This is a genomic window from Acidovorax sp. ACV02, assembly GCF_014851475.1.
Lineage (GTDB): Bacteria > Pseudomonadota > Gammaproteobacteria > Burkholderiales > Burkholderiaceae_C > Acidovorax > Acidovorax delafieldii.
This window is the reverse complement of the sequence record NZ_JACUZU010000014.1, coordinates 1-57,671: the sequence shown is the minus strand read 5'-3', so window position 1 is coordinate 57,671 and position 57,671 is coordinate 1. Positions and strand designations below refer to the sequence as shown.

The 57,671-nt window shown below is 60.5% G+C and carries 49 protein-coding genes (1 of these 49 running past the window's edge); 18 read left to right on the top strand and 31 right to left on the bottom strand.

The annotated features are described in order from the left end of the window. Positions 1-672, bottom strand: the 5' portion of a protein-coding gene (locus IB236_RS23530) for a LysR family transcriptional regulator (RefSeq protein ID WP_192422416.1). 216 nt of this gene lie to the left of the window's left edge; 672 of the gene's 888 nt are visible here — the first part of the coding sequence; the start codon lies at positions 670-672; its stop codon lies off the left edge, out of view. A gap of 110 nt (positions 673-782) precedes the next feature. Between IB236_RS23530 and argC the strand changes: the two genes are divergently transcribed. From argC to IB236_RS23505, 5 genes are all read left to right on the top strand, one after another. Next, positions 783-1,718 (top strand): N-acetyl-gamma-glutamyl-phosphate reductase, encoded by a 936-nt coding sequence (argC, locus tag IB236_RS23525; RefSeq protein ID WP_146869910.1) that lies wholly within the window; start codon positions 783-785, stop codon positions 1,716-1,718. 198 nt (positions 1,719-1,916) lie between these two features. Further along, positions 1,917-3,914, top strand: coding sequence for a tetratricopeptide repeat protein (locus IB236_RS23520; RefSeq protein WP_192422415.1), 1,998 nt, complete (start codon positions 1,917-1,919; stop codon positions 3,912-3,914). 81 nt (positions 3,915-3,995) lie between these two features. Further along, entirely contained in the window at positions 3,996-5,792 is a 1,797-nt protein-coding gene (locus IB236_RS23515) for a glycosyltransferase (protein ID WP_192422414.1), read from the top strand. 174 nt (positions 5,793-5,966) lie between these two features. Continuing rightward, positions 5,967-8,309, top strand: a complete 2,343-nt coding sequence (locus tag IB236_RS23510; protein WP_192422413.1) for a pre-peptidase C-terminal domain-containing protein — start codon at positions 5,967-5,969, stop codon at positions 8,307-8,309. Positions 8,310-8,331: 22 nt separating this feature from the next. Continuing rightward, on the top strand, positions 8,332-8,676 hold the full coding sequence (locus tag IB236_RS23505; protein WP_192422412.1) for a hypothetical protein: 345 nt from the start codon (positions 8,332-8,334) through the stop codon (positions 8,674-8,676). Between the two features lie 144 nt (positions 8,677-8,820). Here the strand turns inward: IB236_RS23505 and IB236_RS23500 are convergent, their stop codons facing one another. The 10 genes from IB236_RS23500 to IB236_RS23455 form a co-directional block, all read right to left on the bottom strand. Next, complete coding sequence (locus IB236_RS23500; RefSeq protein ID WP_370539945.1) at positions 8,821-9,714, bottom strand: GDP-mannose 4,6-dehydratase; 894 nt, start codon at positions 9,712-9,714, stop codon at positions 8,821-8,823. A gap of 18 nt (positions 9,715-9,732) precedes the next feature. After that, complete coding sequence (gene gmd / locus IB236_RS23495; protein WP_192422410.1) at positions 9,733-10,767, bottom strand: GDP-mannose 4,6-dehydratase; 1,035 nt, start codon at positions 10,765-10,767, stop codon at positions 9,733-9,735. Positions 10,768-10,783: 16 nt separating this feature from the next. Continuing rightward, positions 10,784-11,701 carry an FkbM family methyltransferase gene (locus IB236_RS23490; protein ID WP_192422409.1) on the bottom strand — a complete coding sequence of 306 codons (918 nt, stop codon included), beginning with the start codon at positions 11,699-11,701 and terminating at the stop codon, positions 10,784-10,786. Positions 11,702-11,724: 23 nt separating this feature from the next. Then, complete coding sequence (locus IB236_RS23485) at positions 11,725-14,232, bottom strand: glycosyltransferase (protein WP_192422408.1); 2,508 nt, start codon at positions 14,230-14,232, stop codon at positions 11,725-11,727. A gap of 87 nt (positions 14,233-14,319) precedes the next feature. Beyond that, positions 14,320-15,531: an FkbM family methyltransferase gene (locus IB236_RS23480; RefSeq protein ID WP_192422407.1), complete on the bottom strand. Its 1,212-nt coding sequence runs from the start codon at positions 15,529-15,531 to the stop codon at positions 14,320-14,322. 49 nt (positions 15,532-15,580) lie between these two features. Continuing rightward, positions 15,581-16,264 carry a hypothetical protein gene (locus IB236_RS23475; RefSeq protein WP_192422406.1) on the bottom strand — a complete coding sequence of 228 codons (684 nt, stop codon included), beginning with the start codon at positions 16,262-16,264 and terminating at the stop codon, positions 15,581-15,583. Next, positions 16,261-17,508: an ABC transporter ATP-binding protein gene (locus tag IB236_RS24530; protein ID WP_192422405.1), complete on the bottom strand. Its 1,248-nt coding sequence runs from the start codon at positions 17,506-17,508 to the stop codon at positions 16,261-16,263. The genes IB236_RS23475 and IB236_RS24530 overlap by 4 nt, the downstream gene beginning before the upstream one ends. Further along, on the bottom strand, positions 17,508-18,296 hold the full coding sequence (locus tag IB236_RS23465) for an ABC transporter permease (protein WP_192422404.1): 789 nt from the start codon (positions 18,294-18,296) through the stop codon (positions 17,508-17,510). Before IB236_RS23465 ends, IB236_RS24530 begins: the two co-directional genes overlap by 1 nt. Positions 18,297-18,315: 19 nt before the next feature. Further along, positions 18,316-19,797 (bottom strand): mannose-1-phosphate guanylyltransferase/mannose-6-phosphate isomerase, encoded by a 1,482-nt coding sequence (locus IB236_RS23460; RefSeq protein WP_192422403.1) that lies wholly within the window; start codon positions 19,795-19,797, stop codon positions 18,316-18,318. Between the two features lie 9 nt (positions 19,798-19,806). Beyond that, positions 19,807-20,178, bottom strand: coding sequence for a DUF2304 domain-containing protein (locus IB236_RS23455; protein ID WP_192422402.1), 372 nt, complete (start codon positions 20,176-20,178; stop codon positions 19,807-19,809). 380 nt (positions 20,179-20,558) lie between these two features. On the opposite strand from IB236_RS23455, the gene IB236_RS23450 reads away from it, so the two are divergent. Beyond that, positions 20,559-20,849, top strand: coding sequence for a co-chaperone GroES (locus IB236_RS23450; RefSeq protein ID WP_056058492.1), 291 nt, complete (start codon positions 20,559-20,561; stop codon positions 20,847-20,849). A gap of 98 nt (positions 20,850-20,947) precedes the next feature. Next, on the top strand, positions 20,948-22,600 hold the full coding sequence (groL, locus tag IB236_RS23445) for a chaperonin GroEL (RefSeq protein ID WP_108498884.1): 1,653 nt from the start codon (positions 20,948-20,950) through the stop codon (positions 22,598-22,600). Between the two features lie 129 nt (positions 22,601-22,729). Here groL and IB236_RS23440 read toward each other — a convergent pair whose 3' ends face one another. The 3 genes from IB236_RS23440 to edd form a co-directional block, all read right to left on the bottom strand. Further along, positions 22,730-23,029 (bottom strand): DUF805 domain-containing protein, encoded by a 300-nt coding sequence (locus tag IB236_RS23440; protein WP_015012623.1) that lies wholly within the window; start codon positions 23,027-23,029, stop codon positions 22,730-22,732. Positions 23,030-23,258: 229 nt separating this feature from the next. Next, positions 23,259-23,915: a bifunctional 4-hydroxy-2-oxoglutarate aldolase/2-dehydro-3-deoxy-phosphogluconate aldolase gene (gene eda, locus IB236_RS23435; protein ID WP_056058486.1), complete on the bottom strand. Its 657-nt coding sequence runs from the start codon at positions 23,913-23,915 to the stop codon at positions 23,259-23,261. Then, on the bottom strand, positions 23,906-25,675 hold the full coding sequence (gene edd / locus IB236_RS23430) for a phosphogluconate dehydratase (protein ID WP_192422401.1): 1,770 nt from the start codon (positions 25,673-25,675) through the stop codon (positions 23,906-23,908). Before edd ends, eda begins: the two co-directional genes overlap by 10 nt. Positions 25,676-25,773: 98 nt before the next feature. Here edd and IB236_RS23425 point away from each other — a divergent pair, with 98 nt between their 5' ends. After that, positions 25,774-26,703: an SMP-30/gluconolactonase/LRE family protein gene (locus IB236_RS23425; protein ID WP_056744073.1), complete on the top strand. Its 930-nt coding sequence runs from the start codon at positions 25,774-25,776 to the stop codon at positions 26,701-26,703. 48 nt (positions 26,704-26,751) lie between these two features. Here IB236_RS23425 and IB236_RS23420 read toward each other — a convergent pair whose 3' ends face one another. The 3 genes from IB236_RS23420 to pgi form a co-directional block, all read right to left on the bottom strand. Further along, entirely contained in the window at positions 26,752-27,243 is a 492-nt protein-coding gene (locus IB236_RS23420; RefSeq protein WP_056744071.1) for a GNAT family N-acetyltransferase, read from the bottom strand. Positions 27,244-27,313: 70 nt separating this feature from the next. Beyond that, positions 27,314-28,555 carry an AGE family epimerase/isomerase gene (locus IB236_RS23415; RefSeq protein WP_192422400.1) on the bottom strand — a complete coding sequence of 414 codons (1,242 nt, stop codon included), beginning with the start codon at positions 28,553-28,555 and terminating at the stop codon, positions 27,314-27,316. Positions 28,556-28,668: 113 nt separating this feature from the next. Next, positions 28,669-30,237: a glucose-6-phosphate isomerase gene (gene pgi / locus IB236_RS23410; RefSeq protein WP_192422399.1), complete on the bottom strand. Its 1,569-nt coding sequence runs from the start codon at positions 30,235-30,237 to the stop codon at positions 28,669-28,671. Between the two features lie 176 nt (positions 30,238-30,413). Between pgi and zwf the strand changes: the two genes are divergently transcribed. Further along, on the top strand, positions 30,414-31,868 hold the full coding sequence (zwf, locus tag IB236_RS23405; RefSeq protein ID WP_192422398.1) for a glucose-6-phosphate dehydrogenase: 1,455 nt from the start codon (positions 30,414-30,416) through the stop codon (positions 31,866-31,868). A 58-nt stretch (positions 31,869-31,926) separates the two neighbouring features. On the opposite strand, the gene IB236_RS23400 is transcribed toward zwf, so the two are convergent. Beyond that, entirely contained in the window at positions 31,927-32,811 is an 885-nt protein-coding gene (locus IB236_RS23400; RefSeq protein ID WP_192422397.1) for a LysR substrate-binding domain-containing protein, read from the bottom strand. Between the two features lie 177 nt (positions 32,812-32,988). Here IB236_RS23400 and IB236_RS23395 point away from each other — a divergent pair, with 177 nt between their 5' ends. From IB236_RS23395 to IB236_RS23370, 6 genes are all read left to right on the top strand, one after another. Then, positions 32,989-33,738: an SDR family NAD(P)-dependent oxidoreductase gene (locus tag IB236_RS23395; RefSeq protein ID WP_192422396.1), complete on the top strand. Its 750-nt coding sequence runs from the start codon at positions 32,989-32,991 to the stop codon at positions 33,736-33,738. 44 nt (positions 33,739-33,782) lie between these two features. Beyond that, positions 33,783-34,769 carry a TRAP transporter substrate-binding protein gene (locus IB236_RS23390; RefSeq protein WP_192422395.1) on the top strand — a complete coding sequence of 329 codons (987 nt, stop codon included), beginning with the start codon at positions 33,783-33,785 and terminating at the stop codon, positions 34,767-34,769. An 83-nt stretch (positions 34,770-34,852) separates the two neighbouring features. After that, positions 34,853-35,368, top strand: coding sequence for a TRAP transporter small permease (locus IB236_RS23385; RefSeq protein WP_192422394.1), 516 nt, complete (start codon positions 34,853-34,855; stop codon positions 35,366-35,368). 29 nt (positions 35,369-35,397) lie between these two features. Then, positions 35,398-36,657: a TRAP transporter large permease gene (locus IB236_RS23380; RefSeq protein ID WP_192422393.1), complete on the top strand. Its 1,260-nt coding sequence runs from the start codon at positions 35,398-35,400 to the stop codon at positions 36,655-36,657. A gap of 36 nt (positions 36,658-36,693) precedes the next feature. After that, positions 36,694-37,548, top strand: coding sequence for a transketolase (locus IB236_RS23375; RefSeq protein WP_192422392.1), 855 nt, complete (start codon positions 36,694-36,696; stop codon positions 37,546-37,548). Continuing rightward, complete coding sequence (locus IB236_RS23370; RefSeq protein WP_192422391.1) at positions 37,545-38,549, top strand: transketolase family protein; 1,005 nt, start codon at positions 37,545-37,547, stop codon at positions 38,547-38,549. Before IB236_RS23375 ends, IB236_RS23370 begins: the two co-directional genes overlap by 4 nt. 76 nt (positions 38,550-38,625) lie before the next feature. On the opposite strand, the gene IB236_RS23365 is transcribed toward IB236_RS23370, so the two are convergent. From IB236_RS23365 to IB236_RS23335, 7 genes are all read right to left on the bottom strand, one after another. Beyond that, entirely contained in the window at positions 38,626-39,054 is a 429-nt protein-coding gene (locus IB236_RS23365) for a VOC family protein (protein ID WP_192422390.1), read from the bottom strand. Continuing rightward, a complete protein-coding gene (gene glk, locus IB236_RS23360; RefSeq protein ID WP_192422389.1) occupies positions 39,051-40,028 on the bottom strand; it encodes a glucokinase in 978 nt (325 codons plus the stop codon). Before glk ends, IB236_RS23365 begins: the two co-directional genes overlap by 4 nt. 273 nt (positions 40,029-40,301) lie before the next feature. Next, on the bottom strand, positions 40,302-41,363 hold the full coding sequence (locus tag IB236_RS23355) for an ABC transporter ATP-binding protein (protein ID WP_192422388.1): 1,062 nt from the start codon (positions 41,361-41,363) through the stop codon (positions 40,302-40,304). Positions 41,364-41,642: 279 nt separating this feature from the next. Next, the gene (locus IB236_RS23350; protein ID WP_056744049.1) at positions 41,643-42,512 is read right to left on the bottom strand and encodes a carbohydrate ABC transporter permease; all 870 of its coding nucleotides are present in this window, start codon (positions 42,510-42,512) and stop codon (positions 41,643-41,645) included. After that, positions 42,502-43,380, bottom strand: a complete 879-nt coding sequence (locus IB236_RS23345) for a carbohydrate ABC transporter permease (RefSeq protein WP_015012611.1) — start codon at positions 43,378-43,380, stop codon at positions 42,502-42,504. The genes IB236_RS23350 and IB236_RS23345 overlap by 11 nt, the downstream gene beginning before the upstream one ends. 470 nt (positions 43,381-43,850) lie before the next feature. Next, entirely contained in the window at positions 43,851-44,969 is a 1,119-nt protein-coding gene (locus IB236_RS23340; protein WP_121943767.1) for a carbohydrate porin, read from the bottom strand. 123 nt (positions 44,970-45,092) lie between these two features. Next, a complete protein-coding gene (locus IB236_RS23335; protein WP_056058428.1) occupies positions 45,093-46,343 on the bottom strand; it encodes an ABC transporter substrate-binding protein in 1,251 nt (416 codons plus the stop codon). A gap of 174 nt (positions 46,344-46,517) precedes the next feature. On the opposite strand from IB236_RS23335, the gene IB236_RS23330 reads away from it, so the two are divergent. Together IB236_RS23330 and IB236_RS23325 are read left to right on the top strand one after the other, a co-directional pair. Then, positions 46,518-47,234, top strand: a complete 717-nt coding sequence (locus tag IB236_RS23330; protein WP_056058426.1) for a response regulator transcription factor — start codon at positions 46,518-46,520, stop codon at positions 47,232-47,234. 161 nt (positions 47,235-47,395) lie between these two features. Beyond that, positions 47,396-48,793 carry a sensor histidine kinase gene (locus IB236_RS23325; protein ID WP_056744047.1) on the top strand — a complete coding sequence of 466 codons (1,398 nt, stop codon included), beginning with the start codon at positions 47,396-47,398 and terminating at the stop codon, positions 48,791-48,793. A gap of 928 nt (positions 48,794-49,721) precedes the next feature. Here IB236_RS23325 and tal read toward each other — a convergent pair. From tal to IB236_RS23305, 4 genes are all read right to left on the bottom strand, one after another. Further along, positions 49,722-50,672, bottom strand: coding sequence for a transaldolase (gene tal / locus IB236_RS23320; RefSeq protein ID WP_116748975.1), 951 nt, complete (start codon positions 50,670-50,672; stop codon positions 49,722-49,724). Between the two features lie 7 nt (positions 50,673-50,679). Continuing rightward, positions 50,680-51,762 carry an ABC transporter ATP-binding protein gene (locus tag IB236_RS23315; protein WP_192422387.1) on the bottom strand — a complete coding sequence of 361 codons (1,083 nt, stop codon included), beginning with the start codon at positions 51,760-51,762 and terminating at the stop codon, positions 50,680-50,682. A 27-nt stretch (positions 51,763-51,789) separates the two neighbouring features. Continuing rightward, positions 51,790-53,940, bottom strand: coding sequence for an iron ABC transporter permease (locus IB236_RS23310; protein WP_225581340.1), 2,151 nt, complete (start codon positions 53,938-53,940; stop codon positions 51,790-51,792). A gap of 96 nt (positions 53,941-54,036) precedes the next feature. Continuing rightward, complete coding sequence (locus tag IB236_RS23305; protein WP_116748974.1) at positions 54,037-55,065, bottom strand: ABC transporter substrate-binding protein; 1,029 nt, start codon at positions 55,063-55,065, stop codon at positions 54,037-54,039. A gap of 255 nt (positions 55,066-55,320) precedes the next feature. On the opposite strand from IB236_RS23305, the gene IB236_RS23300 reads away from it, so the two are divergent. Further along, positions 55,321-56,166, top strand: a complete 846-nt coding sequence (locus IB236_RS23300; protein WP_056058413.1) for a MurR/RpiR family transcriptional regulator — start codon at positions 55,321-55,323, stop codon at positions 56,164-56,166. Positions 56,167-56,201: 35 nt separating this feature from the next. Here IB236_RS23300 and IB236_RS23295 read toward each other — a convergent pair whose 3' ends face one another. Together IB236_RS23295 and IB236_RS23290 are read right to left on the bottom strand one after the other, a co-directional pair. After that, positions 56,202-57,185 carry a tripartite tricarboxylate transporter substrate binding protein gene (locus IB236_RS23295; RefSeq protein WP_192422385.1) on the bottom strand — a complete coding sequence of 328 codons (984 nt, stop codon included), beginning with the start codon at positions 57,183-57,185 and terminating at the stop codon, positions 56,202-56,204. A gap of 127 nt (positions 57,186-57,312) precedes the next feature. After that, on the bottom strand, positions 57,313-57,671 hold a 359-nt coding region (locus IB236_RS23290), incomplete at its 5' end, for an electron transfer flavoprotein subunit alpha/FixB family protein (protein ID WP_225581339.1).

Genomic DNA, 57,671 nt, shown 5'->3' with positions numbered 1-57,671 from the left:
GTTGAGCTGGATGCGCGCCTTGGGCGGCTCGCCCGCCAGAGCCAGCCAATCGCTCGTCAGGCGTGACAGGCTGGTGCCGTCATCGTTCAGGATCAACGGCTGCCCCGCCAGCCACTGGGGGGTGACCCTGCGGGGTGCCTCCCAGAACGAGGGGACGAACGCCATCACGGGGTCGCGCCGCCACGGCATCACCGTCACCCCGCGCACCGAGGCCATGGGCAAGGCCACCAGGCCCACATCCAATGCCCCCAGCGCCAGCCGCGACACAGTCTCCTGCGACGTGAGCACCAGCACCTGCACATCGATGCCGGGGTGGTACTGGCCCAGCACTTCCAGCGCCTGGGGCAGCAGGTGCGCGATGGCGCCGGTGGACGCGCCCAGCCGCACCCGCCCCTCCAGCCCCTGCACCTGGCGCCGCACCAGGTCCATGGCCTCGTCGGCATCGGCCAGCAAACGCCGCGCCCGCTCCACCAGAACCTCCCCCGCGCCGGACGGCCGCACCTCGCCCCGCTTGCGCACCAGCAACGGCGCACCGATCAAGGCCTCCAGGTCGGCAATGTGCAGGCTGACCGTGGGCGGCGCCAGGTGCAGCGTGCGGGCAGCTTCAGCGAAAGACCCGAGGTCAGCGATGGTGACCAGGGTACGCAGCCGATCGAGATTGAGTTCGCGCATGACATTCAGTAGAACTGATCTTGATGTTTGTGAAATTCAACTTTTCAAATTTTAGACCGGCGCTGAAGATTCCCACATCCCATCTCCCACCCCTGCCAGGAATCCGCACCATGACCACCCAGCCCCTTGTTTTTATTGACGGCGACCAAGGCACCACCGGCCTGCAAATCCACCAGCGCCTGCACGGCCGCACAGATCTGCAGCTGCTGACACTGCCCGAAGCCGACCGCAAGAACCGCACCCGCCGCGCCGAAGCCATCAACAGCTGCGACATCGCCATCCTGTGCCTGCCCGACGCCGCCGCCCGCGAAGCCGTGGCCGCCATCCACAACCCCTCGGTGCGGGTGATCGACGCCAGCTCGGCCCACCGCACGGACGCGCAATGGGTTTATGGGTTCCCTGAGATGGATGCGGCGCAGGCCGCGCGCATCGCCAACGCGCAACGCGTCAGCAACCCCGGCTGCTACCCCACAGGCGCCATCGCCCTGCTGCGGCCCCTGGTGCAGGCCGGCTTGTTGCCTGCCGACCATGCGCTCACCATCCATGCGGTGTCGGGGTATTCCGGCGGTGGGCGTGCCCGGGTGCAAGCACACGAAGGCCCCGAAGCAGCCAGTGCGCCCGCCTTCCAGGTCTATGGGCTGCAGCTGGAGCACAAACACACGCCCGAGATCGCGCAGCACGCCGGGCTGTCGCAGCGCCCGTTTTTTCTGCCCTCGTACGGCGCCTTCCGCCAGGGCATCGTGCTGACCATCGGGCTGCATCTGCGGCAGCTCGCGCCCGGAGCGCGAGGCGAACACCTGCACGCCTGCCTGCAGCAGCACTATGCCGGCGCCACCTTTGTCGAGGTGATGCCCCCCGCCACCACCGAAGCGGCCGAGCATCTGGACCCGCAAGCCCTGAACGGCACCAACCGGCTGCAGCTGGGGGTGTTCAGCAATGCCCGCCACGGTCAGGTGTTGCTGACCGCCGTGTTTGACAACCTGGGCAAGGGTGCCTCGGGGGCGGCGGTGCAGAACCTGGATCTGATGCTGACAAGTGGAGGTTAAGCCGACCGAGCGTGGCGCGAATGCTGGACATCACCGGTGCGGTGCAGCAATGGCGTCCGTCAATACGCGAACGCGCGCAAGCCCGATGTTTTTAAACACTTTTTCACAGTTCGTCGTACCTTTTGCTCTGCTACACTGACCCGGCACTTTGCCTCCCGCTCGGGTTGGCGCCTCCCACCTTCTCCCTGAAGCCCTTTCATGGCTGAATCCGGCAAAGCACCCTATTTTTTCGCATTGATCGTGTTGTTGGCCGTGTTGGGCGTATACCTGCCAACATTGAGCAACGAGCTGCTGTTTGACGACCTGCGGCTGACCGAAGGCTCCATCTTTGGCGTGTACGGGAGCTTGCTGGATGTCAAGCAACGCATGATTTCGTATGGCAGCTTCGTATGGATAGAGCAGATCTTTGGCGCTGGCTGGTGGAAGCAGCGTATTGTCAACATCGTGCTGCATCTCGGCGTAGTAGCGGCCATGTATGGCTTCTTCAAAGCGCTCCTGAGCCAGACTCGCTTTCCTCAGGACATTGAAGAGCAAACACACTTTGCATCCTCTCAGCGCGCCGCCTTGCGGGTGGGAGTAGCACTGTTTGCCCTGCATCCCATGGCAGCCTATGCGGTGGGCTATCTGATACAGCGGTCTATCCTCATGGCTACGTTGTTCGCGGTGCTCGCTTGCTGGGCATTCGTACGCGGACTGCAAACGCAGCGTGTTGCGTGGTACGGGGGTGCACTGCTGAGCTACCTGCTCGCCGTGTTATCCAAGGAACACGCGGTCATGACTATTGCTCTTGCAGTGCCTCTCTACATTCATATCAAGCGGCCGGGCTGGAAAGAGATCGCGGCTTTGATGGGCGGCACGCTGTTGCTTCTGGCTGTGGTCACAGGAGTTCTCCTGCACTTTTACGGCAACGTTGTCGGCCGACTCTTTGACGAGCAGTCTCTGGCTTTTGCCCAGCAGCTGGAGGCACTGCAACCGGGGGTCACGCAGCGGATGTTTCCGCTGAGCATCCTCAACCAGGCGGCACTCTTCTTTGCTTACGGACTGCTGTGGGTCGTGCCTTATGTGGGATGGATGTCAATTGACCTGCGGCCGGCCTTCCCGCTGGGGTTTGCATCGTCATGGCACATAGTGGGTGGGTTGGGGTACGCAACCCTGCTTGTGGGTACCACGTGGCTGCTGTTGCGACGCACCGGAGCGCTGAGCCTCGTAGCGCTGCTCCTGCTTCTTCCCTTAGTATGGTTTGCCACGGAGTTTTCGACCATTTGGGTGCAGGATCCGTTCGTGCTATACCGCAGCTATCTCTGGGGTGTGGCCCTGCCTGGATTGCTGGCCATAGCGCTCACAGGCTTCAAACCACGCACGATCTACACACTGGGTATCGTGCTTGGATTGGTGTTTGGCGCCCTTGCCCTTGAACGCAACCTCTCGCTGGCTGACGAAGTAACCGCCTGGACTGACGCGGCCGAAAAGACCAACCTCAAGGCCCCCGCCAACGCCGTAGGGCGTAGCCGCCCATTCTTGAATCTGGGCGCCTTTTACATACGCAAAGGCATGCTTGAGCAAGCGGAGCGGAATATTGCCACGGCATCTGCACTGCGCGACCGAGGAGAACTGGGCAGCGGTGCGGTCTTCAATTCGGGCGTCATTCTTCAACTCAAAAAGAAACATGCCGAAGCCCTTCAGGCGTTTTCAACAGCCGAGGAACAAGGCTATTCCGAGCCTGGTTTGTATTTTCACAAAGCCGAATCTCAGGCCGCCTTGGGGCAATTTGTACCCGCACTAGAAAACTTTCGCATTGCACTAGCCAAGGTAGAGAAAGACCCGCAGCAACAGAGCGTAGTACCAACCATTCGTATCCGACTGGTCGAAACAGCTATGGCCGCTCAACGGTACGACGAAGCCATCGGCGGATTCAAAGTGTTGCTTCAAGCCAATCCCAACGACCCCAGGCTACGGCTAGGCCTGGGCATGGCGTTAGTGGGCAAGGGGGAAGCGCAAGTCGCCATTGGAATCTTTGACCAACTCATCGCATCCCATCCGGGAGCCCCCGTCTATTACGGCCGGGCATTGGCGCGCCATCAAGCGGGTCAAGGTGCCGACAGCCTGAAAGATCTTGATGAAGCGATCAGACTGGATCCGCGGAACGCTCAGTACGGCCAAATGCGGGCAATCATTGCGGCCGCCAAAAGACGATAGTCACTCATAAATCAGGCTGGCATTCTTGTGGCGTTGCGCGTATTGCACATTGGTAAGTTCTATCCTCCGCACCGGGGTGGCATGGAGGTATTCCTTGCCGACCTCGTCAATGAACAACGAGCCTCTGGAATCGAGGCAGTAGCGATTGTGCACGGCTCGCCCGAGCCAGATGATCCGCCGTGGATCAAACGTGTCCCCGTGCAACTCCAGTTTGTCTACGCTCCGCTGGCGATGGGTTTTCGCGCCGCATTGGCCCAGGCTATCAAACAGCACAAGCCTGATGTGCTTCATCTGCACATGCCCAACAACTCGGCGCTATGGGTTTTGACACTGCGCGAGGCACGCTCGATCCCATGGGTGGTGCATTGGCAGTCTGACGTAGTGGTGTCACGCATTCGTGTCGCCATTGCACTGGCTTATAGGCTATACCGCCCTTTTGAACAGGCTGTATTGGGACGTGCAGCGCGCATTATCGCGACTTCGCCGCCTTACCTCGAAGCGAGCGAGCCGCTGCAGGCTTGGCGCGCCAAATGCGCTGTCATCCCATTGGGACTTGAGGCACCGAATGGGCCAATTACAGACGCATCCTTGGTTGCACGCTCCAGTCACTGGGTGGCAGGCAAACTTCGCCTGCTCTCCATCGGGAGGCTAACCTATTACAAAGGCTTCGAAACTCTGATCGCAGCAGCGGTTGGCGTGGCAGATGTGGAGCTACTGATCGTGGGCGACGGCGAGCTCCGTGGTGAGCTGCAAGCTCAAATCGACAAGCTAACTCCTCAGGGCCAAACACCCAACGTACGGCTGCTTGGCAATGTAGACGATGCTGAAAAAATCGTCTTGCTCCAAAGCTGTGACGTGTTCTGCCTCGCGTCTCGCGAACGGACTGAAGCTTTTGGCATGGTCCTGCTGGAAGCCATGCAACACGCCAAGCCGTGCATTGTTTCATCTCTTGCCGGTTCTGGAATGCCCTGGGTTCTACAAACCGCAAATGCAGGGATTCAAGCGCCCCAGGAAGATGTAACGGCATGGGCCACGGCGATCCAACAGATGCAAGCCAATCCTCACCTGCGCCAACAATGGGGGGAGTCAGGGCGACGAGCGTTGCAGAAGCACTTCTCCATAGGAGGCTGCGCGCAGGCCATCTACAACCAATACAGAGTGGCCGCTCCCGAAGCCGTCCTCGACACACCTTCCGGCAAGGACTTGCTCATCGTCATACCGGCTCGCAACGAAGCCGCGACCATTGGCGACCTGCTTCACCGATTGGACGCAGAGGGATGGCGTGATGTTTTGGTGATCAACGATCAAAGCACCGACGATACCCAGGCCATCGCGAGCGCGGCAGGCGCTCAGGTGCTCAGCCCCACCTTGCCCGTGGGTGCTTGGGGAGGAATGCAATTAGGCATCCGATACGCGCTTCGACACGGATATCAGGCCGTAATCACCATGGACGCAGATGGGCAGCATGAGGTCGACGAAATACCCACATTGCTCCAAGCGCGGCAGCAGGCTGACCTCGTTGTAGGAGCCTTCCCCGAAAGAGCCAGCCCATTACGCCAATTGGCCTGGAACTGGTTCAGACATCTCGCTGGCTTCGATCTCCGTGACTTGACATCTGGCTTCCGCCTATACAACCGCCAGGTTCTGGAGGTTCTAGCCTCGCGCGAGGCTACGCTGCTTGACTATCAGGATCTCGGTGCGCTGCTACTTGTGCGCCGCGCTGGCCTCCAGATCACCGAAATCCCTGTCAACATGAACATGCGCACCATAGGGAAATCGCGTATTTTCAATTCATGGCTCAACGTGGCGAAATACATGCTCGCCACTAGCCTGCTCTGCTTGGCGCGCTGGGATCTTCGTTCGCGCAGCACCCCGTAGGACAAGGTCAGGCATAAAAGCTCGCGGGATGGACTGTTGCGCTCCAGCCGCTTTGCACATATTTGTTAACAATACAAAGATTAACCACCATAATCTTTGAAACAGTCTGCTTCTTTGACTCAGGAGTTGGGTTGCACCCACGATCTGCGCGTCTCGCGTTGACTTCATGGCTGTGTGCCGGGAAAAGACAACCAACATGAGAATGAAAAAATAATGCGTCTATCTATCTCAGCATGGCGCTCTTCGATAGCCGTTTTGTCTGTCACCGCGCTGGCAATGTTTTGCGGGCAAGCGTATGCACAGCAAGTGATGCAACTTGTCCCCGGGCAGGCGCCGTCCGATAGAACCGCCCTGGCGGCATTGAGTGTCAAGCCCGGGGAATCACTGCGGATCGAAAACCTCCGCGTCAACGACGCTAGCCCCACCGTAGTGAACTTGGAGTTGCGCCGCTCAGAGGTGGTAAGCGCAGGGACCCAATACACCGTGGTTGATGAGAAGGGTCGTCGCGCCTACCCACTGGCCGTCAACGCCCACTTTGTGGGGGTTGTGCAAGGCAAGCCAGACAGCTATGCCTTTGCGACAGTGTCCCCCGATGGTGAAATCCGCACCATCATTCATCAGGACAAAGATACGCTGTTGAACGAGTTGGTGCCGGCACGCAGTAGCGGAGACGGCAAAGCGGTTTCGCGGGCGGTGGACCATCAAAGGGATTTCGTCAACAGAGAGTTTTCTTGCGGCGTGACACCAGCCTTCCTGCAAAGCGACCCGACCCAGCGCAAACTTCTTTTCCAACAAGTTTCGAACACTGGTGAATCAGGCTCTTCGCAAGCCATCAGTGAAAAGGCCGGTACCCAACGCAGGGCAGACATCATTATTGATAGCGACTATGAGTTTTACCAGCTCAAAGGGACTGAAGCCGCTGCATTCAATTATGCGGTAGACCTGTTCACTTACGTTGGCACCCGGTACCAATCGGAAGTCTCTACCCGATTCAATTTGAAGCAGATCATTATTCGGACGAGCACAGTTGGCCCATGGACTGCGACAGATACGAGTTCCATGTTGACACAGCTTCGCGATTACGGAAACGGCGGCGCCTATTCCCCGCAAACATGGCACCATGTTCACCTGCTGAGCGGTAAGCCGGCTGGTGGTGGTATTGCATATGTCAACACGCTAGGGGTCCCCACCTACGCATACGGGGTTAGCGCGTCACTTGCAGGCAATTTCACACCATCAAATCCTCAAGTGATTTGGGACTCTGTGGTCGTAGCCCATGAAATCGGCCATGCATTCGGAAGCTCTCACACCCACGATTACGACAACCCCGCCGTAGTGCCGTCTCCTAATACGGGCGGTGCTATTGATTGCTGCTACTCAGGTAACGCGACCGGCCAATGCGGTGTTGCCTTGGGTGGAGCTGGCCGTTATGGTTATTTGCCAGGTCTAAGTTCGACCACCGGAGGTGGTGCTGGTCAAAGCAACGGCACCATCATGAGCTACTGTCATCTGCTATCAGGCGGAATGAGCAACATTGCGTGGTCATTTGGTACAGGGCATCCGTATGGGGTCAACGCTGGGCGAGTGCCCATAGTCATGACTGGACAAGCACAGACCTACCTACCTCTAGACGCTTCCAGCACGTACGATGTATACGTCACAAAAGCAGGTGCTGGTGCAAGTACAGGCACGGTTACCAGCGCACCCGCAGGTATTAACTGCGGCACTGACTGCACCGAGGCATTTGCAGTTGGCACTTCTGTGACCCTATCGGCCACTGCAGGGGCGGGCTATGTTTTTGCAGGTTGGTCTGGAGCAGGATGTTCCGGTACAGGCACTTGCACTGTCACGGTGGACTCGTACAAAAGCATCACGGCCACCTTCAACACGCCGCCTGTAGGTGTACTTTCCATCGCAAAAATTGGCACCGGAGCAGGAACGGTAACGCGATCGGGTGGTGCCCTTAACTGCGGGTCAACCTGCACAGAATCTTTTACCCCTGGCGCTACTGTCACGCTTACAGCAACGCCAGCGGCCGGTAGCACTTTTGCAGGCTGGAGTGGCGGAACCTGCACGGGCACGGGATCTTGCTCATTCACGATCAACGCCAACACCACTGTCAACGCCCAGTTCAACCTCAGTTCGGGCGGCACCACGTCCACCCCCCTGCTCCAAAGCAATTTGTCGGGCAGCGCGGGTTCGAACCAGTATTTTTCCGTAGTCGTACCCACCGGTGCTACGAATCTTGTTATTCAAATGAATGGCGGATCTGGGGATGTTGACCTGTATGTCAAGTTCAATCAAGTTCCAACGCTGAGTTCGTACGACTGCCGGCCGTATCTAGACGGCAACTCCGAGATCTGTACTTTTGCCACCCCTAGCGCAGGTACTTACCACATTATGCTCAGTGGCTATCAGCAGTTTAGCGGGGTGACACTTGCAGCCAGTTATCAAACGAATAACCCTACCAATCCAAGCGACATCAGCACAATTATTAATCTCTTACTTCTAGATTGAAAACATACCCAAAGAGGAAATGATGAACTCCAAGAAATTAATCTCTGTTTTCGCTGTAGCTATCAGTGCACTGTGGGGAAACACTGTACAAGCTCAAACATTTTATATTGAGGAGGATCCGATCTATCTCCGCTTTGAACAGTACACTGGTTCTGCAGGTATACTTTCGTTCTGGCGCTTGCCAACTCCCGGGGTTTCAACGTTTCCAGGTGGAAGTTGCACCAACCTAAAAATCCCTGCCGATCGCCCGGAGCAATCTTCGAGATTTATGGCACTTTATCTGTTCTCAAAGACCAACAATAAAAAGATTTTCTATTTGTACAATACAACATCTTGCGTCATGGTCAGCTTTGGGACCAACGGCTGATGGCAAATAAAATTAGAAACCACAGAAAATAGAAAAATTCAACAGTTTAAATAATTTAAAGCGAGTGTCTGTCGCGTACATCTCGCTCAAAATTCGCAACGAATTCTCTTCAGTCAAATTATTTAAACTTGAGTTCCATGCAGATTATCTTGCGCCGAGCATCCAGCGCAAGGTTTCCTCCAGCGGTGGAACATCCCAGTCGCCGATCAAATCGCGCAATCTGGCCGAACTACCGCTTAGTGAAAGAACCTCGTTGGCGCGCACGAAGGCGGGATTGATCTGCACCTGCAAGCAATGGCTTGAAATGTGTTCCGCCATATGCAGAACTTCTCTCAGCGAGTGTGTGCGTCCAGAACATACGTTGACTGTCGCACCAGCTGGACGTACTTCCAGTAGCCTGCGATAGGCGCGGACAACAGCGCGCACATCCGAAAAGTCGCGCCAAACATTAAGATTCCCCAACTGGATGGACTCCGCTCGCTTGCGGAAATGGGCGACAATTTTAGGCAATAGAAAGTTTTCAGACTGCCCCACACCGGTGTAGTTGAATGGCCTGACGATAACGATTGGAAGTTGCTCCATCCACAGTCGCGCCATAAACTCCATGCCGACTTTACTCACAGCGTAGTCGTTCGCCGGATTTAGGGGGAAATCCTCGGTCAAGACCCCCTCTGTTGTATTGCCATAGACATTGGCACTACTGGCAAGTAACACACACTGGAGCTTGTGCCGAACGCCAGCAAGCGCGGCCAACAAATTCCGCGTGCCAAGCAGATTAGTACGGTAAAACGCATCTGCATCACTGTGCCCCACGAAGGCGATGGCCGCCAAATGCACTACTGCATCAGGCTGCACCTCCTCCACAACAGCCCGAAGGTCAGATGCATGGAGTAGATCTACGCAGCGATAGCGAAGATCAGCCTCATCGGGTTGACTCCCTACACCCCAGACATCCCATCCATTCGCCTCCAACTCCGCAGCAAGGTACGTCCCAGTAAACCCTTTTATTCCAGTTATCAGCACTTTCGGCTGGGCCATGTAGCTCATCTCCAATCGTCAGAAAGAGAATCCAGTCTGGTTGCGCCTCATATCTGCTTCCACCATCATCTGACACAATTTTTCGAGTGTTACCGTCGGCTCCCACCCTAGCTTGGCTCTGGCCTTTGCAGGATCCCCAATGAGTAACTCGACTTCTGCTGGGCGATAGAACCTCGGATTTACGCGCATGACCGTCTTACCCGTAGCAGTATCTACAGCCAATTCATTCTCGGCGGTTCCCACGAAATCCACATCAATACCTGCTCCTTTGAATGCCATGCGGACAAAATCGCGAACGGTTTCGGTACGGTTAGTAGCTAATACGAACGTATCTGGCTCATCAACTTGCAGCATACGCCACATACCCTCGACATACTCTTTGGCAAAACCCCAGTCCCGCTTAGCATCAAGGTTTCCCAGCTCGAGCACATCGATCTTTCCAAGCTTGATTTTGGCAACCCCGTCGGTGATCTTACGAGTTACAAACTCTCGACCGCGCAAAGGACTTTCGTGATTAAATAAGATCCCACTGCTCCCGAATATTCCATAACTTTCTCGGTAATTGATCGTCATCCAATGCGCGTAAAGTTTGGCGACCCCGTATGGACTGCGAGGATAGAAAGGCGTACTTTCCACCTGAGGGACCGCCTGAACTTTGCCAAACATCTCTGAAGTACTGGCCTGGTAAAACCGAATACCTGGGTCGACAAGGCGAATGGCCTCCAATAGATTCAGCGCCCCGATGCCTGTAATTTGAGCTGTTGCGCTCGGCTGCTCGAATGAAACCCCAACAAAACTCTGTGCGGCCAAATTATAAATTTCGCTAGGCTGAACCTTTTGCAGCAATGCAATACTTGCGCCAAGATCGGTAAGATCGTGCTCAACCAGATGAAGATTCGAGTGAGTTTCGACCCCTAGTTCTTCCAATCGCCAAAAATTGACCGAACTAGTACGCCGATAAGCGCCATAGACAGCATAGCCCTTCGACAACAGAAGCTCAGCCAGATAAGCACCGTCTTGCCCAGTAATTCCGGTAACAATTGCCTTCTTCATGATTTAATTTTATTAGTCATTTTAGAATAAATGAGTAGAACCCCTTCGGGCTAGCCTCTGCCAAAAACTCAAACATATCGCAACCGGAGTAAAGCTCTTCCCCATTCAATTCGGCAAATCTAAGTCGATCCATCCACATATCCACATCAATACCGCGACTACAAAGATGCCCAAGATGGAGCTCAAGGTGTGAATACTGAGCGCGCTTCAAAATTTCAATATAACACGGACACCTCAGCAGATCGAATTCATATCCTTCGATATCGGTCTTAACGAAGTCAAAATTCAAATCGTGCATTCGATCAATACGAAAACCACGGAGCGGCATAGTCATAAAGTCGACCAGCATCTTGGAATTCTCATCACCTACGGACGCGTTAGATGCGAGCACCGCAAATGGAACAACATTAACAATTTTTATTACACCATTAAGGAAGCAGTTAAATATCCCAATAGCAACATTTAGTATGGATGGCTCATAAGAAACAACTTCCTCTGCGCCGCGCTGCAAGGCATAGTAGCATGCCCATACCATCTGATGCCCACCAAGATCCAAATAGCGATTAGATTTTCGAAAAAGCCCGCGCTTCGATTCCAAGAGAAAATCAAAAGCGTGCTCAGCGCCGTCGCGCCCATACCACTCTAATGATTGCTCATTAACTATAGCGACCGACAGTGCTTCATCGCTATCAAACTGAAATTTTCGAATATATGGTTTTTTCAAAAAGTGATGCCCAGAACTTAACTTTCCGGCAAGTAATTGCTCAAGGCCATCCTTAAATTCAATCACAGCTTGTGACCAATCTCCACCTTGAGCCTCAAGCAATGCAATTTCAGAAAACCCCAGTTCGCCACCCGATATGTCAATATTATGAGCCCGGAACGCCGCGCCCATTTTTTCAACATATATTTTGTAATCATCTGCTAAAGACATTTGAGCTCCTCCAAGCCAATCATTTATCGCATCGCTTTTTCGATAGCACCAACTAAAATATCGGAAAAATATGCACCCATCTGCTCAAAACTATTAAACATTCGCCATTGGATAGATTTTTCTATGATCTTTGATATCTGATCCATGTCATCTCCGGAAGCCTTAATAATTTGGTCTATTCCCAGAGCCAAGTCTTCCGGGCTTGATCCAGGAAGTTCATATACCAAATCGCGAACATCCTCAAAAATATTCAAAGGAGTTACGGCAACCAAGGCCCCGGACGCCAACCCCATCCTAACGGCAGCACTGGACGACTCAGAGGTCTCTTGATAGGGAAAAATTACCAGATCTGCAGAGGATAAAATATGCAAGGAATCTTCGTCCTCCAAATAATCCGTAACCATTCGAACTTTTGATGACAATCCCCGATCAATTATCATTCTCTGGCAGTTATTGACCAACGATTCCGAAACAGCATCTGGATATTTAGCATTCACCATATCCAACTCTAGATCCACCCCCCGGCCAGATAGAATGTCAATCGCCATAATAATTTGCTCCATGCCCTTATGCGGAAGAGCAAAGCCATATGAAGCGATTTTGAATCTTCCACTTCTGGTTCTCTTTTTGGCGATGGGTGCTTGGACTACACCTTGAGGGAAAAATACCAAATTGTCGCGGACACCTAATCGATCAAGATTTCCAACATCATTCAGAGAATGAATCAGCACCGCATCACAAACACTAAGCGCCGGAGCAAGATCAGAAAGTTTACGATTGATGATGTGTGGCGGGGGGTCTACCGTCGCGTGAAGGGTAATAGTCACCACTCGGCCGGCTTTTTTCTGACGAAAAATGAACTCTGACAGCGCGAAGAAATCATGAAAACCGAAATTCAATTGTATGGATATAGCATCAATGGAAGCTTCATCCACGGCCGTATTGAGTGAAGAAAGGCTTCCACCGCCAGCTCTCCAACAGCGAATAACATTCGGCCCATCTAAATCAATTAATTCCTGTCCAAGCGGAGCAAAGATGACTGACGACTGATCGACAGCAGATATCAAATTTTTAGCATAAGATGCTATCCCGCATTTCGTATTCCAGGTCGTAATCCAACCAATTCTAACTTTTCTTCGAAGCTTACCCAAAGCAAGTTGCGCTGAAATCTCGTTGTTTGCAATGGCCCTCGATGATTTGAGCAGAAAATCTCCAGGAAAGTTTTTAATTTCAGAATCCGCACTTATTCGGCGCAAAAAATCTTCATAAATGGAAAATGGATCCAAAACACTTTCTGCATCACTTATCGCATCGCTAGCGCTCTCCATGGACTGAATGGCTCTTTTTGCTGAGATTTCCCAGGAGAAATTTTTTGAGTATTTATGAGTGTGATTTTTCAGAGATTCATAGAACAAGCGATCTCCTAACGCCTGCTCTAATTTAGCTGCGATGGAGTTTATATCCTGAGGGTCGAACGTTGCATCAGATCGCCCCAAAACTTCAGGGACACTCGTAGTGTTAGAGCCAATAGCTGGTACGCCACAAGACATTGCTTCGAGAACCGGCAAGCCAAAACCTTCCCGGAAAGACGGAAACACAAACAAGGTAGACAGGTTATATAAATCAATCAAATCATCATCCGCGACATGTCCTAAAAATAGAACCGCATCATGACTTAAGCCGACATCTCTTCCAACTTCTCTGAGTCGATTATAAATCCCATCCCACCCCTTCCCAACAATCACGACTTGATACTGCCTCCTTATATCCGGCGGAATAAGTGCAAAGGCTCGAATCAGTCCTTCCTGATTTTTCCTGGAATCAAAGCTTGCGACATAAATTATAAACCGCTCACGAATATTGAATCGGTTTTTTATCAAGTGCGCCTGAATTTCAGATATTTCACGGGGTTTGAATTTCGCATCCACCGCAGAAGAAATATTTATAATTTTTCGCGAATCAAACCCACCAACATCCGACCCCTCCATTTTTGAATAATTGGAAATGGCAAACAAAACCCCCGCATCGCGCATATAGTCAATTTTTCTAAAAAAATGATTTTTAAGCACGTGATTGGTAAGGTATTTCCCACTCTCAACCAAAGGTATTAGATCGTATAATGTTACTGCTGTACGGGATGCAGGAAAAAGCAGTCCCACTGACGTAACCACATCATCACCAAGACCTTCTATCAAGCTAGTGACATGCAGGAAATCAGGACAAAAATCAGCGATAAATTTTTCCCGAATTAATTCCGCCATTCTCGTTAACCCAACCTGATCGACCAAGGCTGTCTTATTTTCTGCGATGCCGGAAGGAAGATCAATCGCGACTATTTTCCGCTGTGAGATTAAATCAACAAGCTCGGCTCTCACTTCATTCTCAAAGGGCAACGCCTTATTCAGTAGCACGTAAAAATCATGCGACGGTCCGTTTCGCATCATTGCTTTCGCCAGAGCTAAAGAGTAGCGGCCAATTCCGCCGAATCGACTACCAGACTGGCAGCTTTGAAGATCAATCAGGATTTTCATTAATCAGTATGAGTGCTATGCAGCAACCGAAGCGCCACGCAGATCCCCAAGAGGGTAATATTTTTGCACGATCTTGAGAGCATCAATTCAATGAGTTCCATCAAATATATTTTTAAGATCCACATATATCTCCCGACCTCTGGGAGTGAGGCTTTCATAGGTCAATTCTTTTGCCCGATCAAAGCCAATATCTAAAGAGCTTCGATTTCTGTTTGATTTTGTATGAACTTCCAGCAATTGCGCGTGTAGTGCTGGATACTTACGTAAAAGCCATCCATTAATTTTTTCGCTGAATTCTGGCGTCTCCAGCACAAGCGAAATTAAACGGCTCAACGGCCGTTGACTGACTTTAATTGTGCCGTGTATCACCTTATTGATACCCCGGCGAGTTGCCGGAAAAAATAGTATCGCCAGATCCGCAGCAAAGCGCATAGGCAGTGTGATACGCCACGACACGCTTTTCCGCAATCTCTGTGCCTCCCTCTCTGACTCGAATGCCTTGCGTTCCATACGCGTTAGCTTTGCTTGCAGATCACTAATTTGGTTCTCAAGCAAACGATCCGCATCATTAAGTCTATGTTCGAGTGCTGCCGTCTTCTCCCTCAGTGCTTCGAACTCACCCTCTGCCTGCATAAGCCTTTGCTCCACTTCAAATTGGGCACGGAGCTTGAAGCCATCAAATATATTGGGAGGGAATTTGAATGCTGGAATCAAAGAAGCATGTTCTTTTGCAACATAGAATCTATTCAGGCCATCAGTGTATACAAAAGAATAATCTGCATTAATCAGCAACTCTTCCCAAACATCGTAGACCTCAATTTGAGAATTTGGAATGGTGGCTTCCACCAGAACGATCCAAGGACGATTTTTAGACCAATTATTTCCCTCAAGGACTGCTCTTTCAAAACCCTCAACATCAACTTTTAGAAAGTGTACGTCCTGCCCTTCGGGGATGTAAGTTGTCCAGATTGCATCAAGAGTCGTTACCTGCACATCCCGGCGAACGTGAGGTCTCCCAGCACTTACTTCACTCTCGGCTATCGAATCAACCAGAGTGGAAAGCCCGGATCCTTCAAAAATAGTAATTGGAAGCGTGCCTATACTCCGGCCAAGTGCCGCTCCAATATTGTGATCGCGAGGACGTCGATCCTGCAATATTTTCAAGAAATCCGGATTAGGCTCGATATTAATGCCCTGCCAACCCTTTTCATAAAATACTTTCGTCACCGAATCTTGGTCAGGCCACGCTGCACCAACATCAATATAGAACCCACGTTCTACATCTGCGAGAGCGCGCATTAGCATTACATCTTCGAAATTTTGAGCGTACGAAATCATATTGTTTTAACTACCAATGATAGGCTCCCTCGCGATCCAAGTAGCGACCCAAATTAGATCTAATATATTCCACTTGATCTTGGCTAAGCAAATCGAACGCTTGTTTAGACTTCAATGATGAGACGTGGCGCCTATGATAAAAGTTGATCTTGTCGTAGAAACTGAACCCCAGGTCGACACTATCGGCCAAATCCATATTGTGGGTTTTTTCATACACCGCTTTTTTCTTATTGTTCAACCAAATTCTGTGAACCTCAAGCGGGTTCCAGGTGCCCAGGAGGTATTTACTTATTTTTCGCACGACAAGCCATGGATATTTATCTACATCTTCATAGCTAATATTCAACATATTTTTGTGCATTTTTTTATGCCAAGAAAGCCATTGCCCGTAAGTCGCAACAGAATCTTCCAAGGAAAAGCCAAAAACGCTCATCCATGAAGCAATGGCATCCTCTGGCTTGCGAACCGTGCAAACACATGGAACACCCTTTTTCTCCAGAATAGCATTTATCAATGCATCAGGAGAATGACTTTTAATAATTGAATTATCTACATGGATTTGTTCAAAAATAATGTCATTTATTGAATTGGAAGAGTGGGTAGAAACGCCCCCACGCGCTTCAAGAAGTTCTCTTACCACGTTATAGGAGAATGTCGATCCGCTTCTCTGCATTCCAGCGACAATAACTATCACTTTTTCTTAACCTCAACGCTGCCAAACAAATTCGCAAAACCGTAGGAGAGATAGGAATGGGCATTTATCACGCGAAATATCAACACATCCACCCTGCGATGCAGCATCTCTTCTTTGTCAGTTCCTTTTTTCGTAACTCCCACATTCAAATAATAGGTACCTGGCACCAAATTTCCTTTCAAAGCAAATCGAATGCAAACCGACTCACCGGACTGAAAGGATATCTTTGGATTTTGGATATTCGCATGCGCATTGGTGGCATAAACACATATCCCGTCAACTGACTTCACCATCATTCCAAAATTCACCTGTTCTGCAGGCTCATTAAAATAGACGTCATAACCGACCGATATCAAATGACCTTCGGGAATAATGTTTGTCACTGCGCCATCAACGTCCGAGATGCAGACATTTGTTATTTCCGCACCCCTGCTGCCGTATTGAACCTCTACACTATTGGCCACAAGTGAAGGGTCATAAAGCGGGAGTATTTCTTTTTTGGGTTCTCGTTCTTTTTCGCCCCCTCCAAAAAGCAATTTCTCGTAAGCATCGCAAACACTTCGGGCTCTGCCAATTTTTGATATCAGTCCCCCATTTATAAAAATTGCTCGATCGCATATTTTTTTTACAGTCTCCGTGTCATGGCTCACAAAAAGCAGGGTCGTCCCTGACTTCTTGTAATCTTCAATGCGCCTGAAACACTTCCTCTGAAAAGCGGCATCACCCACCGAAAGCGCCTCGTCGACTATTAAAATATCAGGCCGGGTTGCAGTAGAAATCGCAAAGGCAAGTCTTACCTGCATTCCACTCGAATACATTCTCAAAGGCTGATCAATATAATCACCTATGTCAGCAAATGACTCTATTTGGGGCATCAAAGTGTTAATTTCCTCGATGCTGTACCCCAACAGCTGTCCAGTCATATATGTATTTTGGCGACCGGTAAAATCAGCATGAAATCCCATTCCAAGCTCAAGTAAGGCAGCGACTCTTCCTTCAACAATAACGCTACCGTCGGTTGGCTGGGTAGTTCCGGTAATTATCTTCAACAACGTACTTTTGCCGGCTCCATTGACTCCCACAATGCCCACCGCCTCGCCTGGCTCGATAGTGAAGTTGATGTCGCGTAGTACCCAAGCTTTTTTATGTTGCTGGTGTCCCGTTATCCATTCAAACATCCTTGCCCATTTGTTTGGATAGCGCTTATATGCCTTGCTTACATTTGAAACAACGATGCTTCCCATTAGAGTTCATCCACCAGTTCACCCACGCGCGAAAGAAAGAACCAAGCACCCAATATTAAAAACAATATCGAAAGCAAAGCAAGCGGCACCAAACTAGTAAAGTCCGGTATTCGTTGATTTAGAAAAAGCGTCTGATATGCAACCATCAAGGGCTGCATCGGATTGAATTGCAGTACCGCACGCACAGCAGATGGCAGAGAGTCAAAAACATAAACGATAGGGGTGAGCCAAAACCAGAACTGCACCACGATGTTTGTTAATTGGCTCACATCTCTGAAGAACACGTTGAGTGTTCCCAAAAAAATACCGAGGCCCAAAGTAAAAAGCAACTGCAAGACTAACAAGGGCACTACCGCAAACAGTGCCCACCCCGGCCAGTGGCCAATCAGAGCCAAAAAGGCGAGATACAGCGCAAACACAATGCCAAAGTTGACCATCGCTGATACTGCAACAATGGCGGGCAGACATACGCGTGGAAAGTTCGACTTTTTGATGAGGTTGCCGTGCTCCAGGAACACTCCATTCAAGCGCACAAGCATTTCGGCAAACAAGCCCCAGGTTAGAACCCCCGCACACAGGTAGATGCTGAATGCAAACGGCGTTTGCTCATGACCCGCAAGACTGGGGCGCATGAGTTGGCCAAACACCACTGTGTAAATAATGATCATGGTCAGTGGGTTGGCCACTGACCAGAACGCGCCCAGCAAAGATTCTCGGTATTTGCCGTGGAACTCCCGCATGACACTGCTCCAGACAAAGCCGCGGTAGCCCCAAAGGGCTTTAAGCATAGGTAAGCCAGGCATAGAGTCAGCTTTGTTTCGGAGCAGGCACTGCCCGGCCGTAGGTGTCTTCAAACCGTACTATGTCATCCTCATTTAAATAACTACCAGATTGCACTTCAATAATTTCTAAGGGTACTTTCCCTGGGTTGGTCAGTCGGTGCATGTGACCTAATGGAATAAAAGTGGACTCGTTTTCGCCCAACAAAAAGACTTTGTCACCGTTAGTAACCTGTGCAGTTCCTTTGACCACAATCCAATGCTCTGCACGATGGTGATGCATTTGCAGACTGAGGCTGGCACCAGGGTTGACCACGATGCGCTTGACTTGAAAGCGCTCGCCGCTGTCAATGCTGTCGTACCAACCCCAAGGGCGGTGAATCTTGCGATGTGTCTGTGTGAGGGTATGGCCCGCTTCACGTAGCTTGGCAACGACCTGCTTGACGTCCTGGGTTTGCCGCTTGTCAGCCACCAAGATGGCATCGGCGGTTTCCACAACCACGATGTTGTCCAGTCCTACGCCAGCCACCAGTCGGCTGCTTGACAGCAGCAGCGTGTTGGAACAACCGTGCTGGATGGTGTCGCCCACGTGCGCGTTGCCATGGACGTCTTGCTCACGCACCTGCCACAGTGCGTCCCAGGCGCCCAGATCTGACCAGCCTGCCTGCAGTGGTACAACACAGGCAGGGATGCCCAAGTCGGGTCGGGTTGGCAGTCGCTCCATCACGGCGTAGTCAATGGAGTCGGCCGGGCAGGTGTTGAAGATTTCGGTGGCAGGACGGATGAAGTCCACATCCTTTTGGGCACCTGCCATGGCGGCTGAGCAGGCGGCAAAGATGTCGGGGCGGCAGCTTTGAATGGCCTTGAGCCATACGCTGGTGCGCACCATGAACAGGCCGCTGTTCCACAGGTAGTTGCCGGCGTCCAGGTAGCTTTGGGCACGTGCCGCGTCCGGTTTTTCGGCAAAGCTGGCGATGTAATGGGCGTCACCGCCCTGCAAGGGTTCTCCACACTGGATGTAGCCATACCCTGTCTCTGGCTTATCGGCCACGATGCCAAAGGTCGCCATGGCACCACCGCTGGCAACGGCAAACGCTTGTTCTATGGCGCGGTGGAATGCAGACAGGTTGGCCATCACATGGTCCGCTGGCATGGCAAGCAGCACAGGGTCACCGCCGTCAACCTGCGCATGCAAGGCAGCCAGGGTGAGCGCGGGGGCTGTGTTGCGGCCGGCAGGCTCCAACACGATGCTTGCGCCGTGTATGCCAGCCTCAACTAACTGGCTAGCCGCCAGAAAGCGGTGCTCTGCGTTACAGACCAGGATGGGCGCCTTCGCCACGGGAATCTGGGTCAGACCCCGCAGGCGCAGTGCAGTGTCTTGCAGCATGGTGCGCGCTCCAGCCAGGGCCAGGAACTGTTTGGGATAGGTTTCACGCGATAGCGGCCACAGGCGTGTGCCGGAGCCGCCGCACAGAACTACGGGCAACAACAAATTCAGGGATTCAGTCATAAGGCTAAGCTAGAGCGGGTCTTGATCTTGGGGAGGCTTGGCGCGCTTCTGAACAAGGTCGGCCTCCAACAGGGCCAAGCGCTGGTTCAATCGGCGCAGGTCGCGCTCAATGCGGGTATTGACCATGTCGCTGTGCAAGGCCTTGATCAGCAAGACCATGCACACCAGCAACAGCAGCAACGTCGGGGGGTAGCTCACACCCAGAAGCAGGGCCAGCCAATCGATCAACCCAGGCGACGCCCCCAGCACCGCCGCAGCCCCTGCCACCACCACCCAGAACAGGCCGTGCATGACATACAGATGATCCCTGCGAATGAGATACAGAATCAGCGCGGCAAGGCCAATGCCCATCAGCGCGGTTGTGAATTGCAAGGACGCCATCAGATTCCTGAATCGGTAAAGCTCCGCGCGCTCGAGGTCAAGCCTGTGAGTTGGGAGCAAGAAAGAGACGGTTGGACCACTGCAACCCAGGGAGTTGCACATGCGTGCGTTACGCAAATGCCCACCATCGCCACATCCGAAAGATTGTAGGTGCAGGGTAGTTACAAAGCGCCGCAAAGACCTCGCGCCGACCTGCCAACAAGTAAGCAAATATCTCAGACATACCAGTGATGCTCTTGAAATGAAGCGGAATGCCCGTATCATTAGCACTCACTGCAGACGAGTGCTAACACCGCACTCCCTGCTGGCAGTTTGGTAGCCCCGGATGGCCGGGGCTGATTGAGTCCCTCAGCTTTTTTACTGAAAACAGGAGCATTGCAATGAACCTTCGCCCTCTGCACGATCGCGTGATCGTCAAGCGTATTGAAAGCGAAACCACGACCGCTTCCGGCATCGTGATCCCTGACAACGCCGCTGAAAAGCCCGATCAAGGTGAAGTGTTGGCCGTTGGCCCCGGCAAGCGCAACGACAAGGGCGAAGTGCTCGCCCTGAACGTGAAGGTCGGTGACCGCGTTCTGTTCGGCAAGTACTCGGGCCAGACCGTCAAGGTCAAGGGCGACGAGCTGCTGGTCATGAAGGAAGACGACCTGTTTGCAGTGGTTGAGAAGTAATTTCTCTTCCCTCTGAATCACTCATCTTTTCATAGCTGCCAGTGCTTATTGAATAAGCGCCAGCAGCCAATTTGAATCAAATTTTCAGGAGCTCCAAAATGGCAGCAAAAGACGTAGTTTTCGGCGGCGAAGCCCGCGCACGCATGGTTGAAGGCGTGAACATCCTGGCCAACGCGGTCAAGGTGACCCTGGGCCCCAAGGGTCGCAATGTGGTGCTGGAGCGCTCGTTCGGCGCCCCCACCGTGACCAAGGACGGTGTGTCCGTGGCCAAGGAAATCGAACTCAAGGACAAGCTGCAGAACATGGGCGCCCAGCTCGTGAAGGAAGTGGCCTCCAAGACCAGCGACAACGCTGGTGACGGCACCACCACCGCTACGGTGCTGGCACAAGCCATCGTGCGCGAAGGCTTCAAGTACGTGGCCGCCGGCATCAACCCGATGGACCTGAAGCGCGGTATTGACAAGGCTGTGACGGCCCTGGTCGCCGAGCTGAAGAAGGCTTCCAAGCCCACCACCACCTCCAAGGAAATCGCCCAAGTGGGTTCGATCTCCGCCAACTCCGACGAAACCATCGGCAAGCTGATCGCTGACGCCATGGACAAGGTTGGCAAGGAAGGCGTGATCACCGTGGAAGACGGCAAGTCGCTGGACAGCGAACTGGACGTCGTGGAAGGCATGCAGTTTGACCGCGGCTACCTGTCGCCCTACTTCATCAACAACCCCGAAAAGCAATCCGCGATTCTGGACAACCCCTTCGTGCTGCTGTTCGACAAGAAGATCAGCAACATCCGCGACCTGCTGCCTACGCTGGAGCAAGTTGCCAAGGCTGGCCGTCCCCTGCTGATCATTGCCGAAGAAGTCGAAGGCGAAGCCCTGGCTACGCTGGTGGTCAACACGATCCGCGGCATCCTGAAGGTTGTGGCTGTGAAGGCCCCTGGCTTCGGCGACCGCCGCAAGGCCATGCTGGAAGACATCGCCATCCTGACGGGCGGCAAGGTCATCGCTGAAGAAGTCGGTCTGACCCTGGAAAAGGTCACCCTGGCCGACCTGGGCCAAGCCAAGCGCATCGAAGTGGGCAAGGAAAACACCATCATCATCGACGGCGCTGGCGCTGCCGCTGACATCGAAGCCCGCGTCAAGCAAGTGCGCGTGCAGATCGAAGAAGCCACGTCCGACTACGACCGCGAAAAGCTGCAAGAGCGCGTGGCCAAGCTGGCTGGCGGCGTGGCCGTGATCAAGGTGGGCGCTGCCACCGAAGTCGAAATGAAGGAAAAGAAGGCCCGCGTGGAAGACGCACTGCACGCTACCCGTGCAGCTGTGGAAGAAGGCGTTGTGGCTGGCGGCGGCGTGGCTCTGCTGCGTGCCAAGCAAGCTGTGGGCGACTCGATCAAGGGCGACAACGCTGACCAGGACGCCGGTATCAAGCTGGTGCTGAAGGCTGTGGAAGCTCCTCTGCGCGAAATCGTGAACAACGCCGGTGGCGAAGCCTCGGTGGTGGTGAACGCAGTGTTGGCTGGCAAGGGCAACTTTGGCTTCAACGCTGCCAACGACACCTACGGCGACATGCTCGAACTGGGCATTCTGGACCCCACGAAGGTCACCCGCACCGCTCTGCAAAACGCTGCCTCCGTGGCATCGCTGCTGCTGACGACCGAAGCCATGGTTGCAGAAGCACCGAAGGATGACGCCCCAGCCGGCGGCGGCATGCCCGACATGGGCGGCATGGGTGGCATGGGCGGCATGGGCATGTAAGTGCCTGACCCCTGCGCAGCAGCCCCGTGCTGACTGCGCAGCCCACTACACAAAAGCCCGCAGGCCTTACGGTCTGCGGGCTTTTGTTTTTTCTATGGGGCCAACTCGGGACACTGGCCTGCCATGGGTTTACTCCCCGCTGGGTTGCACCCACCAGTAGATCAGCACCAGGGTGCCGATACCGGTGAGGGACAGCAGCTGCCACCAGCCGGAGCGGCCAATATCGTGCAAGCGGCGAGCCCCCACGGCCAGCGCGGGCAACAGCAGGGCCAGCGCGGCAATGCCATACAGCACCTGGCTGATCATGGTGGCAATCACCAGCACCCCGAGCTGGAACAGCGCAAACCACCAGAACTCGGAGCGTGGTGCACGGCCCGAAAACCCTGCGTACTGCGCGAAGCAGCTTTTGACAGCCGAAACAAAATCCATAGCGAATTCCCTCTCTTGAACAATCGTTGCTCGGTCACGGGGTATCCCCGCGTGGCCATGATAGAGGGGCGCTGCGACAAGTCCAGCCAGCTCGGCGCGCGCAGCGGAGACACCGTACCGCTGGCGCCACGGTGTCAGCGTCTCCCTTGCTCTCATTTTTATAGCTGTCAGTGCATATTGCACTAGCGCACCAGGCGCTTTTGGCTGCCAACCCAGCGCCCAGAGCCCCTCAAGCCGCCTTGCGCAATGCCTGGGTGTCGCGCGCCAGCTGGGTGATGCGGGCCCAGTCGCCCGCGCGCACCGCATCGGTGGGCGTAAGCCATGAGCCGCCCACGCAGCGCACATTGGGCAGTGCCAGGTAGTTGGAGGCAGTGGCGTTGGTGATGCCACCCGTGGGGCAAAAGCTCACCTGGCCAAACGGGCTGGCCCAGGACTTCAGCAGCGGGATGCCGCCCACGGCCTCGGCCGGGAAGAGCTTGAGAAACGAGAACCCATCGGCCAGCGCCGCCATGATCTCGCTGGACGTGGCCACACCGGGCAGCAGTGGCAGGTTCAGGCCCTTGCAGGCGCTGCCCACGGCCGAGGTGTAGCCGGGGCTCACGGCAAACCGCGCACCGGCTTCGCTCGCGCGGCGCGCGTCATCGGCGTTGAGCACCGTGCCCACACCCACCACAGCTTCGGGCAGATGGCGGGCGATGGTTTCGATGGCGGGCAGACCGGCAGCGGTGCGGAGCGTCACCTCCAGCACCTTCACGCCACCGGCCAGCAAGGCCTCGGCCAGGGGCAGCGCGTCTTCCACGCGGTCGATCACGATGACCGGGATGACCGGGCCATGGCTGGCGATGTCGAGGGGATTCATGGGGGCGGAAGCAGGGGTTACAGCCATGTACAGGCTCCTTGTTCGGCACCGCCTGCGTGGCGGCGAAAGTTGGTGAAGAGTTCGCGGCCGAAGCCGATGGGTGATGGGGCGCTGCAGGGCTGTGGGGCGCGTGCGGCCCACTCGGCGTCGTCCACCAGCACATCGAGCGTGCCAGCCACCGCATCCACCCGCACGATGTCGCCATCACGCACCTTGGCCAGAGGGCCACCGGCCAGGGCCTCGGGCGTGACGTGGATCGCGGCCGGTACGCGGCCGGAGGCGCCGCTCATGCGGCCGTCGGTGACCAGCGCCACCTGGAAGCCCTGGTTCTGCAGAACCGCCAGCGGGGGCGTGAGCTTGTGCAGCTCTGGCATGCCGTTGGCCTGCGGGCCCTGAAAGCGCACCACGGCCACCATGTCCTGGTTCACCTCGCCCGCGCTGAAGGCTGCGAGCAGGGCTTCTTGCGAGTCAAAAACTCGCGCTGGGGCTTGGACGATGTGGCGATCTTCGGGCACGGCCGACACCTTGATCACCGCGCGGCCCAGGCGGCCTTGCAGCAGGCGCAACCCGCCGGTGGGTGAGAAGGGTTCGCTCACGGACCGCAGCACCGAGGTGTCGCCCGACACGGCCGGTGCGCTCTTGCCGCCATCGGCAATGCCGCCCGCGTTCACGCTCATCACATCAGGGTGCATCAAGCCACCCGCCAGCAGCTCGCGCAGGATCCAGGGCGGGCCGCCCGCCGCCTGGAACTGGTTCACATCGGCGTCGCCATTGGGGTACACGCGGGCCAGCAGGGGCACCACCGACGAGAGTTCGTCAAAGTCCGTCCAGTCGATCAGGATGCCCGCGCTGCGCGCAATCGCCACCCAGTGGATCAGGTGGTTGGTGGAGCCGCCCGTGGCCAGCAGGGCCACCATGGCGTTGACGATGCAGCGCTCGTCCACCAGCTTGCCGATGGGGGTGAAGCGGTTGCCCCGCTTGCCGATGTCGAGCACCGTGCGCAGCGCCTGGCGCGTGAAGGCCTCGCGCGCCTCGGTGCCGGGCGACTCGAACGCTGCACCGGGCACATGCAGGCCCATGGCTTCGAGCAGCATCTGGTTGCTGTTGGCCGTGCCATAGAACGTGCAGGTGCCAGGGCTGTGGTACGCGGCCGATTCGGCCTTGAGCAGTTCGTCACGGCCCACCAGGCCTTGTGTGTACTGCTCGCGCACCTTGGATTTTTCCTTGTTCGACAGGCCTGTGCCCATGGGGCCTGCGGGCACAAACACGCAGGGCAGATGCCCGTAGTGCAGCGCGCCGATCAGCAGGCCGGGCACGATCTTGTCGCACACGCCCAGCAGCAGTGCACCATCGAACACATCGTGGGACAGCGCTACCGCAGTGGCCATGGCAATGGCATCGCGGGAGAACAGCGACAGCTCCATGCCGGGCGTACCCTGCGTCACACCATCGCACATGGCGGGCACGCCACCGGCCACTTGCACCGTGGCACCGAGCTGGGCGGCCTCATCACGCAGGATAGCGGGGTAGCCCTGGTACGGCTGGTGCGCCGAGAGCATGTCGTTGTAGGCCGTGACGATGCCGATGTTGGGCGCCTTCTCGACCGTGACCTTGAACTTGTCCGATCCCGGCAATGCCGCGTAGGCGTGGGCCAGGTTCGCACAGCCCATGCGGTCTTGTGCGGGCTTGCGGGCGATCATGGCGTCAACGCCGGCTAGGTAGGCGCCGCGGGTGTCTGCGCTGCGCTGGACAATGCGCTCGGTCACGCGCGCTACAACTGGGTGCATGGAAGTCTCCATCGGTGGGTGGCAGGACCCCGTGCATTGCGCCAGGGTCGTTATCTGAGGCCCTAGAATGTAACTCGATAACCACCCCAATTCAACCCATGTCCCTGCAAACCTTGCCCTTGCCGCCGTCCGAACTGGGTGAATCCCCCTTCTGGCACCCCACGGAAAAATCCCTTTACTGGTGTGACATTCAGGGACAATCGGTGCACGCATGGCATCCTGACAGCGGCCACCACCGGCAGTGGCGCATGCCCAGCGAGCCCGGCTGCTGCGCGCCTGCGACCGATGGGCGATTGGTAATCGGGTTACGAAACGGTTTCTATCTTCTGGATACAGCCAAGGACAGCGCAGACCCTACCGCCCTCAGCTGCCTGGCCCTGCTGCCGCCCGAGCAGCATGACACCACGGTCCTGCGCCTGAACGACGGCCGCTGCGACACCGCAGGCCGTTTCTGGGCGGGCTCGGTCATCACGCCCCGCACCGCACCGAATGCGGCCCTGTGGTGCCTGCAGGCCTACCCGGCCAGCGCCACAGGCTACCGCGTGCGCCACATGGCAGGCGATAACTTCACCGCCAACGGCCTGGCCTTCAGCCCCGACAACCGCACGATGTACTGGTCGAATACGCCCGAGCACCGCATCGACCAGTTCGACTTTGACGTGGCCACGGGCGATATCACCAACCGCCGCCCCTGGGTGCAGTTTGACCGCAAGGTGGACGGCCAGCCGTACGGTGGGCGGCCCGATGGCGCGGCGGTGGATGTGGAAGGCAACTACTGGGTGGCGATGTACGAAGGCGCTTGTGTGTTGCAACTCTCGCCAGCAGGTGAGGTGCTGCAGCGCATTGCGGTGCCGGTGCAGTGCCCGACCATGGTGTGTTTTGGGGGGGAGGATCTGCACACGCTGTTCATTACATCGGCGCGGGCGGGAAGGCCTCTTCAAGAACAGCAGGCAGCGGTTGCAGCAGGGTCGCTGTTCAGCATGCACGTGGAAGTGGCGGGGCTGCCGGTGAATTTCTTCAAGGTGTGAAAAGCGACGAGCAACTGGTCACAGTGGGACACAAAGGCCAGCGCTCCATCACCAGCCCGCCAACGCGCCGATCTCCTCGCGCACGATCCGATAGCTGAGGCGGTCACTGACCAACCTTGCACTCAGGCTCTCGTAAAACGCAATGCCCCGGGCGTTGGACGACTTGACCGACCAGTCGATGCGGCCACAGCCGTTGTCCAGCGCGTATCGCGCCACCCATTGCATCAAAGCCAAGCCAATACCTTGGCTCCGATGGTGCGGAGAAACAAACAGCTCTTTGAGTACACACTGCCGCTGGTGGGCGGGCTCGGGCTCCACCAACGAATACACCAGGTAAATGGCGGCAAACCCCAACAACTCGCCGCCGAGTTCTGCCGTCACCAGTCGAATCTGAGAGTGGGGTCCGCACAGGTTGTCCAACAGGTGGTTGCGCACAAGGACCCGGTCGAGCGCACGGCCCGGGTGGTAGTGATCATGCAGCGCAAGCAGCAAGTCCACCATCTGCTCCTGTTGCGCCGGGGTCAGCAAACCGACTTCCATGTTTCCTCTCCTGCTGGACCGGATGGTTCCGATGGGGTGAGCTTACGTCGTCAGGGCGACTCGCTGCCGGTCAGCCCTTCTCAGCCCCCAGCCCCAGCGCTCCCAGCACGTCATAACACGCCCCCATGTTGTGATAGTCCACCTTCCCCGCGTTGCTCTTCTCGCGGGTGGTGTTGCGGTTGTTGCGGTGCAGGATGCGAAACCACGCGCCATGTTCGTGGTCCACAAAGTGGGCCCAGCAGTAGGTCCAGATGCGGTCGTACCACTGCCAGTAGCGCGCATCCCCCGTGCGAACAGCAAGCACCGCTGCAGCCGCCATGCTCTCGGCCTGCACCCAGTGGTATTTGCCGTCGTCGCAGATACTGCCGTCGGGCGCCATGCCGTAGTACAGGCCGCCGTGTTCGGCATCCCAGCCCCGCTCCACAGCGGTATCGAACAGGCGCTGCGCACACGGCAGGTGCCATTCGGCGGGCAGCAAGGCGTCGAGTTGCAGCAGCAGCTTGGCCCATTCGGTCTGGTGGCCGATCTGGTAGCCCCAGGGGCGGAAGATGTTGCTGCGGTCATGGCGGTTGTAGTCCCAGTCCACGGACCAGTCGGCATGGAAGTGCTCCCACACCCAACCTTCGGCAGCGGGCGCAAGGGCGCGGGTGGACAACGCGGCCTGCCGCTGGCAGATGCCTTGTGCGAGCTGCTCGGCGCGCTCGACGTAGCGGCGCTCGCCCGTGGCACGGAAGGCGGAGATCATGGCCTCGCAGGCGTGCATGTTGGCGTTCTGGCCTCGGTAGACCGTCAGTTGCCAATCAGGGCTGGCCTCGTCGGCATACAGGCCTGCGGCGGGCTGCCAGAAGTGCTGTTCGGCAGTTTCAAAAGCCTCAGCCAGCCAAGCGCGGGCCTCGGGCACTCCGGCCTCGTAAGCGCGGGCATACGCCAGCATCACAAAGGCCATGCCGTAGCAGTGGCGCGTGGCGTCTTGCACGGTGGTGCGGCCATCCTGCCAGTCGATCAGCCAGACGTAGCCGCCTGTGGCCGGATCGAGAAATGCGGTGCGCAGAAACGTGAGCGCATGCCGCATGCCCGCCTGATAACGCGCCTCCCCCGTGGTGCGGTAGAGCATGGCGTGCGTGACCACAAAACGGGTGGCGCTGACGAGATGGCGGGAGTAGGCGTTGTAGACCGTGCCATCGTCCAGAAAGAAGTGGTACTGGCCACCGCTCGCGTCCGTGGCCACGGGGGCGTAGAACGCCATGGTGTCACGCAGATGCTGGCGCAAAAAGGCATCGGAGCGGAAGTCCGGATAGGGCGGAATCGCCATGGGGAGTGTCTCCTGATGCGTTAGCTATCGACCAGAAACTGTGCCGGCTTCTGCCGGCAGGGCGCCCGGTCTTCCGCCAGAGCGACCCCGAGGACTTTGATGTGCCGTGAAGGTCAGGCAGGGCTGCGCAGCAAGCCCAGCAGGCCAGCGGTGGAGCCATCGAGCCCCGCCACATCACCGCTCTCCAGCCGGGCCTCCAGGTCCTTGGCCAGCACCTTGCCCAGTTCTACGCCCCACTGGTCAAAGCTGTTGATGCCCCACAGGCTGCCGCTCACAAACACGCGGTGCTCCTGCAGTGCAATCAGCGCGCCCAGCGATGTGGGGGTGAGTGATTCGAGCAGCATGAGCGTGCTGGGGCGGTTGCCCGGAAAATGCCGGTGGCCGTCGTCGCTGGCCTTGCCCACCATCAGCGCCTGCGTCTGCGCCAGGGCGTTGGCCAGCAGCTTTTGCTGGTGGCCGGGCAGCGGGTGCGAGGCCTTGCGCACGGCCACGATCTCCAGCGGCAGCACATCGGCGCCCTGGTGCAGCATCTGGAAGAACGCATGCTGGCCGTTGGTGCCGGGCTCGCCCCACAGCACGGGCGATGTGACGCAAGCCAGCGTGCTGCCGTCTTGCGCCACGCGCTTGCCGTTGCTTTCCATCTCCAGCTGCTGCAGGTAGGCCGAATAGCGCCCCAGCGCGGCGTGATACGGCGCGATGCAGCGGCTGGTGAAGCCGTGGAAATTGCGGTACCAGACATCGAGCAGACCCAGGCGCACCGGCAGGTTCTGCGCCAGCGGTGCGGTGCGGAAATGCTCGTCCATGGCATGTGCACCCGCAAGGAAATCTCGGAAGCCTTGGGCACCGATCGCGATGGCAATCGGCAGGCCAATGGCCGACCACAGCGAGTAGCGGCCGCCCACCCAGTCCCAGAAGCCGAAGGTGGTGGTGATGCCGAGGGCCGCTGCGGCCTCGATGTTGGTGGTAAGCGCCGCAAAGTGGCGGGCCACATCGCGCCCGCCCTGGGCACCAAACCACGCCAGGGCCGAGCGCGCGTTGGTCATGGTCTCGGCCGTGGTGAAGGTCTTGGACGCGACCAGGAACAGCGTGCTCTCGGGCCGCAGGCCCTTGAGCACGTGGTGCAGCTCGTGCCCGTCCACGTTCGACACAAAGTGAAAGCGCTTGCTGTGGATGCGGAACTCTTCGAGCGCGCGCACGGCCATGTGCGGGCCCAGGTCCGACCCGCCGATGCCAATGTTCACCACGTCGGTGATGGCAACATCGCTGCGCACCTGCTCGGCGTACTGCAGCATCGCATCAAGCGTGTGGTGCACGTCGGCCAGGCGCTGTGCGGTCTCGGGCACATCACCGGGCAGGGCCAAGCCTGCAGGGCGGCGCAGCAGCGTGTGCAGCACGGCGCGGTTTTCAGTGGTGTTGATGGCCTCGCCTGCAAACATCGCATCGCGGTGTTGCACCAGGCCGCAGTCGCGGGCCAGATCCAGCAGCAGGGCTTCGGTATCGCGGTCCCACAGGTTCTTGGACAGGTCAGCAAACACATGCGGAGCCGACTGGCTGAAGGCTGCAAACCGCTGGGCATCCTGCGCAAACGCCTGGCGCATGTCCAGGTGCTGGCCGTGGGAGGCGTAGTGGGCGGCCAACTGGGGCCACAGCGCAGACTGGTCGCAACGGAGAGGCATGGTCATCAAACGGGTAAGGTGAAAAAAGCGCCGAGATAGTAACTTGATTACACGACAAAGTGGCCTATTAACAGGTTCTTTTGGGTTACAAGCGGTAGATACAAGGCACTCCTCTTTAGAAAATCATGTAACGTGATTACAATCCCACGCAACAAAACGAACCACCCCATCACGGAGACACCATGAGTTTTGACCTCGTCCTGTTCGGCGGCACCGGCGACCTCGCCTGGCGCAAGCTCATGCCCGCATTGTTTCAGGCCTTTCGGCATGGCACGCTGCCTGAGGGGGGACGCATCATCGCGGTGGCACGTGATGACCTGAGCGACGAACAATACCGCAGCCTGATCCAGTCTCGGTTCGACAGCGTGGAGCTGGCCAAGCGCCCCAGCCCGGACGAGTTTGCACGCTTCGCCGCGCTGCTGCACTACCTGCGCATGGACTTGTCCAAAACCCAGGACTACGAGCGCCTGGCCGAGACGCTGAAGGCGCGCGGAGCCGACTCGGTGGTGATGTATGTGGCCACTGCGCCCAGCCTGTTCACCAATGTGTGTGAGCAGATCGCCGCCGTGGGCCTGAACGGCCCCACCACCCGCGTGGTGCTGGAAAAACCCCTGGGCCACGACCTGCAGTCCAACCGCGCCATCAACGACACGCTGCGCCGTGTGCTGAAAGAAGAGCAGGTCTTTCGCATCGACCACTACCTGGGCAAGCCCTCGGTGCAGAACCTGTTTGCGCTGCGTTTTGGCAACGCGCTGTTCGAGCCCCTGTGGCGCCGCGAAACCATTGCCAACATCCAGATCACGATTGCCGAGGAGCTGGGTGTGGAGTCGCGCGGCGCGTTCTACGACCAGACCGGCGCACTGCGCGACATGGTGCAGAACCACGCGCTGCAGCTGCTGTGCGCGATCGGCATGGAGCCCCCCATCAACTCCAGCGCCAACGCGATCCGCGACGAAAAGCTCAAGGTGCTGCAGTCGCTCAAGCCCTGGACGCTGGAGACCATCGGCCAGCACGTGATCCGTGGGCAGTACGCAGCCGGCAACCACCAGGGCCAGCCCGTGCCCGGCTACGTGCAAGAGAAAGGCGTGGCCGCCAGCAGCACCACCGAAACCTTTGTGGCGCTGCGCACCGAGATCAGCAACTGGCGCTGGGCCGGTGTGCCGTTCTACATCCGCACCGGCAAGCGGCTGGCGGGACGCGATGCGCACATCGTCATCAACTTCCGCCCAGTGCCCCACCCCATTTTCAAGACGCCCGCAGGCGCCGCCAACCGCCTGGTGATCAACCTGCAGCCCAAGGACGGGCTGGAGCTGCACCTGATGGCCCAGGGCGCGGCCCAGCACCAGACCGAGCCCGCCCTGTCGCAAGTGCACCTGAACCTGGACTTTGACCAGCGCTTTGGCACCGAACGCGTGGGCGCCTACGAGCGCCTGCTCCTCGATGTGATCGCCGGCCGCCTGAACCTGTTTGTGCGCAGCGACGAGCAGGAAGAGGCCTGGCGCTGGGTGGAGCCCATCCTGCAGTATTGGAAGAACGACCCGGCAGGCCCCCGACCCTACCCCGCAGGCAGCTGGGGCCCGCGTGCGGCCAGCGCGATGATTGCGCGCGACGGGTATTGCTGGAGCGAGGAGATGTGAGAGCCTCGCGTCCGGCGGCTGCAGACCTTCGCAGCCGCGGCCGCCGGGCCTTGTTTTCTTAGGTCTGCGCAGCCTCGCTGTGCAGCCACGACAAAAACGCCTCCACCGCCGGGCGCTTGGCGTGCCGCTCGGGGTACACGGCGAAATGCGCCTTCACCCGCACAGCCTGGTCCATGCCGAACGGGGCCTTCAGTCGGCCATCAGCCAAGTGCCCGCCTGCGTTGACGGCGCTCTCCAAAGCCACGCCCAGGCCCTGTGTGGCGGCATCCAGCGACATCTGGGCGCGGTCAAACCGCAGGGAGAAACGATCGGGCGCCCGCAGTTTGGTGAACCGGCCAAACCAGTCCGACCACTGCACGATGCTCACATTGCTCTGGATCAGCGGCAGGTCCAGCAACTGCTCCGCGCGTTTGAGCTTGTGCGCCCTGATGAAGGCCGCGCTGGCCAGCGGCACGATCGCTTCCTCAAACAACGGCTCCACCACCAGATCGCCCCACTGTGGAATGCCGTAGCGGATGTCGATGTCGGCCTGGCCCAGTGCGAAATCGCTGGGTGTGTGAGCGGCCGAGAGATTGAGCGATATCTCCGGGTAGGCCTGCGCAAAGTGGTGCAGGCGCGGCATGAGCCACAGACTGGCAATGCTGGGTGCCGAGTGCACATACAGGCTGTTGCGGATGCCATGACGCAGATCGTCCGTGGCCGTGGCGATGGCGTTGAGCGCTGCACCCACGTGCATCAGGTAATGCTCGCCCGCAGGGCTCAGGCGCACCCCGTGGGCGCTGCGTTCGAACAGGCGGATGTCCAGCTGTGCCTCCAGTCGCGAAACCTGGTGACTGATGGCCGAGGCCGTGAGGTTCAACTCCGCCGCTGCCAGTGCAAAGCTGCGGCGGCGTGCCACGGCCTCGAAGGCCTGCAGATTGGCAATGGGCGGCAAGGTGGGCATGGGGTGAACCCTGACGTTAGATGACGGAATGTCATCTTACGCTGATGATTCATCGCTTGTCATCATCTTGAGCGGCTTTGAGAATCGGCTCCCAGAACAGGAGACACCGCTTCGACAGCCGCCCTCACCGGCAGCGTGCAAGTCTCCTGCACCTTCACACCACAGGAGACAAAACACATGCTGCTCAAGAACCAGGTTGCCATCATTACCGGTGGGGCGGGTATTAACGGCCTCGGGTTTGCCACCGCCCGCCTGATGGCCGAGCAAGGCGCCAAAGTCGCCATCCTCGACCTCGAAGCCGCCGACCCCGCAGGCGCCGCCGCGCGGCTGGGCGAGGGCCACCTGGGCCTGGTGGCCGATGTGACCGACAAGGCATCGTGCGATGCCGCCGCCGCCCAGGTGCATGCCCATTTCGGCCGCATCGACACGCTGGTCAACAACGCGGGCATCACCCAGCCCGTCAAGACGCTGGAGATCACGGGCGCCGACTACGACCGCATTCTCAACGTCAGCCTGCGTGGCACGCTGTACATGTCCCAGGCTGTGCTGCCCACGCTGCGCGCGCAGCAAAGCGGCTCCATCATCTGCATCTCGTCGGTGTCGGCCCAGCGCGGCGGCGGCATTCTTGGCGGGCCCCACTACTCGGCCGCCAAAGCAGGTGTGCTGGGCCTGGCCCGCGCCATGGCCCGCGAGTTTGGTCCCGAGAACATCCGCGTCAACTGCATCACCCCCGGCCTGATCGGCACGGACATCATCAAGGGCAAGCTGACCGAAGAGAAAAAGGCCGAGATCGCGGAAACCATTCCACTCGCCCGCCTGGGCCGGGCCGATGACATTGCCGGAGCCTGCGTGTTTCTCGCCAGCCCGCTTTCGACTTATTGCACCGGCATCACGCTCGATGTGAACGGCGGCATGCTGATCCACTGACCGCCCTCACGACCTCTCAACAAACATAAACCAGGAGACAAACCATGCAACGCAAAACCTTCACCCGCACCCTGCTGACAGCCGCTGCTTTGGCGGTGGCACTGCCCGGGCTCGCGCAGGCGCAGACCATGAAGCTCACGCTGGGCCATGGCGCTGCCCCCGGCAATCCGCGCCACGAGGCCGCTGTCAAATTCGCTGAAACCCTCAAGGCCAAGACCGCAGGCCGCATCGAGGTGCAGGTGGCGCCATCCGCCCAGCTGGGCGACGACGCTGCCATGGTCACGGCCGTGCGCACCGGCGCGCTGGACATGACGGCGAACTCGCAAGGCGCCGTGTCGGTGGCCGTGCCCGAGTACGCCGCCTACGGCATGCCGTTCATGTTCTCCACCCCCTCGCAGGCTTTCAAGCTGCTTGACGGCCCACTGGGCCAGGAGCTGGCACAGAAGTCGGCCGACAAGGGCATGGTGGTGCTGGGCTATTGGGACAACGGCATCCGCCACATGACCAACAGCAGACGCCCCATCACCAAGGTCGAAGACATGAAGGGCTTGAAGATGCGCACCCCGCCTGACGCAGTGCTGGTGGACATCATGCAAGCGCTGGGTGCCGAGGCACAGCAGATCAAGTTTGCCGAGCTGTACGTAGCGCTGCAGCAGGGCGTGGTCGATGGGCAGGAGAACCCGCTGGTCAACATCCACGCCAGCAAGCTGTACGAAGTGCAAAAGCACCTGGCACTGACGAGCCACATGTTCCAGATGACGCCGTTCCTGATGAGCAAGCGCACCTGGGACCGCCTGTCCGACGCCGACCGTAACGCCGTGACCGAAGCGGCTGCCGAGGCCACGACACTGCAGCGCAAGATGTCGCAAGAGGCCGACGACAAGCTGCTGGACGACCTCAAGGCCAAGGGCGTGCAGGTGACCACGGTGGACAAGGCCGCGTTTGCTAAGGCCACGGCTGCGGTGGACGCCAAGTGGCTGACCACGCCCATCGGCCCGTACCTCAAGAAAGTCATCGCCGCCGCGCGCTGACCGCTCCGGGCGCTGCGGCGCCTGTCCTCATTTCCCCGAAGCCGCTGCATGGGCCCCAGCCCTGCAGCCCAAGGAGTCTTCCGATGAACCTCATCGAATGGGCCGTTGTCGGCTTATGCCGAGTGCTGCTGTGGATCAGCACGTCCGTCATCTTCATCATCCTGGTGGCCAACACCGTGTTGCGCTACGCCACCGGCACCAGCCTGCAGTGGGCCAATGAGGTGCCGGAGTTGCTGTTTCCGTGGCTGGTCATGTCTGGCGTGGTGCTGGCGGCAGCGCACGGTGCCCACATCACCACCAGCTTTCTGATGGACGCCGTGCCCCCCGCGCTGCGCCGCTGGGCGGCCATCGGCAGCTGGCTGGTGGTGGCAGCGCTGTACGGCACGCTCGCCCGCGCCACCTTTCAGATGCTGGAGATCGTCCACGACGAGAAGTCGCCCATCCTGCAGGTGCCCGGGTCGCTCACCTATGGCTGCGTGATGGGTGGGCTGGTGATGCTGGCGCTGCTGGCGCTCAAGTCAGCCTGGAACGCCTGGGCCACGCCACCGGTGCCAAGCGCGCCCGATGCCGAGACCGCCGTGCCCGAGGCGCACTGGTAAGCCCCGCCCCCCCTGCCAAGGATCTCACCATGAGTGCCCTCATTCTTTTTGTCTTTCTCGGTGCGGCCGTGCTGGCCATGCCCATCGCCCATGCGCTGCTGGTCGCGGCCATGACCGCCGCCGCCACATCCGACCGCGTGCCGCTCGACCTGCTGGTGCAGCAGATGGTGGCGCAGGTGCAGAGCTTTCCGCTGATCGCGATCCCGTTTTTCATGCTCACCGGCTCGCTCATGATGGGCGGGCGCCTGGGGGCTGCGCTGGTGGGCGTGCTCAGCACGCTGATCGGTCGCTTTCACGGCGGGCCCGCACAGGTGGGCGTACTGTCGTCCACGCTGTTCGGCGGTGTGTCAGGTTCGGCCGTGGCCGATGCCTCGGCCATCGGCTCGCTGCTGATTCCCTGGCACAAGCGCCTGGGCTATCCGCCCGCTTTTTCTGCCGCCACGCTGGCTGCAGCGGCCACCATCGACATCCTGATCCCGCCCTCGATCCCGATGATTCTGTTCGCCCTGACGGCCAATGCCTCCATCGCGGCACTGTTTGTCGCAGGCATCCTGCCCGGCATCCTGATGTGCGTGGGCTTTATGTTCATGTGCTGGTGGGTCGGCAAACGCCGCAACTTCCCACGCGACACCACCCCCATCAACTGGAGTGAATTCCGCGTGCACCTGCTGTACTCGTCGCCCGCGCTGCTGCTGCCGGTGCTGATCGTGTTGTTCCTGCGCTTTGGCATTGCCACACCCACCGAGGTGGCCGTGTTGTCCACGCTGTACGCCGCTGCGGTGTCGGTGGTGGTGTACCGCGACCTGTCGCTCAAGCGCCTGAACGATGCCGTGGTGCATGCGGGCCTGGCGACCGGCGTGGTGCTGCTGGTGATCATGGCCTCTGCCGCCATCGGCTGGCTGCTGACCTACGACCAGATGCCCACGGGCGTGGCCCACTGGATCCAGCAGAACGTGAGCCAGGGCTGGATCGTGATCCTGATCATGAACCTGCTGATGCTGTTCATCGGCATGTTCATCGACCTGCCCGCCGCCGTGTTGCTGCTGACCCCGGTGTTCCTGCCCCTGGCCGAAAGCATTGGCATGGACCCGGTGCAGCTGGGAATCATGATGGTGGTGAACCTGGCTGTGGGCCTGTACACCCCGCCCGTGGGCACCACGCTGTTCATCACCAGCGCGCTGGCCAAGGTCAAGGTGGGCCAGACGGTGCGCGAGCTGGGGCCGTTCTACTTCGTTGCCTTCCTGGTGCTGGCGCTGGTGTCTTACGTGCCGGCCTCGATCCTTCGCTGACCGCTTTTCTTCCCCGCTTTCACACAGGAGAACTCCATGACTTCCGCCGCAGACAAACTGCAGGCGCTGGCCCGGTGCGCCCATCGCATCCGCCGCTACGCCGTTCGCATGGGTGAGGTTCAGGGCCAGGGCTACATCGGCCAGGCCTTGGGCTGGGCCGATGTGCTGGCCGTGGCCTACGGCCACGCGCTGAACCTGCAGCCCCAAGACCCCACCTGGGAGGGGCGGGACCGCTTCCTGCTGTCGCACGGCCATTACGCCATCGCCCACTACGCGGCGCTGATCGAAGCAGGCGTGATCCCGCAGGACGAACTTGAAACCTACGGCAGCGACGACAGCCGCCTGCCCATGAGCGGCATGGCCACATACACACCGGGCATGGAAATCTCGGGCGGCTCGCTGGGCCAGGGCCTGGTGATCGGTGTGGGCATGGCGCTGGGCCTGAAGCAGAAAAAGAACCCCGCGTTTGTCTACAACTCTATGAGCGACGGCGAGCTGGACGAAGGCTCTACCTGGGAGGCCGCCATGTCGGCCACCCACCACCAGCTCGACAACCTGATCTGCCTGGTGGACATCAACAACCAGCAAGCTGACGGCCCCAGCAGCAAAGTGCTGGGCTTCGAGCCGCTGGCCGACAAGTGGGCCGCGTTCGGCTGGCACGTGCAGCGCGTGGACGGCAACGACTTGGCCGCCGTGCTGGCCGCTTTCGACACCGCGCGCCACCTGAAAGAAACCAAGCCGCGCGTGATCCTGTTCAACACGCTCATGGGCAAGGGCGTGCCCTTCCTGGAGACGCGCGACAAGAACCACTTCATCCGCGTCGATCCGCCCGAGTGGCAGCAGGCCCTCGCCATCCTCGACCAGAACGCACCCGAAGGAGCCGCCGTATGAACACCGTCGCCGAGAAAAAACCGCGCCTGACCACCTCCGCCATGATCGCCTCCATCGCGGGTGAGGGGCAGCGCGTCAAGGCCGCACCGTTTGGCAAGGCCCTGGTCGAACTGGCCGCCACCCGCCCTGAGATCGTGGGCATGACCGCAGACCTGGCCAAGTACACCGACCTGCACCTGTTTGCGCAGGCCTACCCCGAGCGCTTCTACCAGATGGGCATGGCCGAGCAGCTGCTGATGGGCGCGGCGGGCGGCATGGCCAAGGAAGGGCTGATTCCCTTTGCCACCACCTATGCCGTGTTCGGCACGCGCCGTGCGTACGACTTCATTCACCAGGTGATCGCCGAAGAAAACCTGAACGTGAAGATGTGCTGCGCGCTGCCCGGCCTGACCACCGGCTACGGCCCCAGCCACCAGGCCACCGAAGACCTGGCCATGATGCGTGGCATCCCGGGCCTGACCATCATCGACCCCTGCGATGCGCTCGACATCGAGCAGGCCGTGCCGCAGATGGCCGCCCACAACGGCCCCGTCTACATGCGCCTGCTGCGCGGCAACGTGCCTCTGGTGCTGGACGAGTACGACTACCAGTTCGAACTGGGCAAAGCCAAGCGCCTGGTGGATGGCGACGAGGTGCTCATCATCTCCAGCGGCTTCCTGACCATGCGTGCGCTGGAGGTGGCCAAGGCGCTGCAGGCCGACCGCATCGGCGTGGGCGTGCTGCACTGCCCCACCATCAAGCCACTCGATGTAGCAACCATCCTGGCCGAGGTGCAGCGCAAACCGCGCCTGGTGGTGGTGGCGGAGAACCATTCGGTGGTTGGCGGCCTGGGCGAGGCTGTGGCCAGCGCGCTGCTGCAAAACAGCGTACAGCCCGCGCGGTTCTGCCTGGCGGGGCTGCCCGATGCCTACCTGGATGCGGGGGCCCTGCCCACGCTGCACGACCGCTACGGCATCAGCACCGAGGCACTGTCGGCGCGCGTCAAGGCGTGGTTGAAATAAAACTGAAGCCCTGGGAGGCAGGTCCGCACCTTTAGCGCCTGCGCAATGGCTGCGCAGCGTTGCAGCGATGTGCGGTTTACCGCGCCCTGCCCTCTTCCACCAGCTCGATCGGCAACCCGTCCGGGTCGGCAAAAAAGGTGAACAGCGCCCCGGTGAACGTGTCCGTGCGCACCGGCTCCACGGCCACGCCATGTGCCGCCAGGGCAGCGACACTGGCCGCCATGTCGGCCACGCGCAGGGCCAGGTGGCGCAGGCCACAGGCCTCTGGGTAGGACGGGCGCGCAGGCGGTTCAGGAAAGGAAAACAGCTCCACCTGCGTGCCATCAGGCAGTTGCAGGTCGAGCTTGTACGACTGCCGCTCGGCGCGGTAGTGCTCGTGCACCACCTGCAAGCCCAGCACCTCGGTGTAGAAGCGGCGGGAGCGGGCGTAGTTGCTGGCAATGATGGCCACATGGTGCACGCCGGTGGGCCGGAGCATGGGCGGTGGTGCGCTGTTGCTGCTCATGCGTCCGAGCCCGCAATGTCCAGCGCGCGCGATGCGCCAAACAGCGCGGGCGTGGCGCTGGGGTCGATGACCCAGCAGGGAATGGTCGCCAGATAGGACTGGAAGCGCCCTTTGGATTCAAACCGTGCGCGGAACGGGGACTGGTCAAACCACGTGCCCAGTCGCGGCACCATGCCGCCGCCCAGGTACACGCCACCGCGCGCACCCAGCGTGAGCGCCAGGTTGCCCGCCACACTGCCCAGAAAGCCGCAGAACAGCTCCAGCGCCTCCAGCGCCAGCGGGTCGTTGGCCTGCAGCGCCAGCTCGGTCACCTGCGCGGCGGAGCTGACTTCCTTGCCACCGCGCTGAGCCAGCCGGCGCAGCGCGTGGTACAGGTCCACCAGCCCGGCGCCACACACGGCGCGTTCGGCCGACACGTGGCCGTAGCGCTCTTGCAGAATGCCCAGCACATCGAACTCGCGCTGGGTCTGCGCGGCCAGCGTGACATGGCCGCCCTCGCCGGACAGCGGCACCCCCAGGCTCGAGCCGGGCGGAAACACCAGGCCCGACACGCCCAGGCCCGTGCCCGGGCCCAGCAGCGCAATCGCAGCGCCCGGCACGGCCACACCGCCGCCCACGGGGCGCAGCTGCTCGGGCGTGAGCAGGGGCAGCGCCAGCGCGAGTGCGGTGAAGTCGTTGATGACCACAAGCCGCTCAAAACCAAACGCCTCGCGCACGGCGCGCTGCGAGAAGCTCCAGCTGTGGTTGGTCATGCGGATGGCGTCTCCCGTGACCGGGTTGGCGATGCCAAACGCCGCCTCGCGCGGGGTGGCGATGTTCACTTCGGCCAGGTAGGCCGCCAGTGCGGCGTCCACCGTGGGGAACTGTGCGCAGGGCAGCACACGGGTGTCGTGCAGGGGGCCATCGGGCTGGTCTTGCCAGGCCAGGCGAATGTTGGTGCCGCCAATGTCGGCCAGCAGGCGCAGGGGTATCATGCGGTGTTTTTAAGCAAAAACAGCTGCTAGCGCTAGTAGAACATGCGCTAACAGCTATTATTTCAATAGCAACCAGTGTGCTGTCCCGCAAATAGCTGCACGAAATGAAATCGATGACATCGCGCCCAGAGCAAGGCGCAAACCGCAGTGATAGCCGTAGCTATCGCGAGGATTTGCAACGCAGCCCTGGGGGTGAGGACGCGATTTCATGTGCAGCTATTTGCGGGACAGCACACTACATGCAACGATCCGGCGGCACTTGCGCCGCGCGGCTCACGCCAGCCGATTCTCGCTGCTGGCGTCAAACCAGTGGGCGGTGGCGGGCTCTACCGCCAGGCCCACGGCGTCGCCGGGCTGCACGCGGGTCTGGGCGTCGGTGCGCAGCGTGACGCTGCCTGCGGCCGTGTCCACCATCACATAGGTGTCGGGGCCCGTGGGCTCCACCACGCTGACGCGGCCGCGCCACGGGGCCGTCTCCTGCATCACCAGGTGCTCGGGGCGCACGCCCAGCAGCACCTCGTTGGCACTGGCGGGGGCCGCCAGGTTCAGCGCTGCGCCCTGGATGCCAAACTGCCCGCCCGTGGCCGCACCGCGCAGCAGGTTCATGGTGGGCGAGCCGATGAAGGTCGCCACATACGTGTTGGCCGGGCGGTTGTAGATCTCGTCCGGTGTGCCCAGCTGCTGCACCACGCCGCCCTTCATCACCGCGATGCGCGAGCCCAGCGTCATCGCCTCGACCTGGTCGTGCGTGACGTACACGCTGGTAATGCCACTGGCCTGGTGCAGGCGCTTGATTTCGGCGCGCATCTCCACGCGCAGCTTGGCGTCCAGGTTGGACAGCGGCTCGTCGAACAGGAACAGCTGCGGCTGGCGCGCCAGCGCCCGCCCCATGGCCACACGCTGGCGCTGGCCGCCCGAGAGCTGGCTGGGCCGGCGGTCCAGCAGGTGGCTGATCTGCAGCATGGCGGCCACTTCGTCGATGCGCTTTTGGCGCTCGGCCTTGGGCATCTTGCGCATCTCCAGCGCAAAGCCGATGTTGTCGGCCACGCTCAGCGTGGGGTACAGCGCATAGCTCTGAAACACCATGGCGATGTCGCGGTCGCGCGGGGGCATGCCCACCACGTTCTTGCCGCCAATGCGGATCTCGCCCTCAGTGGGTTCATCGAGCCCCGCAATGATGTTGAGCAGCGTGGACTTGCCGCAGCCCGAGGGGCCGACGAGGATGAGGAACTCGCCGGGCGCAACGTGGATGTCCACCTTGCGCAGCACTTCCACGCTCTTGTCGCCCTTGCCAAAGCGCTTGTTGATGCCTGCAATGTCGAGTGATGACGCCATGATTGATGAGAGCCTGTTATGCACTTTTACGTGCCCACGAAAGCCGGGGAAAGGCCCGGCAACTAGGCGCAGGACGCGCCGCGGTATGGATACCGCAAGCGGTCTGCAACAACGTGGCCGGGCCTTTCCCCGGCTTTCCCGAAGGGTTGGGCCCACAGGCCAGCGCTCGCGGCGTTGCAGTCCTTGCCAAGGTCCCGACCTTGGCGGCGGCAGACTGCGCCTTGCGATCACAGGCCTGAGGGCCCAACGTGGGCGCGTAAAAGTACATAACAGGCTCTCCTACCCTTTGACCGCGCCGGCCGTCAGCCCGCGCACAAAAAATTTACCCGCCAGCACATAGATCACCATCGTGGGCAGGCCCGCGATGATGGCGGCCGCCATGTCTACGTTGTACGCCTTCACGCTGCTGCTGGTGTTGGCCAGGTTGTTCAGGCCCACGGTGATGGGCTTGGACTCGGTGCCCGAGAACACCACGCCGAACAGAAAGTCGTTCCAGATGTTGGTGAACTGCCAGATCAGCGTGACCATGACGATGGGGGTGGACAGCGGCAGCACGATGCGCCAGAAGATCTGCCAGAAGCTTGCGCCGTCCATGCGTGCGGCGTTCACCAGCTCCTTGGGGATGGCCGCGTAGTAGTTGCGAAAGAACAGCGTGGTGCCTGCCAGCCCCGCCAGGCAGTGCACCAGCACCAGCCCGGTGATGGAGCTGGACAGCCCCAGCCAGCCCAGCACCTGGCTCATGGGCAGCAGCACGACCTGGAAGGGCATGAACACGCCAAACAGCAGCAGGCCAAACAGCGTGTCGCTGCCGCGAAACTTCCACAGGCTCAGCACATAGCCGTTGAGCGCGCCCCACACGGTGGAGATCAGCACCGCAGGCACGGCCATGGCCACCGAGTTCCAGAAAAACGGGCGCAGTCCGTTGCAGTCCACGCCCGTGCAGGCGCTCTGCCAGGCCGTGCCCCAGGCCGACCAATTCAGCGCCGCGGGCAGTGCCAGCAGCGAGGTGCTGCGGATCTCCTCGGCGTCCTTGAACGAGGTGACCAGCATGGCGTACAGCGGCAGCAGAAAGAACGCGGTGGCCAGGGCCAGCACGCCATAGACCAGCAGGCGGCCCACGGACGGAAACACAGAGGGCTTAGCGGTCATGGGGTTTGCTCCGCAGTTCGCTGTAAAGGTAAGGAATCACCAGGGCCGCCACGGTGGCCAGCATCATGGTGGCGCTGGCCGCGCCCAGGCCAATCTGCCCGCGCGAGAACGACATGGTGTACATGAAGGTGGCGGGCACATCGGTGGCAAAACCGGGGCCACCCGCGGTCAGCGCCATCACCAGGTCAAAGCTCTTGATGGCCAGGTGCGACAGCACCATGAGCGTGGAGAAAAACACCGGCCGCAGCGCAGGCAGCACGATGCGCCAGTAGATGCGCGGCAGCGAGGCACCATCGACCTGCGCGGCCTTGATGATGCTGTCGTCAATGCCGCGCAGCCCGGCGAGGAACAGTGCCATCGCAAACCCGGCGCTTTGCCAGATGCCGGCGATGACCACGCAGTAGATCGCCATCTCGGTGTCCACCAGCCAGCCAAATTCAAAGTTCGTGAAGCCCCAGTCGCGCACCATCTTTTCGATGCCCAGGCCGGGGTTCAGCAGCCACTTCCAGGCCGTGCCGGTCACCACGAACGACAGCGCCATGGGGTACAGGTAGATGGTGCGCAGCGCGCCCTCGGCGCGGATCTTCTGGTCCAGCAGCACGGCCAGCACCACACCAATCACCAGCGATCCGCCCACATAGCCCACGCCAAAAATGCCCAGGTTCTTCAGGGCGACCCACCAGCGGTCCATCTCCCACAGGCGCTCGTACTGCGCCAGGCCCGCCCATTCGTAGTTGGGCAGCATGCGCGATGCGGTGAGGCTGAGCACGCCGTTCCACACCATGAGGCCATAGATGAAGGCAAAACCCAGCACAAACGCCGGGGTCACCACCAGCCTGGGCAGCCAGGTTTCAAAGGAATTCTTCATTGCTTGCGAATCTCTCTTGCGTACGCACTGCACACGCTGCGCGCGCGGTACGCGGTGTCTCGATCAGTCACTGAATCACCGTTTCACTCATTCACTCATTCACTCACCCACTTTGTGTCACATGAAAAAAGGGGGGTGCGCACAGAGCACCCCCCAATGAACAAAGTGTCTACCTCAAACTAACTCGCTACTCACTCACTTAGAACCTGTTCAAAATCTGTTCGGGGATCGCATTGGAGTGCAATCGGGATGAGTGGATGCCTTGGATGCGCCGCATGGGCTCGTGCCCATGCAAGCAGCCGAGGCGTCCAATCGCCCGATTTCACTCCAACCCTTCGGGCAAGTGCCTTGCCGGGCGGTCTGCGGCGTTGCGGCGCTTGTGGATAGCCGGGCTATCCACTGCGCCCCGCGCCTTGCACCCCATCCCGGCAAGGTACTTGTGCGACCCCGAAAAGATCTTGAGCAGGTTCTTACCACCACACCTCGTACTGCACGCCCACCAGCGTGCGCGAGGTCTTGCCATTGGCGCCAAAGGTGCCTGCGTTGGCCACAGCCGCCGCCTGGTTCCAGTTGGCCTTGGTCACATACAGACGCAGCTCAGGACGCGACCAGAAGTCTTCATTCAGTGCCAGGGCACCCGCCAGCGTGACCTTGGACAGGCGCTGGTCCGGACCACTGCCCTTGCGGGTGGTGGTGGACAGCTCCACCAGGCCCTTGAAGTTCTTGGTGAACGCGTACGAGCCACGGCCGCCCAGCGAGAAGTCCTTGGTCTCCACGCCGGTCAGGTCAGCCTTGTTGGTCTGGTAGCCAATGAGGGCCTGGCCGCCAAACGGGCCACTTTGCCAGTTGATGGAGTCGGCAATGCGGGTGGCGCGCTTGCCTGCGCTGGTGCCCTCGATGGCCTCAAACTCCCCATCAATACGGGCATGGCCGCGCGATGTCTGCAAGTACAGCGTGTTGCTGACGCTGGGCAGCAGGAACTCCTTTTGTGTGTGCATCAACGAGATGCCGGAGCCGGAGCCGCCACCCACCTGGTTCTTGCCGCCCACGGCGGTCAGCAGCACCCGCAGCTTGCCGCCGGGGTTGGTGTTGATCTCGGACAGGTCGGCGTTGATGCGGTGTGCCTTCACGTTGTTGGGCAGGCCGCCGTCAAACTTGTCGCCAGAGAACACGCCCACGCCCAGCTTCATGCCACCCACAGGCACGTCGGTCACACCGGCGCCGATGTTGTCGCCGTAGTTCAGCAGGAAGTAGTCGACGATGTGCACGTCCTGGATCCGCAGGCGGCGCTGGCCCACCCAGAACTTGGCTTCGGGCGAGAACGAGAAGCCGCTCATTTCCACAAACGCCTGTTCGGTGCTGATGTCGCCACTGCCCCACTTGGCGGGCATGTAGTTCACCTTCCAGTTGATGCCGCCGGCCTCGAAGCCCTTGGCGAAGTTGACTTCGATGCCGTTGTCGCCCTCGTTGCCCAGGCGGTACTTCTGCAGTTCGCCGCCCAGCGTCAGGTTGCCCTTGACGCCGTCGGAGTGGTTGAACACCGGGCCACCGCGGGAGTAGCCGTTGAACTCAAAGCCTGCTACGTCCATAGCAAAGGCGCCATTCGCGCATGCGGCGGCCAAAGCCACCGCCGTGAGGCGGTTTCTTGTCTTCATGATGGGATCCCTCTGGGGTTGGTTTTAGTGCGTGCGGGTGCGTGTGTTGGACACGGCTTACTTGGTCTTCGCGGCGGCCGCGATCTTCTTCATGGCGTCGGCGACGCTCACCTTGTCGTCGTTCCAGAACTGGCTGACGACATCCTTGATCGCCCCTTCGGTGGCAGGCGCAATCGCCATGCCATGGGCCACGCTGGGCACCAGGCCACCGCTCTTGGCAGTGTCGGCAAAGTCTTTGCTGGACAGCTTGGCGCAGTCGTCAAACTTGTCCATCTTCTGTCCGGTGCGCACAGGGATCGAGCCCTTGTTGAGGTTGAACACCTCCTGGAACTCAGGGCTCATGATGGAGCTGGCCAGGTCGCTCTGCGCCTTCTGTGCTGCTGCGTCCTTGAGCTTGAACAGGATGAACGAGTCCACGTTGAAGGTGAACGCGTTGGCCGTGCCCGGTGCCGCTGCGCACTGGAAGTCCTTGCCCGGCGCCTTGTTGGCCGCGATGAACTCACCCTTGGCCCAGTCGCCCATCAACTGGAAGCCCGCCTTGCCCTGGATGAGCATGGCCGTGGCCAGGTTCCAGTCGCGGCCGGGAGCGCCCGGGTCGGTGTAGGTCTTGATACGGCGGAAGGTCTCCAGCGACTTCTTCATGGTGTCGCTGTTGATGGCCTTGTCGTCCAGTTTGACCAGAGCGTCCTGGTAGAACTTGGCACCGCCCACGCCCAGCACCACGGATTCAAAGGTCGTGAAGTCCTGCCAGTTCTGGCCGCCATGGGCCACCGGGACCAGGCCTGCGGCCTTGAGCTTGTCGGCAGCGGCAAAGAACTCGTCCCAGGTCTTGGGCATGCTGGCAACGCCAGCCTTCTTCAGCGCATCGGAGCTGGCCCACAGCCAGTTCACGCGGTGCACGTTGACCGGGGCAGCCACGTAGCTGCCCTTGTACTTCATCACGTCAGCGACCACCTTGGGCAGCACGTCGTCCCACTTCTCGGTCTTGGCCAGCGCATCAACATTGGCCAGCACGCCTTCGGACGCCCATTCCTGGATGGCCGGGCCCTTGACCTGGGCGGCCGAGGGCGGGTTGCCCGAGATCACGCGGCTCTTGAGCACCGTCATGGCGCTGTCGCCACCGCCGCCCGCCACGGCAAAGTCGCGCCAGGTGTGGCCCTTGGACTGCATGATCTTCTTGAGCTCGGCGGCCGACTTGGCCTCGCCGCCCGATGTCCAGTAGTGCAGGACCTCGACCTCCCCCGCGCTGGCAGACATCGCGGCCGCCAGGCCCACCGCCAGTGCGGCGATCTTTGTCATCTTCCACATACCCTTGTCTCCTCGACGTTGTTTTCAGAACCCGTTGCTGCGCCGTGATACCGGTGCCGTTCAGCGCAGTCGGTACTTTAATTACAATAATTAATTTAATTCTCAGGGCTTTCCCTGAGAGTCGCAGCGGCCCCACAGAGGGCCCGTTGCAGGGGCCTTTGTTATGCTCAATCCATGGCCACGATACTGATTGTCGAAGACGACGCCCTCCTGCTCGACGCTCTCACCGGCCAGCTCAAGCAACTCGATTACAGCGTCTGCACCGCCAGCAGCGTGGCGCAGGCCATGGCGCTTTTGCAGACGCAGGCGGTGGACGGCATCATCCTGGACCTGGGCCTGCCCGGCGCCGACGGCATGGAGCTGCTGACCTGGGCCCGCGCGCACATTGCCGGCCTGCCCGTGCTGATCCTCACCGCCCGCGATGGCGTCGACGACCGCGTGCTGGGCCTGAACGCCGGGGCCGACGACTACATCACCAAGCCCTTCAACATGCAGGAGCTGCAGGCCCGCCTGCAGGCCATGCTGCGCCGCGCGCGCCAGCCCGCCTTCACCCAGGCCAGCAGCGCGGCGGGTGTTGCCAGCACCACCATCGGCCCGCTGGTGCTGGACCACGCCAGCCATGCCGCGGCCCTGAATGGCGACCTGCTGGAGCTGACCCAGCGCGAGTGGGAGCTGCTGGAGCTGCTGGCCCACCGCTGTGGCGAAGTCGTCACGCGCGACGACGTACTGGCCGCCTGGCGCGCCAGCCCGCCCGAGCCCGGCCAAACCGCCGCCCCGCTGAACTCCAATGCACTGGAGGTGTATGTGCACCGCCTGCGTAAGAAGCTCGACCAGTCCAACCTGGTGATCCGCAATATCCGGGGGCTGGGGTACATGCTGAACAAGCCATGAAGCCCCCCCTGAGATGCTACGCATCTTCCCCCCGTGGGGGGGATGCCGCCAGCGCACACAAGCGCAGCGCCGTATCTGCGGCTTGGCGGCCCTTGCGCGGCGGCACTGGCCTTGGTCGCGCCAGTTGCAAGACGCGCGCCGTTTAATTTTTACGGCCATTCATGCGTCACGTCCCGGGTGTTTCTCTTCAACGCAAGCTGCTGCTGTGGCTGCTGCTGCCGCAGCTGGTGCTGTGGTTGTCGGGTGGGTTTCTGGCGTGGCGCATTGCGCTGCAGAACGGCGAGAAGGGCATTGACCAGACGCTGACCCAGTCGGTGCGGGCGCTGGCGCGGCAGATCAAGCCGATTGGCGATGGGCTGCTGGTGGACTTTCCGAAGGCCGCGCAGGACATCCTGGAGCAGGACCCGGCCGACCGCATCACCTACATGGTGTCGTCCCCGCCCGGCCGCTTTTTGCTGGGCAACGCGCAGCTGCCGCCACCGCCCGCCCAGGTTGATGTGGCGGTGGGCGAGGCGTTTTTGTACCAGGCGCGGGTGGACGACAAACCGGTGCGCGTGGCCTTGCTGGATGTGGACTACGGCACCGCCTCCACCCGCCAGCGCCTGCGCGTGCAGGTGGCCCAGAGCCTCACAGTGCGCGAGCGCATTGCGCAGGAACTGCTGGAGCGCATGGTGTTCCCCATGGGCCTGATGGGCCTGGCCCTGAGCGCAGTGGTGTATGCGGGCGTGCTGCGCGGCCTGCAACCCCTCAAGCGCCTGGAGGCGCAAATTGAGCGCGCAGGCGCGCAGCCCCACACGGGCACCACGCCGCTGCCGCCCATCGAGCTGACCTCTGCACCGCAGGAAGTGCATTCGCTGGCCAGCACCATCAACCGCCTGCTGGAGACCGTGGCGCGTGGCCAGCAAAAGGAAAAGCGGTTTCTGAACGACGCTGCCCACCAGCTGCGCACGCCGCTCGCAGGCCTGATCGGCCAGACCGAGTTGGCCCTGCATGAGAGCCACGAACCCGCAGTGCAGGCCCGCCTGCAAAAGGTGCTGTCGGCCGCGCAACGCAGCGCGCACCTGGTGCACCAGTTGCTGCAGCTGGCGCGCTCGGAGTCGAACGTGGAGATGCAGTCCATCGACCTCGCCGCCCTGGCCCGCGAGGTGGCCCGCGAATGGGCCGCCCGCGCCCTGGCCCAGGGCATGGACCTGGGCTACGAGGGCGTGGACCACCTGCCCGCGCAGGGCCACCCGCTGCTGCTGCGCGAGGCGTTGAACAACCTCATCGACAACGCGCTGCACTACGCGGGCCCCGGTGCCACGGTGACGGTGCGCGTGGGCCATGAAGAGCCCGGGCATTGGGCGCTGCTGGTGGTGGAGGACGATGGACCGGGCGTGCCGGCGGAGCATCTGGGCGATCTGTTTGCGCGGTTCTGGCGCGGGTCGGACAAGGCGGGGGGCTGTGGGCTGGGGCTGTCGATCGTGGAAGAGATCGCGCTGCGGCACGGGGGGCGGACGGTGGCGGAAGGGGTGGTGCCGAAGGGGTTGCGGGTGGGGATGCGGCTGCCTGCGGGGTGAGTTTTTGGTGTTTTTGGCTGGGTGCGCTAGTGCTTCATGCCTTGGCAGCTATGATTTTTATAGTGAACTTCATCACGTCTGGGCTGAAGATTTCCAGCGGAAATTGACGGTTTCATGCGTCTGGTGTGCGCGCTGAGTCTTGGGGGCTTGTGCGCATCGAATGGCATGCCTTCTTTGAGGGCGGAGGCCGGGAGTCGCCCGGCAGGCGAGGTACTTTCTTTGCTCCGCCAAAGAAAAGTACCCAAAAGAAAGGCGACCCCGCTGTCTGCGTCCCCTGCGCTGACGCTACGGGGCAACCTGCGGTGCTCGGGTTTGGCGGGGTCTCGCTCAACTCGCGCCGCTGCGCGTCGCTCAGACACACGCGAGCCCTGATCCGCCAAACCCTGCGCTCCTCGGCGCATCCAGAGGGGCTCGGGGAGCAGAACATCCACACGGGCCATCGCTGCGCTCGGCCCCACCTCGCGGGCGCAAGCGCTTCGCGCTGCGCAGCCTGGGCCGAGCGCAGCAATGGCCCGAATGGATGTTCGGTTGTTTGGATATTCAGCTGTCCACCCCTGCTGGCTGCGCCTGCGGCGGGGCGGTTGTGGGGTGAGCATGGGCGTCGAAGCGCACATGCCTCGTGCTCTGACTCGCCGTGGCTGTCTGAGCGGCGCGCGGCAGCGCAAAGCGAGTTCCACGGCGCACCCCGCAGCCGCCCCGCCGCAGGTCTGCCCCTTCGCACCGCGAAGGGGTCGCAGACTGGGGGTCGCCTTTTCTTTGGTGACTTTCTTTTGGCGAAGCAAAAGAAAGTTACTCGCACGCCGGGCGACTCCCGGCCTCCGCCCTCAACACAGGCATGCGGCCCAACATGCTCCCAAGAGCCCCCCAAAAACAAAAACGGCCAGCGCCCGCAACCCAGGCACCAGCCGCTCAAAAAAGAAACCCGAGCTCAAGCCGCGAGGATCAGCTTCTCCAGCTTCACAGCGTCCACTGCAAACGCCCGAATCCCCTCAGCCAGCTTCTCGGTCGCCATCGCATCCTCATTCAGCGCAAACCGGAACCCCGCCTCGTCATAGTTCACCGCAGGCAAGTCCATGCCCTTGGCAGCCTCTGCATCCAACGCCCGCTGCAACGGTGCATCACTCGCAGCCAGCTGCGCCAACAGCTCGGGCGCAATGGTCAGCAGGTCGCACCCGGCCAGCGCCGTGATCTGCCCCACATTGCGGAAGCTCGCGCCCATCACCTCGGTGGCGATGCCGAAACGCTTGTAGTGGTTGTAGATCTGCGTGACCGACTGCACGCCGGGGTCGTTGGCGCCCGCGCGCGCGGCCTCATCCCAGCTCGCACCCGCCTGCTTTTTGTACCAGTCGTAAATACGGCCCACAAACGGCGAGATCAGCTGCACCTTGGCCTGGCCGCAGGCCACGGCCTGGGCAAAAGAGAACAGCAGCGTGAGGTTGGTGTGGATGCCCTTGCGCTCCAGTTGGGCGGCGGCCTGGATGCCTTCCCACGTGGCCGCGATCTTGATGAGCACGCGGTCGATGTGGATGCCTTCGGCCTGATACAGCTCGATGATGCGCTCGGCGCGCGTGACGGTGGCGCTGGTGTCAAAGCTCAGGCGGGCGTCCACTTCGGTGGAAACACGGCCGGGCACGTGGGTCAGGATCTCGCAGCCAAAACGCACCAGCAGGCGGTCGATCACCTCGTCCATCGCACGCCCTTGCCATTTGGCGACGGTGTCCTTGAGCAGCGGCGCGTATTCGGGCTTTTGCACCGCCTTTAGAATCAGCGAGGGATTGGTCGTGGCGTCCTGCGGACGGAACTGGGCCAGTTGCAGAAAGTCGCCGGTGTCGGCAACCACGGTGGTGAACTGTTTGAGGGCGTCGAGTTGGTTCGTCATGGCGCCATTATTCCGCATTGGTCCGGGCGCCTTCGGTACTACCAACCACTGATACGCCGTGGGCACCCAGGCTCAGCTGCACCGCGTCGCCCACAGCCAGCACATCGTCCAGGTCGGACGACACCACAAAGATGTGGCCCAGCGCGGTCTCGAAGGTGTATTCGTACACCGCGCCCAGGTACGCCCGCTTGTCCAGCCGGGCGGGCAGCAGGCCCGCGCCCTGGCGATGAATGCGCCAGGCCTCCGGCCGCACCGCCACCTTCACCGGGCCGCTCTTCACCGCCATGCGGGGGCGCAGCACCAGCGGGCCGAGTGCCACCGTTCCGTCAGCGTCGGCCACGGCCGGGAACAGCATGGCCTCGCCCATGAAACCGGCCACGAACTCGCTGTGCGGGGTTTCGTACAGCGCGCGCGGCGATCCCTTCTGCGCAATCAGGCCCTGGTTCATCACGATGATCTGGTCGCTCACCGCCATGGCCTCAGCCTGGTCGTGCGTGACGTAGGCCACCGTGAGCGACAGGCGCTGCTGCAGCGCACGGATCTCTTCACGCATCTCGCGGCGCAGGCGGGCGTCGAGGTTGGACAAGGGCTCGTCAAACAGCAGCACCTCGGGCTCCAGCACCAGCGCACGGGCCAGGGCCACACGCTGCTGCTGCCCGCCCGAGAGTTCACTGGGCAGGCGGTCGTCATAGCCCACCAGGCCCACGCCGCGCAGCGCCTCCACGGCCTTGGTGCGCGCCTGCTCCTTGGGTTGGCCTGACATGCGCAGGCCGTACATCACGTTCTCCACCACATTCATGTGCGGGAACAACGCGTAGCTCTGGAACATCATGCTCACATTGCGTTGCGCGGGGCCCAGCGTGGTCACGTCCTGGCCTGCGATGAAGATCTCGCCCGAAGTGGGCGATTCCAGCCCCGCAATCATGCGCAAGGTGGTGGTCTTGCCGCAGCCCGAGGGGCCGAGGATGGTGGTGAGCGTGCCGCGCGGCACCTCAAAGCTGATGCCCTTGACGGCCAGGGCCGCGCTGCTGTCGCTGCCGTAGCGCTTGGTGATGTTGCGGAACACGATGCCCGCGTCATTGTTGTTCATGGCGTGTTTTCTTTTTTGTCAGAGGGATCAGTGCGCAGCGGGAGCGGCTCCACGGCGGCCCAGTTTGCGGTCACCCACCAGCAGCTGAATGAGTCCGATGGAGGCCGACATAAGGACGATGAGCACCGTGCAGTACGCCAGCGCCACGCCATAGTCGCCATTGCCCACGCGGCCGATGATGTAGGTGGTGGCCAGCTCGTTCTCGGCGGTGACCAGGAAGATCACCGCGCTCACGGTGGTGATGGCACGCACAAAGCTGTAGACCAGTGCAGCCACCAGCGCGGGCTTGAGCAGCGGCAGCACCACGTGGCGCAGCGTCTGCACGCTGCCTGCGCGCAGCATGACGGACGCCTCATCCAGCGACCGGTCGAGTTGCTTGAACGCCGCCGTGCCCGCACGCACACCCACCGGCAGGTTGCGGAACATGAAGCACAGCACGATGATGAGGGCGGTGCCCGTCAGCTCGAACGGCGGCACGTTGAACGCCAGGATGTAGCTCACGCCCAGCACCGTGCCGGGAATGGCAAAAGCCAGCAGCGCTGCAAACTCGAACGCGCCCTGCCCCCGGAACTCGGTGCGCGCCAGCAGCCACGCAATGCCGATGCCCAGCGTGGCCGTGAGCGGCGCCGAGATGGCGGCGAGCTTGAGCGTGGTGAAAAACGAGTTCCACGCGGTGCCCGCCCACACCACACCAAACGCGCCCCATTCCACACTGAACGCCGTGCGAAAGTGCGCCAGCGTGATGGTGTAGTCGCGCCCCCAGGTCTGCACAAAACCGCCCGCCAGTGCAAACAGGTACACGATCAGGGTGAACGCCATCCAGGGCAGTGCAATGGAGTGCACCACACGGCGCACGCCGGTGGGCAGCGGCATGGCAATGCCTGCATCACCCTTGCCCGATACGGTGGTGAAGTTCTGCTTGCCCAGCAAGCCGCGCTGGATGGCAAACACGGTGAGCGCAAAGAACGTGAGGATCCAGGCCAGCGACGCGGCACGGCCCTGGTCGTACTGCGCACCCACGATGGCAAAGAAGATTTCGGTGGACAGCACCGAGAACTGCCCGCCCACCACGATGGGGTTGCCGAAGTCGGCCATGCTTTCGATGAAGCCCACCAGGAACGCATTGGCCAGGCCCGGCTTGAGCAGCGGCAGGGTCACGGTCATGAAGGTGCGGTGCGGGCTGGCACGCAGCGTTTGCGCGGCCTCTTCCAGACTGGGCGCCACGCCCTGCACCACGCCGCGCATGATCATGAAAGCAATGGGTGTGAAGGCAAAGGTCTGCGCCACCCACACGCCCAGCCAGCCGTAGAACCAGCGCGACGGCGTGATGCCAAACGCGTATTCCAGAAACTGGTTGAACACGCCTGCGCGGCCAAACAGCAGGATGAGCCCCAGGCCCACCACAAACGGCGGCGTGATGATGGGCAGCAGCGCCACGATGTTCAGCGGCCGCGCATAGCGGCGCGATGCGCGCTCGGCCATCAGGGCCATGAAGGTGCCCAGCAGCGTGGTGCTGGTGGCCGTCATCAAGCCCAGGAACAGCGTGTTCCAGGCCACACCGCAGCGCTGGCCGCCCGCCAGGCACGACAGGCTGAAGTTGCGCTCGTGCGCGATGCGCTCCCACACCACGGCCAGCGAGAACGGGCCGTCCTCCAGAAAAAACGCAGCCGACAGCGCCTTGAGCACCGGAAACACGATGAACAGCGCGAGCAGGCTGCCACAGCCCACCACCGCAGCCGCCACGAACAGATCGCCCTTGAAGAAGCCCCGCCGTGCCACCCCGAAAGACAGCAGCACCAGCAGCGCCGACAGCACCACAAACCCGCCCCAGCCCATGCCGGGCTGGCGCGCGCCCAGTTCGCCCAGGCTGGTGTTCATCCATTCAAACGCCCAGCCGCGCGCACCAATCGCAAAGCCGCTGAGCAGCAGGGCCACCAGCCCCAGCGCACCCCCCGCCACCAGCAGGGCACCCTGCTTGCGCCCGGCGGGCAGGCAGGCACCCAGGCCCGCCACCACCAGCCCGGCGAGGCCCAGCCACAGCCAGGGGCGCCCGAACAAGGCCGCCTGCATCAGCCCGTTGGCCGCCTGCTCGCTGCTGAAGACCTGGCCCACCGCCAGCAGGCCATTGGCGTCCTGCTGTGCATACCAGGGGAACACCAGGTACCCCAGTAAGCCCATGGCCAGCCAGACCCACAGGGGCCGGTTGACCGAGGCACCGGGAGTCCTGGTCCGAAGGGTTGCGTGCGCCGCCGCTGCTGCCGACACCACCACCCCTTAGCGCGTTGCGTTTTGCACGTCTTTTTCCCAGCGCGCAATCAGGCGGCGACGCTCGGCGCTGGCGCCGTATTTGGCGTAGTCGTAGTTGATGAGCTTCATCTTGGCCGGATCGGTCATGCGCGGGTCTTTGGGCACCTGCGTGTTGCTGGGCAGCTGGAACTGCTTGGCCGCCAGGCCAAACTGCTGACCACCCGGCGTGAGCGCCCATTCATAGAACTTCTTGGCGGCCTCGGTGTTGGGGCCGTTCTTGACGATGCTCATGGAGCCCACCTCGGCGCCGGTACCTTCAGAAGGTGTGACCGAGCCCACGGGGAAGCCGTTGACCGCCTCGGTGGTCACGTCGTGCACGAAGCTCACGGACACCGTGGTCTCGCCGCGTGCAACCGCCTTGACAGGCGCCGTGCCTGAACGGGTGTACGCGCTGATGTTGGGGTGCAGGGCCTTGAGGTATTCAAACGCCTTTTCCTCGCCCATGATCTGCACCAGCGTGGCGATCATGGTGTAGGCGGTGCCGCTGGAGGCCGGGTTGGCCATCTGAACCTCGCCCTTGAATTCAGGCTTGAGCAGGTCGGCCCACGACTGGGGCGGGTTGAGCTTGCGCTTGGCCAGCAGCTCCTTGTTGTAGCCAAAACCCAGCGGGCCCAGGTACACGCCCACGGTGCGGTACTTGGAATCGCCCGCCTGCTTTTGTGCCCAAGGGTACAGCTGCGCCAGCTGGGGCGACTTGTATTCGAGCGTCAGGCCCTGCTCGGCCGCCTGCAGATGCGGGTCGCCTGTGCCGCCAAACCAGATGTCGGTCTTGGGGTTGGCGCGCTCGGCGTTGAGCTGCGCCAGCGCCTCGCCCGAGCCCTTGGCCGTCATGTTGACCTTGGTGCCAGTGGTCTTGGCGTACACCGTGGACATCAGGTTGCACCACTCGGCCTGCACCGAGCAGATGATGTTGACCTGGCCCTGGGCCCAGCTGCCCGATGCAGCGGCCACAAGGGCCGCACCGGCCAGAAGTTTTGTCAGCAAGGGTTTGCGCATGGAAGGCTCCTCAGTATCTGGATAACGTGATGGAGGATGCTATGCGTGCAGGGCCTGCCCGAGCCAGGGGGGAAACGCCCAGGCCCCGTGCAAGCAGGTTGAAAGGCAGGGATTGCGCGGACCCCATACCTTTGGGAACCGAGTTACATTAAACGCAGATGGCCCCACCACCGCGCGCACAGCCGGTGGATGAAGCGTCCACCCAAGCCCTTTCCAAGGCCCCCTGCGCAGCCTGCCCTGCCTTCACAGACTGACATGCTCGACCGCATCACCGCCTCCCTGCCCTCGCTGGCCCCCGCCGAACAGCGCGTGGCCAAGCTGGTGCTGACCGACCCCCGCACCTTCGCCCGCCTGCCCGTGCGCGAGCTGGCCGAGCGCGCGCATGTGAGCAAACCCACCGTGGTGCGCTTTTGCCGCAGCATGGGTTACGACGGGCTGGCGGACTTCAAGCTCAAGCTGGCAGGCAGTGTGAGCGAAGGCGTGCCCTTCATCCACCGCAGTGTGGATGCAGACGACAAGACCGGTGATGTGCTGGTGAAAGTGGTGGACAACGCCGTGGCAGCGTTCCTGCAATACCGCAACGCGGCCAGCACCGTGGCCATCGAACGTGCGGCCGAGGCCATTGCCGACACGTGGAAGAAAGGCAAACGCATCGAGTTCTACGGCGTGGGCAACTCGGGCATCGTGGCGCAGGACGCACAGCACAAGTTTTTCCGCCTGGGCGTGACCTCGATTGCCAGCAGCGACGGCCACATGCAGGTGATGAGCGCCACCCTGCTGGGGCCAGGCGACTGCGCCGTGATCATCTCCAACTCGGGCCGCACCCGCGACCTGATGGACGCGGCAGACATCGCCCGCCGCAACGGCGCCACCACCATCGTCATCACCGCCAGCGGCTCGCCCCTGGCCAGCACCTGCCAGATCCATCTGGCGGCCGACCACCCCGAGGGCTACGACCGCTACAGCCCCATGGTGTCTCGCCTCATGCACTTGCTCATCATCGACGTGCTGGCCACCTGCGTGGCGCTGCGCATCGGCAGCTCGCTGCAGCCGATCCTGCAGCAGATGAAGGAAAACCTGCGGGCCAAGCGTTACGCGTAAATCCTGGCCGTCAGGCCAGGCCGGCCCACGCCTTCTCAGTCCAGCGTGACACCCGCTTCGCGAATCACCTTGCCCCACTTGGTCGTTTCGGCCGCAAGAAAAGCGTCGCACGCCTCGGGCGTGGTGCCTTCACCAAAGGTCCCCATGGTGTCGAGTTTGGCCTTGGTTTCATCACTCTGGATGATGGCGTTCACGGCGTCCGACATGCGCTTGACGATGTCGCGCGGCGTCCCTGCGGGTGCAATCATGCTGGCCCAGGTGCTGCCCAGCATGCCGGGCACGCCTTGCTCGATGAAGGTCGGCACGTCAGGCAGCATGGGCAAGCGCTTTTCGCTGGCTACGCCGATGAGGGTGATGCGGCCTGCCTTGGCGGGCTGGATCAGGTTGGGCGGAGGGTCGAGGAACAAGGGCACCTGGCCGCCGAGCAAGTCCGTCAACGCCGGGGCTGCGCCGCGGTAGGGAATATGGACCATGAAGGTCTTGGTCAGTGACTTGAGCAGCTCGCTGGTGAGGTGCGCGGCAGAGCCTGTGCCTGATGAGGCAAAACTCACCTTGCCCGGGTTGGCCTTGGCATAGGCCACGAGTTCCTTCACCGTCTTGAATGGTGCATTGGGCGCCACCGCCGCCACCAAGGGAGAAACACCCAGCAGCGACACGCCCATCAGGTCCTTGCGCGGGTTGTAGGGCAGCTTGGGGTAAAGCGTGGTGTTGGCGGTAAAGGCCGGAATGACCACACCAAAGGTGTGACCGTCCGGGGTGGACTTGGCGACGGCATCCACGCCGATGATGCTGTTCGCGCCGGGTTTGTTGTCGATGACAACCGACTGACCGAATTGCTTTTGCAGGCCTACCGTCAGCAGACGCGCCATCTGGTCGGTAAACCCGCCCGCCGTGTACGGCACGATGATGCGAATCGGGCGGCTGGGCCAACTGGTTTGGGCCAGTGCTGGCAATGCCGCACTGGCCAGCGCTGCGCCGGTGGCCTGGACAAGCCTGCGACGGGAAAGGAATGTGGTCATGGTTTTGTCTCCTGCTGATTTATAGGTATAAAAAGCAGCCTCAGCGCCCGTCGAACAAGCGCTAAAAGCTATATTTTTTATAGCACTCAGATCCCATTGAATGGGCTGTGCTTGTGATCTGCGGGGCTCAGACGGCCTTGACCAGTTCAGGCACAGCCGTGAACAGATCCGCTTCCAGCCCGTAGTCGGCCACGCTGAAGATCGGCGCCTCAGGGTCCTTGTTGATCGCCACGATCACCTTGGAGTCCTTCATGCCCGCCAAGTGCTGGATGGCACCCGAGATACCGGCGGCCACATACAGCTGCGGCGCCACGATCTTGCCCGTCTGGCCCACTTGCCAGTCGTTCGGTGCGTAGCCTGCGTCCACCGCCGCGCGGCTGGCACCCAGGGCGGCGCCCAGCTTGTCGGCCAGGGGCGTCATGACTTCGTCGAACTTTTCCTTGCTGCCCAGCGCACGACCACCGGAGACGATGATCTTGGCAGCGG

What these genes read in the sequence shown, in the direction of transcription:
- IB236_RS23380 (WP_192422393.1), top strand. Translation starts at nt 35,398, where the DNA reads ATGAGTGCCCTCATTCTTTTTGTCTTTCTCGGTGCGGCCGTGCTGGCC.
- IB236_RS23310 (WP_225581340.1), bottom strand. Translation starts at nt 53,940, where the DNA reads ATGGGCTTACTGGGGTACCTGGTGTTCCCCTGGTATGCACAGCAGGAC.
- IB236_RS23490 (WP_192422409.1), bottom strand. Translation starts at nt 11,701, where the DNA reads ATGTCTTTAGCAGATGATTACAAAATATATGTTGAAAAAATGGGCGCG.
- argC (WP_146869910.1), top strand. Translation starts at nt 783, where the DNA reads ATGACCACCCAGCCCCTTGTTTTTATTGACGGCGACCAAGGCACCACC.
- IB236_RS23485 (WP_192422408.1), bottom strand. Translation starts at nt 14,232, where the DNA reads ATGAAAATCCTGATTGATCTTCAAAGCTGCCAGTCTGGTAGTCGATTC.
- IB236_RS23385 (WP_192422394.1), top strand. Translation starts at nt 34,853, where the DNA reads ATGAACCTCATCGAATGGGCCGTTGTCGGCTTATGCCGAGTGCTGCTG.
- IB236_RS23505 (WP_192422412.1), top strand. Translation starts at nt 8,332, where the DNA reads ATGAACTCCAAGAAATTAATCTCTGTTTTCGCTGTAGCTATCAGTGCA.
- IB236_RS23330 (WP_056058426.1), top strand. Translation starts at nt 46,518, where the DNA reads ATGGCCACGATACTGATTGTCGAAGACGACGCCCTCCTGCTCGACGCT.
- IB236_RS23325 (WP_056744047.1), top strand. Translation starts at nt 47,396, where the DNA reads ATGCGTCACGTCCCGGGTGTTTCTCTTCAACGCAAGCTGCTGCTGTGG.
- zwf (WP_192422398.1), top strand. Translation starts at nt 30,414, where the DNA reads ATGAGTTTTGACCTCGTCCTGTTCGGCGGCACCGGCGACCTCGCCTGG.
- eda (WP_056058486.1), bottom strand. Translation starts at nt 23,915, where the DNA reads ATGGCTGTAACCCCTGCTTCCGCCCCCATGAATCCCCTCGACATCGCC.
- IB236_RS23370 (WP_192422391.1), top strand. Translation starts at nt 37,545, where the DNA reads ATGAACACCGTCGCCGAGAAAAAACCGCGCCTGACCACCTCCGCCATG.
- IB236_RS23515 (WP_192422414.1), top strand. Translation starts at nt 3,996, where the DNA reads ATGGAGGTATTCCTTGCCGACCTCGTCAATGAACAACGAGCCTCTGGA.
- IB236_RS23390 (WP_192422395.1), top strand. Translation starts at nt 33,783, where the DNA reads ATGCAACGCAAAACCTTCACCCGCACCCTGCTGACAGCCGCTGCTTTG.
- IB236_RS23520 (WP_192422415.1), top strand. Translation starts at nt 1,917, where the DNA reads ATGGCTGAATCCGGCAAAGCACCCTATTTTTTCGCATTGATCGTGTTG.
- groL (WP_108498884.1), top strand. Translation starts at nt 20,948, where the DNA reads ATGGCAGCAAAAGACGTAGTTTTCGGCGGCGAAGCCCGCGCACGCATG.
- IB236_RS24530 (WP_192422405.1), bottom strand. Translation starts at nt 17,508, where the DNA reads ATGGGAAGCATCGTTGTTTCAAATGTAAGCAAGGCATATAAGCGCTAT.
- IB236_RS23420 (WP_056744071.1), bottom strand. Translation starts at nt 27,243, where the DNA reads ATGGAAGTCGGTTTGCTGACCCCGGCGCAACAGGAGCAGATGGTGGAC.
- IB236_RS23375 (WP_192422392.1), top strand. Translation starts at nt 36,694, where the DNA reads ATGACTTCCGCCGCAGACAAACTGCAGGCGCTGGCCCGGTGCGCCCAT.
- IB236_RS23460 (WP_192422403.1), bottom strand. Translation starts at nt 19,797, where the DNA reads ATGACTGAATCCCTGAATTTGTTGTTGCCCGTAGTTCTGTGCGGCGGC.
- IB236_RS23450 (WP_056058492.1), top strand. Translation starts at nt 20,559, where the DNA reads ATGAACCTTCGCCCTCTGCACGATCGCGTGATCGTCAAGCGTATTGAA.
- IB236_RS23295 (WP_192422385.1), bottom strand. Translation starts at nt 57,185, where the DNA reads ATGACCACATTCCTTTCCCGTCGCAGGCTTGTCCAGGCCACCGGCGCA.
- pgi (WP_192422399.1), bottom strand. Translation starts at nt 30,237, where the DNA reads ATGACCATGCCTCTCCGTTGCGACCAGTCTGCGCTGTGGCCCCAGTTG.
- IB236_RS23465 (WP_192422404.1), bottom strand. Translation starts at nt 18,296, where the DNA reads ATGCTTAAAGCCCTTTGGGGCTACCGCGGCTTTGTCTGGAGCAGTGTC.
- IB236_RS23355 (WP_192422388.1), bottom strand. Translation starts at nt 41,363, where the DNA reads ATGGCGTCATCACTCGACATTGCAGGCATCAACAAGCGCTTTGGCAAG.
- gmd (WP_192422410.1), bottom strand. Translation starts at nt 10,767, where the DNA reads ATGAAGAAGGCAATTGTTACCGGAATTACTGGGCAAGACGGTGCTTAT.
- IB236_RS23305 (WP_116748974.1), bottom strand. Translation starts at nt 55,065, where the DNA reads ATGCGCAAACCCTTGCTGACAAAACTTCTGGCCGGTGCGGCCCTTGTG.
- IB236_RS23415 (WP_192422400.1), bottom strand. Translation starts at nt 28,555, where the DNA reads ATGGCGATTCCGCCCTATCCGGACTTCCGCTCCGATGCCTTTTTGCGC.
- edd (WP_192422401.1), bottom strand. Translation starts at nt 25,675, where the DNA reads ATGCACCCAGTTGTAGCGCGCGTGACCGAGCGCATTGTCCAGCGCAGC.
- IB236_RS23315 (WP_192422387.1), bottom strand. Translation starts at nt 51,762, where the DNA reads ATGAACAACAATGACGCGGGCATCGTGTTCCGCAACATCACCAAGCGC.
- tal (WP_116748975.1), bottom strand. Translation starts at nt 50,672, where the DNA reads ATGACGAACCAACTCGACGCCCTCAAACAGTTCACCACCGTGGTTGCC.
- IB236_RS23425 (WP_056744073.1), top strand. Translation starts at nt 25,774, where the DNA reads ATGTCCCTGCAAACCTTGCCCTTGCCGCCGTCCGAACTGGGTGAATCC.
- IB236_RS23335 (WP_056058428.1), bottom strand. Translation starts at nt 46,343, where the DNA reads ATGTGGAAGATGACAAAGATCGCCGCACTGGCGGTGGGCCTGGCGGCC.
- IB236_RS23345 (WP_015012611.1), bottom strand. Translation starts at nt 43,380, where the DNA reads ATGAAGAATTCCTTTGAAACCTGGCTGCCCAGGCTGGTGGTGACCCCG.
- IB236_RS23395 (WP_192422396.1), top strand. Translation starts at nt 32,989, where the DNA reads ATGCTGCTCAAGAACCAGGTTGCCATCATTACCGGTGGGGCGGGTATT.
- IB236_RS23350 (WP_056744049.1), bottom strand. Translation starts at nt 42,512, where the DNA reads ATGACCGCTAAGCCCTCTGTGTTTCCGTCCGTGGGCCGCCTGCTGGTC.
- IB236_RS23500 (WP_370539945.1), bottom strand. Translation starts at nt 9,714, where the DNA reads ATGGCCCAGCCGAAAGTGCTGATAACTGGAATAAAAGGGTTTACTGGG.
- glk (WP_192422389.1), bottom strand. Translation starts at nt 40,028, where the DNA reads ATGATACCCCTGCGCCTGCTGGCCGACATTGGCGGCACCAACATTCGC.
- IB236_RS23455 (WP_192422402.1), bottom strand. Translation starts at nt 20,178, where the DNA reads ATGGCGTCCTTGCAATTCACAACCGCGCTGATGGGCATTGGCCTTGCC.
- IB236_RS23340 (WP_121943767.1), bottom strand. Translation starts at nt 44,969, where the DNA reads ATGGACGTAGCAGGCTTTGAGTTCAACGGCTACTCCCGCGGTGGCCCG.
- IB236_RS23400 (WP_192422397.1), bottom strand. Translation starts at nt 32,811, where the DNA reads ATGCCCACCTTGCCGCCCATTGCCAATCTGCAGGCCTTCGAGGCCGTG.
- IB236_RS23480 (WP_192422407.1), bottom strand. Translation starts at nt 15,531, where the DNA reads ATGCGCGCTCTCGCAGATGTAGAACGTGGGTTCTATATTGATGTTGGT.
- IB236_RS23365 (WP_192422390.1), bottom strand. Translation starts at nt 39,054, where the DNA reads ATGAGCAGCAACAGCGCACCACCGCCCATGCTCCGGCCCACCGGCGTG.
- IB236_RS23300 (WP_056058413.1), top strand. Translation starts at nt 55,321, where the DNA reads ATGCTCGACCGCATCACCGCCTCCCTGCCCTCGCTGGCCCCCGCCGAA.
- IB236_RS23440 (WP_015012623.1), bottom strand. Translation starts at nt 23,029, where the DNA reads ATGGATTTTGTTTCGGCTGTCAAAAGCTGCTTCGCGCAGTACGCAGGG.